This is a genomic window from Propionispora sp. 2/2-37, from assembly GCF_001298735.1.
In the GTDB taxonomy this organism is placed as follows: Bacteria; Bacillota; Negativicutes; order Propionisporales; family Propionisporaceae; genus Propionispora.
Genome location: NZ_CYSP01000022.1, coordinates 1 through 57671, shown reverse-complemented (window position 1 = coordinate 57671; position 57671 = coordinate 1). Strand labels below are relative to the sequence as shown.

General features: G+C 48.1%; 54 protein-coding genes. 40 read left to right on the top strand and 14 right to left on the bottom strand.

What is annotated here, in order from left to right; genetic code table 11:
* The first annotated feature begins 12 nt into the window (after positions 1 to 12).
* The 5 genes from P22_RS18410 (at position 13) to P22_RS18390 (ending at position 6052) form a co-directional block, all read left to right on the top strand.
* The gene (locus tag P22_RS18410; protein WP_054261704.1) at positions 13 to 444 is read left to right on the top strand and encodes a peptidylprolyl isomerase; all 432 of its coding nucleotides are present in this window, start codon (positions 13 to 15) and stop codon (positions 442 to 444) included.
* Between the two features lie 76 nt (positions 445 to 520).
* Entirely contained in the window at positions 521 to 1264 is a 744-nt protein-coding gene (locus P22_RS18405; RefSeq protein ID WP_373432684.1) for a sulfite exporter TauE/SafE family protein, read from the top strand.
* Between the two features lie 327 nt (positions 1265 to 1591).
* Positions 1592 to 3523 (top strand): PrkA family serine protein kinase, encoded by a 1932-nt coding sequence (locus P22_RS18400; RefSeq protein WP_054261702.1) that lies wholly within the window; start codon positions 1592 to 1594, stop codon positions 3521 to 3523.
* A gap of 40 nt (positions 3524 to 3563) precedes the next feature.
* Positions 3564 to 4751 carry a sporulation protein YhbH gene (gene yhbH / locus P22_RS18395; RefSeq protein ID WP_054261701.1) on the top strand — a complete coding sequence of 396 codons (1188 nt, stop codon included), beginning with the start codon at positions 3564 to 3566 and terminating at the stop codon, positions 4749 to 4751.
* Positions 4748 to 6052, top strand: a complete 1305-nt coding sequence (locus P22_RS18390) for a SpoVR family protein (protein ID WP_054261700.1) — start codon at positions 4748 to 4750, stop codon at positions 6050 to 6052. Before yhbH ends, P22_RS18390 begins: the two co-directional genes overlap by 4 nt.
* A 71-nt stretch (positions 6053 to 6123) precedes the next feature.
* On the opposite strand, the gene ytaF is transcribed toward P22_RS18390, so the two are convergent.
* Complete coding sequence (gene ytaF, locus P22_RS18385; RefSeq protein WP_054261699.1) at positions 6124 to 6762, bottom strand: sporulation membrane protein YtaF; 639 nt, start codon at positions 6760 to 6762, stop codon at positions 6124 to 6126.
* A 192-nt stretch (positions 6763 to 6954) separates the two neighbouring features.
* Here ytaF and gyrA point away from each other — a divergent pair, with 192 nt between their 5' ends.
* The 6 genes from gyrA (at position 6955) to P22_RS18355 (ending at position 15016) form a co-directional block, all read left to right on the top strand.
* On the top strand, positions 6955 to 9390 hold the full coding sequence (gene gyrA, locus P22_RS18380; protein WP_054261698.1) for a DNA gyrase subunit A: 2436 nt from the start codon (positions 6955 to 6957) through the stop codon (positions 9388 to 9390).
* An 89-nt stretch (positions 9391 to 9479) separates the two neighbouring features.
* Positions 9480 to 9890, top strand: a complete 411-nt coding sequence (locus P22_RS18375) for a VOC family protein (protein WP_054261697.1) — start codon at positions 9480 to 9482, stop codon at positions 9888 to 9890.
* A 19-nt stretch (positions 9891 to 9909) separates the two neighbouring features.
* Positions 9910 to 11079 (top strand): MalY/PatB family protein, encoded by a 1170-nt coding sequence (locus P22_RS18370; RefSeq protein WP_054261696.1) that lies wholly within the window; start codon positions 9910 to 9912, stop codon positions 11077 to 11079.
* Between the two features lie 70 nt (positions 11080 to 11149).
* On the top strand, positions 11150 to 13051 hold the full coding sequence (locus P22_RS18365; protein WP_054261695.1) for a sigma-54-dependent Fis family transcriptional regulator: 1902 nt from the start codon (positions 11150 to 11152) through the stop codon (positions 13049 to 13051).
* A 29-nt stretch (positions 13052 to 13080) separates the two neighbouring features.
* Positions 13081 to 13731, top strand: coding sequence for a tRNA (guanosine(46)-N7)-methyltransferase TrmB (trmB, locus tag P22_RS18360; RefSeq protein WP_054261694.1), 651 nt, complete (start codon positions 13081 to 13083; stop codon positions 13729 to 13731).
* A 67-nt stretch (positions 13732 to 13798) separates the two neighbouring features.
* A complete protein-coding gene (locus tag P22_RS18355) occupies positions 13799 to 15016 on the top strand; it encodes a DUF2935 domain-containing protein (RefSeq protein WP_054261693.1) in 1218 nt (405 codons plus the stop codon).
* A gap of 24 nt (positions 15017 to 15040) precedes the next feature.
* Here the strand turns inward: P22_RS18355 and P22_RS18350 are convergent, their stop codons facing one another.
* Positions 15041 to 16015 carry a hypothetical protein gene (locus P22_RS18350; protein ID WP_054261692.1) on the bottom strand — a complete coding sequence of 325 codons (975 nt, stop codon included), beginning with the start codon at positions 16013 to 16015 and terminating at the stop codon, positions 15041 to 15043.
* Positions 16016 to 16164: 149 nt separating this feature from the next.
* Here P22_RS18350 and P22_RS18345 point away from each other — a divergent pair, with 149 nt between their 5' ends.
* From P22_RS18345 to P22_RS18320, 6 genes are all read left to right on the top strand, one after another.
* Positions 16165 to 17346, top strand: a complete 1182-nt coding sequence (locus P22_RS18345; protein ID WP_054261691.1) for an FtsW/RodA/SpoVE family cell cycle protein — start codon at positions 16165 to 16167, stop codon at positions 17344 to 17346.
* A 123-nt stretch (positions 17347 to 17469) separates the two neighbouring features.
* Positions 17470 to 17745, top strand: coding sequence for a PspC domain-containing protein (locus P22_RS18340; RefSeq protein WP_054261690.1), 276 nt, complete (start codon positions 17470 to 17472; stop codon positions 17743 to 17745).
* A gap of 17 nt (positions 17746 to 17762) precedes the next feature.
* Positions 17763 to 17945 (top strand): hypothetical protein, encoded by a 183-nt coding sequence (locus tag P22_RS18335; protein ID WP_054261689.1) that lies wholly within the window; start codon positions 17763 to 17765, stop codon positions 17943 to 17945.
* Positions 17946 to 18180: 235 nt separating this feature from the next.
* On the top strand, positions 18181 to 18399 hold the full coding sequence (locus tag P22_RS18330) for a spore coat associated protein CotJA (RefSeq protein ID WP_054261688.1): 219 nt from the start codon (positions 18181 to 18183) through the stop codon (positions 18397 to 18399).
* A gap of 27 nt (positions 18400 to 18426) precedes the next feature.
* Positions 18427 to 18684 (top strand): spore coat protein CotJB, encoded by a 258-nt coding sequence (locus P22_RS18325; RefSeq protein ID WP_054261687.1) that lies wholly within the window; start codon positions 18427 to 18429, stop codon positions 18682 to 18684.
* A gap of 21 nt (positions 18685 to 18705) precedes the next feature.
* A complete protein-coding gene (locus P22_RS18320; RefSeq protein WP_054261686.1) occupies positions 18706 to 19314 on the top strand; it encodes a manganese catalase family protein in 609 nt (202 codons plus the stop codon).
* Positions 19315 to 19446: 132 nt separating this feature from the next.
* Here the strand turns inward: P22_RS18320 and P22_RS18315 are convergent, their stop codons facing one another.
* Positions 19447 to 19932 (bottom strand): NanQ anomerase/TabA/YiaL family protein, encoded by a 486-nt coding sequence (locus P22_RS18315; protein WP_054261685.1) that lies wholly within the window; start codon positions 19930 to 19932, stop codon positions 19447 to 19449.
* 389 nt (positions 19933 to 20321) lie between these two features.
* Here P22_RS18315 and mutY point away from each other — a divergent pair, with 389 nt between their 5' ends.
* Entirely contained in the window at positions 20322 to 21383 is a 1062-nt protein-coding gene (gene mutY / locus P22_RS18310; protein WP_054261684.1) for an A/G-specific adenine glycosylase, read from the top strand.
* Positions 21384 to 21483: 100 nt separating this feature from the next.
* Here the strand turns inward: mutY and P22_RS18305 are convergent, their stop codons facing one another.
* On the bottom strand, positions 21484 to 21927 hold the full coding sequence (locus tag P22_RS18305) for a hypothetical protein (protein WP_054261683.1): 444 nt from the start codon (positions 21925 to 21927) through the stop codon (positions 21484 to 21486).
* Positions 21928 to 22125: 198 nt separating this feature from the next.
* On the opposite strand from P22_RS18305, the gene P22_RS20800 reads away from it, so the two are divergent.
* The 4 genes from P22_RS20800 (at position 22126) to P22_RS18290 (ending at position 27860) form a co-directional block, all read left to right on the top strand.
* Complete coding sequence (locus P22_RS20800; protein WP_156319053.1) at positions 22126 to 22281, top strand: hypothetical protein; 156 nt, start codon at positions 22126 to 22128, stop codon at positions 22279 to 22281.
* A gap of 197 nt (positions 22282 to 22478) precedes the next feature.
* Entirely contained in the window at positions 22479 to 23939 is a 1461-nt protein-coding gene (locus P22_RS18300; protein ID WP_235814719.1) for a two-component system sensor histidine kinase NtrB, read from the top strand.
* 254 nt (positions 23940 to 24193) lie between these two features.
* Positions 24194 to 25789, top strand: coding sequence for a putative polysaccharide biosynthesis protein (locus P22_RS18295; protein ID WP_054261681.1), 1596 nt, complete (start codon positions 24194 to 24196; stop codon positions 25787 to 25789).
* A gap of 91 nt (positions 25790 to 25880) precedes the next feature.
* Positions 25881 to 27860, top strand: a complete 1980-nt coding sequence (locus P22_RS18290; RefSeq protein ID WP_054261680.1) for a penicillin-binding protein — start codon at positions 25881 to 25883, stop codon at positions 27858 to 27860.
* 81 nt (positions 27861 to 27941) lie between these two features.
* On the opposite strand, the gene P22_RS18285 is transcribed toward P22_RS18290, so the two are convergent.
* Positions 27942 to 28199 carry an alpha/beta-type small acid-soluble spore protein gene (locus P22_RS18285; protein WP_054261679.1) on the bottom strand — a complete coding sequence of 86 codons (258 nt, stop codon included), beginning with the start codon at positions 28197 to 28199 and terminating at the stop codon, positions 27942 to 27944.
* Between the two features lie 354 nt (positions 28200 to 28553).
* On the opposite strand from P22_RS18285, the gene P22_RS18280 reads away from it, so the two are divergent.
* The 5 genes from P22_RS18280 to P22_RS18260 all read left to right on the top strand — a co-directional run bounded on the left by P22_RS18280 (position 28554) and on the right by P22_RS18260 (position 34206).
* Positions 28554 to 28739 carry an aspartyl-phosphate phosphatase Spo0E family protein gene (locus tag P22_RS18280; RefSeq protein ID WP_054261678.1) on the top strand — a complete coding sequence of 62 codons (186 nt, stop codon included), beginning with the start codon at positions 28554 to 28556 and terminating at the stop codon, positions 28737 to 28739.
* Positions 28740 to 28763: 24 nt separating this feature from the next.
* On the top strand, positions 28764 to 29873 hold the full coding sequence (gene alr, locus P22_RS18275) for an alanine racemase (RefSeq protein ID WP_054261677.1): 1110 nt from the start codon (positions 28764 to 28766) through the stop codon (positions 29871 to 29873).
* A 156-nt stretch (positions 29874 to 30029) separates the two neighbouring features.
* The gene (locus tag P22_RS18270) at positions 30030 to 31088 is read left to right on the top strand and encodes an HD-GYP domain-containing protein (RefSeq protein ID WP_172675876.1); all 1059 of its coding nucleotides are present in this window, start codon (positions 30030 to 30032) and stop codon (positions 31086 to 31088) included.
* Positions 31089 to 31196: 108 nt separating this feature from the next.
* The gene (locus tag P22_RS18265) at positions 31197 to 33227 is read left to right on the top strand and encodes a methyl-accepting chemotaxis protein (protein WP_054261675.1); all 2031 of its coding nucleotides are present in this window, start codon (positions 31197 to 31199) and stop codon (positions 33225 to 33227) included.
* 202 nt (positions 33228 to 33429) lie between these two features.
* Positions 33430 to 34206: a CheR family methyltransferase gene (locus tag P22_RS18260; protein ID WP_054261674.1), complete on the top strand. Its 777-nt coding sequence runs from the start codon at positions 33430 to 33432 to the stop codon at positions 34204 to 34206.
* Between the two features lie 14 nt (positions 34207 to 34220).
* On the opposite strand, the gene P22_RS18255 is transcribed toward P22_RS18260, so the two are convergent.
* Together P22_RS18255 and P22_RS18250 are read right to left on the bottom strand one after the other, a co-directional pair.
* Positions 34221 to 35375: a D-alanyl-D-alanine carboxypeptidase family protein gene (locus P22_RS18255; protein WP_054261673.1), complete on the bottom strand. Its 1155-nt coding sequence runs from the start codon at positions 35373 to 35375 to the stop codon at positions 34221 to 34223.
* 134 nt (positions 35376 to 35509) lie between these two features.
* Complete coding sequence (locus P22_RS18250) at positions 35510 to 35905, bottom strand: hypothetical protein (RefSeq protein WP_054261672.1); 396 nt, start codon at positions 35903 to 35905, stop codon at positions 35510 to 35512.
* Positions 35906 to 36125: 220 nt separating this feature from the next.
* On the opposite strand from P22_RS18250, the gene P22_RS18245 reads away from it, so the two are divergent.
* Positions 36126 to 36800 carry a Crp/Fnr family transcriptional regulator gene (locus P22_RS18245; RefSeq protein WP_082378557.1) on the top strand — a complete coding sequence of 225 codons (675 nt, stop codon included), beginning with the start codon at positions 36126 to 36128 and terminating at the stop codon, positions 36798 to 36800.
* Positions 36801 to 36957: 157 nt separating this feature from the next.
* Here the strand turns inward: P22_RS18245 and P22_RS18240 are convergent, their stop codons facing one another.
* Complete coding sequence (locus tag P22_RS18240) at positions 36958 to 39093, bottom strand: cell division protein FtsA (protein ID WP_054261670.1); 2136 nt, start codon at positions 39091 to 39093, stop codon at positions 36958 to 36960.
* A 162-nt stretch (positions 39094 to 39255) separates the two neighbouring features.
* Between P22_RS18240 and P22_RS18235 the strand changes: the two genes are divergently transcribed.
* The 3 genes from P22_RS18235 to P22_RS18225 are packed head-to-tail and all read left to right on the top strand — an operon-like array spanning position 39256 to position 42405.
* Positions 39256 to 40089 carry a DegV family protein gene (locus P22_RS18235; RefSeq protein WP_054261669.1) on the top strand — a complete coding sequence of 278 codons (834 nt, stop codon included), beginning with the start codon at positions 39256 to 39258 and terminating at the stop codon, positions 40087 to 40089.
* A gap of 42 nt (positions 40090 to 40131) precedes the next feature.
* The gene (locus P22_RS18230) at positions 40132 to 41745 is read left to right on the top strand and encodes a DAK2 domain-containing protein (protein WP_235814718.1); all 1614 of its coding nucleotides are present in this window, start codon (positions 40132 to 40134) and stop codon (positions 41743 to 41745) included.
* Between the two features lie 30 nt (positions 41746 to 41775).
* On the top strand, positions 41776 to 42405 hold the full coding sequence (locus P22_RS18225; protein ID WP_054261668.1) for a cyclodeaminase/cyclohydrolase family protein: 630 nt from the start codon (positions 41776 to 41778) through the stop codon (positions 42403 to 42405).
* Positions 42406 to 42731: 326 nt separating this feature from the next.
* Here the strand turns inward: P22_RS18225 and P22_RS18215 are convergent, their stop codons facing one another.
* The 4 genes from P22_RS18215 to P22_RS18200 all read right to left on the bottom strand — a co-directional run bounded on the left by P22_RS18215 (position 42732) and on the right by P22_RS18200 (position 47503).
* Entirely contained in the window at positions 42732 to 44921 is a 2190-nt protein-coding gene (locus tag P22_RS18215) for a Tex family protein (protein ID WP_054261666.1), read from the bottom strand.
* A gap of 280 nt (positions 44922 to 45201) precedes the next feature.
* Complete coding sequence (gene queF / locus P22_RS18210) at positions 45202 to 45699, bottom strand: preQ(1) synthase (protein WP_054261665.1); 498 nt, start codon at positions 45697 to 45699, stop codon at positions 45202 to 45204.
* Positions 45696 to 46202: a QueT transporter family protein gene (locus P22_RS18205; protein ID WP_054261664.1), complete on the bottom strand. Its 507-nt coding sequence runs from the start codon at positions 46200 to 46202 to the stop codon at positions 45696 to 45698. The genes queF and P22_RS18205 overlap by 4 nt, the downstream gene beginning before the upstream one ends.
* A 290-nt stretch (positions 46203 to 46492) precedes the next feature.
* Entirely contained in the window at positions 46493 to 47503 is a 1011-nt protein-coding gene (locus P22_RS18200) for an HD-GYP domain-containing protein (RefSeq protein ID WP_054261663.1), read from the bottom strand.
* A 217-nt stretch (positions 47504 to 47720) separates the two neighbouring features.
* Here P22_RS18200 and P22_RS18195 point away from each other — a divergent pair, with 217 nt between their 5' ends.
* From P22_RS18195 to P22_RS18185, 3 genes are all read left to right on the top strand, one after another.
* On the top strand, positions 47721 to 50108 hold the full coding sequence (locus P22_RS18195; RefSeq protein WP_054261662.1) for a diguanylate cyclase: 2388 nt from the start codon (positions 47721 to 47723) through the stop codon (positions 50106 to 50108).
* A 109-nt stretch (positions 50109 to 50217) separates the two neighbouring features.
* Positions 50218 to 50415, top strand: coding sequence for a ferritin family protein (locus P22_RS18190; RefSeq protein ID WP_054261661.1), 198 nt, complete (start codon positions 50218 to 50220; stop codon positions 50413 to 50415).
* An 18-nt stretch (positions 50416 to 50433) separates the two neighbouring features.
* Complete coding sequence (locus tag P22_RS18185; protein ID WP_054261660.1) at positions 50434 to 50736, top strand: spore coat protein; 303 nt, start codon at positions 50434 to 50436, stop codon at positions 50734 to 50736.
* 85 nt (positions 50737 to 50821) lie between these two features.
* On the opposite strand, the gene P22_RS18180 is transcribed toward P22_RS18185, so the two are convergent.
* Positions 50822 to 51706, bottom strand: coding sequence for a diacylglycerol/lipid kinase family protein (locus tag P22_RS18180; protein ID WP_054261659.1), 885 nt, complete (start codon positions 51704 to 51706; stop codon positions 50822 to 50824).
* A 205-nt stretch (positions 51707 to 51911) separates the two neighbouring features.
* On the opposite strand from P22_RS18180, the gene P22_RS18175 reads away from it, so the two are divergent.
* Positions 51912 to 52340: a transcriptional regulator PerR gene (locus P22_RS18175; protein ID WP_054261658.1), complete on the top strand. Its 429-nt coding sequence runs from the start codon at positions 51912 to 51914 to the stop codon at positions 52338 to 52340.
* Between the two features lie 136 nt (positions 52341 to 52476).
* Positions 52477 to 53364: a peptidase MA family metallohydrolase gene (locus tag P22_RS18170; protein ID WP_054261657.1), complete on the top strand. Its 888-nt coding sequence runs from the start codon at positions 52477 to 52479 to the stop codon at positions 53362 to 53364.
* A 27-nt stretch (positions 53365 to 53391) separates the two neighbouring features.
* Here the strand turns inward: P22_RS18170 and P22_RS18165 are convergent, their stop codons facing one another.
* A complete protein-coding gene (locus tag P22_RS18165) occupies positions 53392 to 53610 on the bottom strand; it encodes a hypothetical protein (RefSeq protein ID WP_054261656.1) in 219 nt (72 codons plus the stop codon).
* A gap of 180 nt (positions 53611 to 53790) precedes the next feature.
* Here P22_RS18165 and P22_RS18160 point away from each other — a divergent pair, with 180 nt between their 5' ends.
* The 4 genes from P22_RS18160 to rlmH all read left to right on the top strand — a co-directional run bounded on the left by P22_RS18160 (position 53791) and on the right by rlmH (position 57617).
* Positions 53791 to 55137 (top strand): phosphomannomutase/phosphoglucomutase, encoded by a 1347-nt coding sequence (locus P22_RS18160; protein ID WP_054261655.1) that lies wholly within the window; start codon positions 53791 to 53793, stop codon positions 55135 to 55137.
* 86 nt (positions 55138 to 55223) lie between these two features.
* Positions 55224 to 56036 carry an MBL fold metallo-hydrolase gene (locus tag P22_RS18155; RefSeq protein ID WP_054261654.1) on the top strand — a complete coding sequence of 271 codons (813 nt, stop codon included), beginning with the start codon at positions 55224 to 55226 and terminating at the stop codon, positions 56034 to 56036.
* Positions 56015 to 57136, top strand: coding sequence for a S1C family serine protease (locus tag P22_RS18150; protein ID WP_054261653.1), 1122 nt, complete (start codon positions 56015 to 56017; stop codon positions 57134 to 57136). The genes P22_RS18155 and P22_RS18150 overlap by 22 nt, the downstream gene beginning before the upstream one ends.
* A 1-nt stretch (position 57137) precedes the next feature.
* On the top strand, positions 57138 to 57617 hold the full coding sequence (gene rlmH, locus P22_RS18145) for a 23S rRNA (pseudouridine(1915)-N(3))-methyltransferase RlmH (RefSeq protein ID WP_054261652.1): 480 nt from the start codon (positions 57138 to 57140) through the stop codon (positions 57615 to 57617).
* The last annotated feature ends 54 nt before the right edge of the window (positions 57618 to 57671 follow it).

Here is a 57671-nt window from a genome sequence, read left to right as displayed (position 1 = left end):
AGAGGGATATTTTTGAAAAAAGCAGTAATTGAGATGAATGCAGGAGAAATTGTTATTGAGTTGTTTGATAAGGAAGCGCCAAAGACGGTGGCAAACTTTGAAAAGCTGATTAATGAAAAGTTCTATGACGGATTATCTTTTCACCGGGTAATTAAAGGCTTTGTGGCCCAGGGAGGCTGCCCGAACGGCAATGGAACCGGTGGTCCGGGTTATACGATTCCCTGTGAAACCAAAGGAAATCCGCATAAGCATGAACGGGGATCCCTTTCTATGGCCCACAGGGGACCGAATACAGGCGGCAGTCAGTTCTTCATCGTCTATGAACCGCAGCCTCATCTTGACGGGGTCCATACGGTATTTGGCAAAGTGATTTCGGGTATGGACATTGTCGATCAGATAGAACCCGGTGATAAAATGAATCAAGTCACCATGGTTGAGGAGTAACAACGGATAAGATGGCGCCGGTTTTGGCGCCTTTTGTTTTAGTGGGGGGAAGTATGTGGAGACGCTAAGTTTTGAGATGCTGATCTTTTTGTTGGCAGCCGGTTTTTTTGCTGCTTTTGTTGATTCTGTGGTTGGCGGGGGAGGTTTGATTTCTTTGCCGGCTTTACTGCTGACCGGACTCCCGCCGGGAATTGCTTTGGGTACTAATAAAATGGCCAGCGTTATGGGGAGTTTGACCAGTACTTTATCGTTTATGTCTTCCGGAAAAGTCGAATATAAGCTGATAAAATATCTCTTTTTTATTGATTTTTTTGGCTCCATCCTGGGTGTTTATGCCGTTCAGAAGATACCGCCTCATTTTTTAAAACCCTTGGTGGTGATTCTGCTGATTCTTGTCACGCTTTATACTTTAAGACGTAAAGACTGGGGAGACGTATCCACTTACAAGGGATTGAACAAACGAACAGCATGGCTGGGCGGAGTCATTGCCTTGTCCCTGGGATTTTATGACGGATTTTTTGGCCCGGGTACGGGTTCTTTCTTAATTTTTGCTTTTTTGTTATTAGGTTTTGATTTTGTGGTTGCCGCCGGTAATGCCAAAGCCTTAAATTTTGCCAGCAATATTGCGGCAGTTTTTGCCTTCGCCGCATTTGGTTCTATTCAGTATTCTTACGGCATACCGATGGGCATAGCTATGATTGCCGGAGCTTTTACCGGTTCCAGGGTGGCCATTAAAAATGGTGCCGTATTTGTTAAACCGTTGTTCATACTCATATCGGTACTATTGATTGGCAAGCAGCTTTGGGATGTTTCGCATTAAATGCGTAAACGAAATACTTGATGGATAACGTTTCTTTCATCCCCTTGAGGCAGGTCTTTATTTCAAGCCTCGCTCCGTACAAACAGTCGTCCGTTAAAGTAGGAATCTGTCGCTTCAGGGGTATTATCTTTTATAATTTAACCTGTAATAAATAAAAAAATAGGCTAAAGCCTGATGATTAAGACTTTTCAATAGTGAGAGGTCTTTTTTTTGTTTAAAAACGAGATGTTTATCCTAAATTTAATAAAACGGTAATACATTGTAATAGCGATAAGTAAGCACTTACTATGGCAAGTACACACCATTATCAATGAGGAGGGCGCTTCAGTGGCTGATTTTGATTTTGAAACGCTAATAAAAAAGGACCGTGAAGAAAGGCAGTATAAGCCTTTTTCCGGAACGTTCCTGGAATATTTGCAGTTGGTTATGAATAATCCCCCAGAGCATGCCATGCTGGCACATCAGCGTATGTTTGAACTATTGTCGGCACCCGGAGTAGAAACCATTAAAACTGAAGAACATCCGCATTTAAAACGTATTTATGGAAATGAAACGATTAAAAAATTTGAATTTTTCCGGCATGATTTTTTTGGTATTGATGGCAGTCTGATGAAAATCATGCGTTACTTTCATGCAGCGGCAATGAAGGGGGAGGAAGCTAGGCAGGTGCTCTACTTGGTGGGACCGGTGGGCGCTGGAAAGTCTTCGATTATGGAGGCGTTAAAACGTGCTTTGGAGATGAGCCCGCCGATTTATGTATTAAAGGACTGCCCTATGCGGGAGATGCCGCTGCATTTGATTCCCAAGCATCTTCGGCCGGCATTCGAAGAGCGTTTGGGGGTAAAACTGGAGGGGGATTTATGTCCTGTTTGCCGGTACCGATTAAAGCATGATTATAACAGTGAATATGAGCGCTTTCCGGTAACCACCTCGACCTTTTCGGTGCGTTCCCGCAAGGGGATTGGTGTGGTCCCGCCGGTTGACCCTAATAATCAGGATACCTCGGTGTTAATTGGTTCAGTGGATATTTCCAAACTGGATTTGTATCCGGAGGATGATCCGCGAGTGCTGTCTTTAAATGGGGCATTTAACGCCGGGAATCGCGGGATTGTTGAATTTATCGAAGTTTTTAAAAATGAAGTGGAATATCTGCATGCCATGATAACCGCTACGCAGGAGAAATCCATTCCTTCGCCGGGAAAAGGAGCCATGATTTACTTTGACGGAATTATTTTAGCCCATTCCAATGAGGCGGAGTGGAATAAATTTAAGTCGGATCATACCAATGAGGCTATATTGGACCGTATTGTAAAAGTGGAAGTCCCGTATTGTCTTCAATTGGATGAAGAGGTAAAAATATATCGCAAGATTTTAAAAAACAGTAATTTTGATGCCCATATTGCACCACATACTATTGAGATGGCATCCATGTTCGCTATTTTAACCCGCCTGGCGCCTTCGGCCAAAGTCGATGCATTAACCAAGCTGAAAATTTATAACGGGGAAGAAATCGTGGAAAAAGGATCAACCAAAAAAGTCGATATTTTTGAATTGCGGGAAGAAGCTCAACGCGAAGGAATGAGTGGAATATCTACCCGTTTTATCATGAAGGCACTGGATACCGCTTTATCCGAGTCGGAAAATAACTGCATCAATCCACTGGCCATTTTAGAAACCATGGTAAAAGCTGCGAAGGAGATGGCGGTAAGTGAAGAAGAAAAAAAGCGTTATCTTGGTTTTTTACAGGACACCGTAAAAAAGGAATATAACAAAATCATTGAAAAGGAAGTGACGCGGGCCTTTATTCATGGTTATCAGGAGCAGGCGGAAAGTTTATTTAATAATTACCTGGATCATGCGGAAGCTTTCGTCAATACCACGAAGATTAAGGATCCAAATACCGGTGAGGAATTGGAACCCGATACAAAATTCCTGCAGTCCATTGAAGAACAGATCGGGATCAGTGGTACGGCATCTCAGGGATTTCGACAGGATGTAACATCTTATATGTTTTCCATTCTCCGCAGTGGGGGGAAAATTGATTATAAAAGTTATGAGCCCTTGAAAGAGGCCATCGAAAAGAAACTGACAGTATCCGTTAAGGAACTGTCACGGATAGTTACGAAAGCCAGGGTACGGGATAAAGATCAGGATATCAAATATAACGCCATGGTAGAAGAAATGAAAAGCAACGGATACTGTGATCATTGCTGCAATGTGATTTTAAAATATGCTGCCAACAATTTATGGAAAGATTAATCTGGAATATATCCGGCGGTGATAAGGAGGTGAAGCTGCCGTGGCTATATTTAAGGACAGCGGCGATAATCATTCCGATAGATCGCTTTGGGATCGCAAACGTCATCGGAAATTGATGGAGGATGCCATTAAACGGAATTTGGGCGATATTATCGCCGAGGAAAGCATTATCGGACAAAGCAAAAATAAAAAGATTAAAATTCCCGTGAAAAGTATTAAAGAGTATCAATTTATCTATGGAAAAGGGAATGACGGCAGTGCTTCCGGCACCGGGCAGGAGAAGAAAGGGCAGGTCATCGGCAAGGTTGTGGGACAGGGGCCGCCCGGCAACGGGGGCGGTCCGGCAGGAAATGAACCGGGAGAGGAAATATATGAAACCGAAATTACTATGGACGAAATTATCAGCTATATGTTTGATGAATTGCAGCTTCCGGACATTGACCGTAAAAAATATGGGCTGATTGAGGATGAGTCCCGTTTAAAACGCCGGGGATATCAACCAAAAGGCATTCCGCCGCGATTGGCAAAAAAACGAACGGTAATCGAAAAGATAAAGCGGAAGCAGAGTACGATACGCAGCCGGCAGGAAGCGGATGAAGAGGTGGAAAGGGACAGGATTCCGTTCCGTCTGGAAGACCTGCGGTACCATCGGGTGAAAGAGGAATTTAAACGGCGGTCTAATGCGGTGGTTATTTGCATTATGGATACTTCCGGTTCCATGGATCAGACCAAAAAATACCTTGCCCGCAGTTTTTACTTTTTGTTATACCAGTTTGTCCGTTTGAAATATGAGCAGGTTGAGGTTGTCTTTATTGCGCATACGACCGAAGCCAAGGAAGTGAATGAATGGGAGTTTTTTCACCGGGGCGAAGCCGGAGGAACGGTGATCAGCAGCGGTTATGCCAAGGCATTGGAAATTATTGAAGCCCGTTATAACCCGGCGGTATGGAATATTTACGCTTTTCATTGTTCGGACGGAGATAACTGGGGGGATGACAACAATCGGGCGATTGGGTTAGCCCGGCAGCTTTGTGCGGTGTGCAACCTGTTTGGCTATGGCGAAATTACCTTCAGTCAAAGTTGGAATATAACCATACGCCGTGATTTTGAGCGGGAGATGAATGAAAAAAATTTTGCAATGGCTACCATGTCTAAAAAAGAGGACATTTGGCCGGCTTTTAAAAAAATCCTGGATAAGCACATGGCTTTGGAAGGAGAAAGCTTATGAGCGATTATACACTGCAGGATCTGGCTGATTGGAGCGAGAGAATCGAAAAGCTGGCTGAAAAAGCAGGGCTTAGTCACTATGAGCAGTTTTTTGAGATATGTGATTATGAGGAAATGCTCTGTTATGAGGCTTATGTCGGCATGCCTTCGCACTACCCGCATTGGAGCTTTGGCAAAATGTATGAGCGGCAGCGCACGTTTTATCAATATAACCTGGTGGGTCTGCCTTACGAAATGGTAATTAACTCAAACCCCTGCATAGCCTACCTGATGCGGGATAATACCCTGGCATTGCAAATCCTGACAATGGCCCATGTATATGCTCACAATGATTTCTTTAAAAATAACCGCCTTTTTGCTACTCAGACACGGGCAGAGTTAACCGTGGAAATGTTCAAAAATCACGCCAACCGCGTACGCGGCTATATATCGGACCCGTCAATCGGACCGGAAAAAGTAGAGCGAATTTTGGATGCTGCACATGCTTTACGGTATCAAATTGAACGGTATGGGATCAAACCGCCGGAGAATGATAAAGAAAAACCGAACAATGGGGAAGAAGCCATACCGAAACGGCTGTCAAATGATTTATTGGGTTTTCTGGCTGAAAAGGGGAAGCTGACAGATTGGGAGCGGGATTTGATTTGCATGGTACGTGATGAGTCCCTCTATTTTTTACCACAGCTGGAGACCAAAATTATGAATGAAGGCTGGGCCAGTTTTTGGCATTACAGGCTTCTGCAGCAGTTGGAACTGCCGCAGCCGCTTCATTGGGAATTTTTACAGAGGCATAATCTAGTCGTCCGTCCCTATGAAAATAGAATTAATCCTTATTTTCTCGGATTCAAAATCTTTGAAAATTTAGAACGGTTATATGGTGACAATTATATTTTTCAGGTCCGAAAACACGACCGGGACCAGTCATTTTTGCGCCGCCACCTGACGCAGGAGTTATGCCAGGAATTGAATTTGTTTTCTTATACCGTGCGGGGCAATGATATTATTGTGAAAGAAGTTGCCGATGAGGCCGGCTGGAAAGCGGTACGGGATGATCTGGCGAAAGGTGTCGGGCTCGGTGCTATTCCCAGCGTTAATCCGGAAGCGGTGGAAAAGGGGCAGCTATTTTTGGAGCACAGTTTTGAAGGCTGGGAACTGGATATTGCATATGCGCGTGAGACCATTAAGTACGTAGTGGATTTGTGGGGGGGCAAAGTCAGCCTGCGTACGCGCTTGAACGGCAAAGCCAAGATGCTGGTCTGCACGGAGGATAAGGTTGTTTCTTTGATGGATGATATGCGTTGAAAATATATGCCGTGGAATCGGAGGAGTGAGGCCACCCAGGTTCCACGGCCTTGCTATTGCTGTTATATCGTTTATCTGAAACGCAATAAGCCGAGGATAATCAGAATGACTCCGGGGAGGTAGGGAACCCGGCGTTTGAGTCCTGCCGGAATCAGTTTGTGGGCAGAAGACAGGCCGGAGTAAAGGGCAAGTATTTGAATGACACCCATCAGAATCGGTGTATATAACGGCAAAGTATTCATCAGGCCAGCGGCAAAGGTAGCCACCAGATTGTCAATGCCCAGCGCCAAGCCCAGAAAAACGGCTTCAGTTGAGCTGATGCGGTTGGAATGGTCCATGTCTGCCGTTTCCGGTTTGGCCATAATACTGATTACGATACGGCCGATGGAAAATGTTAGCTTGGCGGCCGTTGTTGAGTTATCGGCCTGATAAGAAGGGACGGATTTCGTCAGGTATTCCTGAAACAGACTGAAAATACCGATGGCAATCAGAAGTAGGGCTCCGGATATTACGGCAGCATGCGGATTGATGAATTCAGCGACGGAGGAAGAGCAGAATACGGCAGCCGCTGTGGTCAGCATGGTTATTGTCCCTACAATTGCCAGTGAAATATAGGGTATGGTAATTTTTTTTAAGCCATAAGCAATCCCAGCAACAAAACCGTCCAGGCTGAGGGCTATAGCCAGAAGCATAACATAAAGCAGATTCATGCGAAAGGCCTCCTGCAGAGTGATAAGGTTTGGAAAAAAACGACTTTATATCCGTCCTATAGTATGCCGAAGCCGGTCAGGTGGTTACCGGAGTGAAAGCGGTTCCAGCATTTTTGCGGTATTTTTTGTGCTGATGGGGAAATATATGGTATAATAAAGTGTTAGTAAGCTAAGCATGGTAGAGGTGAGAATGTGGATTTTGGATTAGGTAAGGTTTTGCCTGTGCGTATTGAAGAGGAAATGAAAAATTCCTACATTGATTACGCCATGAGTGTTATTGTCATGCGGGCGCTTCCAGACGTCCGGGACGGTTTAAAACCTGTGCACCGCCGTATCTTATATGCGATGCATGAGGCCGGCATGGCTCCCAATAAACCCTATAAAAAATCGGCACGTATTGTAGGGGAAGTTCTTGGTAAGTACCATCCGCATGGTGACAGTTCGGTATATGATGCGACTGTACGTATGGCGCAGGATTTTTCCACCCGGTATCTGCTGGTCGACGGACATGGCAATTTCGGATCAATAGACGGAGATTCTGCAGCTGCAATGCGCTATACTGAAGTTCGCATGTCGCGGGTGGCGGAATCCATGCTGGAAGACATCGAAAGAGATACTGTTGATTTTGCACCCAACTATGATGAGTCATTAAAGGAACCAACCGTTTTGCCGGCTAAAATTCCTAATCTGCTGGTTAACGGATCGTCCGGTATCGCCGTAGGTATGGCGACGAACATTCCCCCCCATAATTTAGGGGAAGTCGTGGATGCTTTAGTCATGATGATTGACAATCCCGAAGCGACGATTAATGAGCTGATGATGATCATCAAGGGACCGGATTTCCCCACCGGCGGACTTATTTTAGGGCGGGAAGGCATCAGACAGGCTTACACTACCGGCCGTGGCGTAGTTAAGATGCGGGCACAGGCACGTATTGAAAAAATGTCTAATGGCAAGAGCCGGATTCTGGTTACCGAAATTCCCTATCAGGTCAACAAGGCCAGACTGATCGAAAAAATTGCTGAACTGGTTCGGGATAAGATGATTGATGGAATAACCGATTTAAGAGATGAGAGCGACCGGACCGGGATGCGCATCGTTATTGAATTAAGGCGCGATGTAAACGGCGATGTTATTCTCAACCAATTATATAAACATACGCAGATGCAGGAGGCTTTCGGCATCAATATGCTGGCGCTGGTGGATAAGCGGCCGCGGGTTCTTAATTTGCATCAGGTGTTGCATTATTATCTGGAACACCAGAAAAATGTTATTATCCGGCGTACGCAATTCGAACTGGCTAAAGCCAGAGCCAGGGCGCACATCCTGGAAGGGTTAAAAATTGCATTGGATCACTTGGATGCCGTGATAAACACCATCCGTCAGTCCAAAACCGTAGACATTGCCAAAGAGGCGTTAATGACCGGATTTGAGTTAAGCGAAAAGCAGGCTCAGGCCATTTTGGATTTGCGTTTGCAACGGTTAACCGGATTGGAGCGGGAAAAAATTGAGCAAGAATATAAAGATATTCTGGAAACGATCGAATGGCTGGAATCTGTATTAGCGGATGAACATAAAATTTTCGGCCTTATTAAAGAAGAATTGCTGGATGTGAAGAAACGTTTTGCCGACGGGCGGCGTACGGTGATTACAACCGATGTTTCCGAACTCAATGTCGAAGATTTAATTGCCGAAGAAGATATCGTGCTGACTTTGACGCACGGCGGGTATATTAAACGCCTGCCGGTGGATACCTACCGCAGTCAGAAACGGGGCGGCAAGGGCGTTACCGGTATGGGAACCAAGGAAGAAGATTTTGTTGAACATCTGTTTGTCACAACGACACACAATAATATCCTATTCTTTACCAGCCGTGGCCGGGTCTATAAACTGAAAGGCTATGAGATCCCGGAAGCCAGCCGGACCGCCAGGGGCACCGCCATTGTCAATATGCTGGCACTGGAGCAGAACGAAAAGATAACTGCGGTCATACCGGTCAAGGAATTCTCGGAACGCCGCTTCTTGCTTATGGTAACACAAAAAGGGATTGTTAAGAAGACCGAATTGATGGAGTTTGACACCACCCGTAAGGGCGGACTGATTGCCATCAATCTGGATGATGACGACGATCTGATTGGGGTAAGACTGACCAGCGGAGATCATTATGTCATTATTGGGACGAAAGGTGGTTTGGCAATCTACTTCCCTGAAACCAACGTGCGTCCTATGGGACGCAGTGCTCATGGAGTAAAAGGCATTACTCTTCAACCAGGTGACAGCGTTGTCGGGATGGATACCGTGAAAAAGGACGGAGAACTATTAACGGTGACTTCAGAAGGGTACGGCAAGCGGACCCCTCTTGTTGAATATCGTAATCAATCCCGTGGCGGTAAGGGTGTAATTAATATCAAAGTGACGGAAAAAACGGGACATGTTGTTGGAATCAAAGTGGTTAAGCCGGGACAGGAACTTATGTTGATAACGGGGGACGGTATTGTTATTCGTACCGATATTGACGCAATTTCGGTATTTAGCCGCAATGCGCAAGGGGTAAAGATCATGCGTACAGGTGAAACCGACACTGTTGTGGCATTGGCTGTTGTGGAAAAGAAAGCTGATGCTGAGTAAGTGAAGAGGCAAAGCCTGACCTTTCAAGGTTAGGCTTTGCCTCTTACCAGGGACAGATGCTGAAGACAAAATTTTTGGAGGCAGTTCTCATGCAGATAAAAAGGGTTGATTCCACGATTAGCACATATAAAATACAAGAATCGAAAGATTTTTATATGCGGCACTTTGGTTTTCAACTGATATACGAGAGCGACTGGTATGTTGAGCTTATTGCACCCGACTTGCCGACGGCAGGAGTAAGTTTTGTCCAGGCGGAACGCGAGGAAGGCGAGATCTTTAACGGAAAAGGATTGATCTTATCGTTTGAAGTGGAGGATGTTGATGCCGAATATCGCCGCCTTCAGGCTGAAGGAGTGGAGATCTACCAACCGATGCAGGAAAAGCCCTGGGGTGAACGCAGTTTTGTGGTAGATGATCCTAACGGGGTGCATATCTATATCTATAAACTGATTCCGGCCGAGCCGGAGTATCAGCGGATTTATGACGCTCATAAAAAATAACCGGGCAGGAAGGAATATCATGCAGCATTTATTTGACGAAGTGATTGATCGAAGACGGACCGGCTGTCGCAAATGGGACGCTGCCGGTCAGCTGTTTGGTACGGATGATGTGTTGCCGATGTGGATTGCCGATATGGACTTCAAGTCCCCGCCGGCAGTCGTTAAAGCTATTCAGGACAGGGCCGGGCACGGCGTGTATGGTTATCCGCACAAAGGAGAAGCTTTTTATACGGCTATTCAAAGCTGGATGCGCCGCCGTCATGACTGGCAAGTAGAAAAAGAATGGATTTTAGGAACCCCGGGCGTTGTACCGGCCTTGAGCACGGCCATTTTAGCCTATACGCGCCCTGGTGACAAAATTATCATCCAGCCGCCGGTATATCCGCCGTTTTTTAGTTGCGTAATCAATAATCAGCGCGAATTGGTGCAAAATCCGCTGGTATTCTCCGAAGGCCGTTATTGCATGGATTTTGACGACCTGGAAAATAAACTGGATGGAAAAGTGAAAATGCTGATTCTTTGCAGCCCTCACAATCCGGTTGGCCGGGTCTGGAGCAGGGAAGAACTGGAACGGCTGGGGAAAATCTGCGAAGAACATGACCTGATTATTGTATCGGATGAAATTCACGCTGATCTGGTATTTTCCGGTCACCAGCATATACCTATGGCCTCTCTTTCGCCGGAGGTTGCCAAACGAACGATAACCTGTATGGCAGCCAGTAAAACATTCAACGTGGCCGGGCTGTATACAGCCATTGTCATAATTTCTGACCCACAGTTACGGGACAAGTTTATGCAGGTTTTTGAGGCACTGGATTTGAACACCGGTAATCTGTTTGGCATTACCGCTTTAGTGGCGGCTTATGAGCAGGGGGAATCTTGGCTGGAGGAACTTTTGCTTTATCTCAATGCCAACATAGATTATATGCTGGATTTTGTTATGCAACAGGTACCGGAAATCCAGATAGCGCGGCCGGAAGCTACCTATTTGGCCTGGCTGGACTGCCGAGGGCTAGGTTTGGAAGAGGATAAACTGAAGTCTTTTTTTATTCAGCAGGCAAAAGTTGGCCTGAATGACGGCAGGACTTTTGGCGGCAAGGGGTATATGCGTTTAAATTTTGGCTGTCCGCGCAACGTACTGGAAGAAGGTCTGCTGCGTATTGCCCGGGCGGTAAAATACTGCCGGTGACGGTTGTCATAGCATGACAATCCGGCAGTTTCCCTGTAGTTGAAATCTGATACCGCAATGGGGGTTTGCTATGATACGCGAGCGGCGGAGCAAAGGAAAGCTTGAGCATTATTATTATAAATTTGTGTATGAAGGAAAACTGGACCCTAATGTTCATCCATGGGTTGCGGAATCCTGGCAGCGGAGTGCTGCTTACCAGGTGGTACACGAAATTATGCCGTCCCTGACACGCCTGAGCAAACAGGAATTGGCCGAACGGCAGGCCAGACATCATATGGCTATCGAATATTTACAGGGATTGTATCAGGATATCCAGGAGCATTTTACCAAATATAACTTGAGTCTGTTGTTATTGGATCAGGAATGCTATGTGCTAAAAAGTTATGCCATGCCGTTTTTTCAGAAAACACCGGGAGAGATGGCCGGGGCCAGGCTGACGGAACAGGATATCGGCACATCCAGTATCAGTATTGCCTATAAGCATCAGGTCCCGTTTTTATTGTTTGGTCCGGAAATGTGGATTGAGGAGTGTCAGACGGGTGATGCTTTTTCGGCACCTATTGTGATTGACGGGCAGACAAGGTATATACTGACACTGGTTTCGGTGGAGAGGGAAGCCCTGCCGTATAGTGCGGTAGTAGCCTTAATGTTTAGCATGAAATATGCGATGGAGCATCATCTGGCATTGCAGGGGAAACTGGCAGCCTGTCAGGCTATTTTGGATGCGGTTCCCTTTGCCGTGTACCATATCATTCCTGGCGGGGAAGTTACCTATGCCAATAAGCTGGGAGAGGAACGGCTGGAAGCTGCCGGTGCGCCGGATAAAAGACCCAGGCTAAACGATGTGGTCCTCAATTATCGCCATACGCCGCTGTACCGGGGATTTATGGGTATTCCCAGCTATAATAAAGAAGTGACCTGGATAACACCTAATAAAACCTATGAAGATATTACAACCGTTGTGCCGCTGTATGACTTGGATAAACAAGTGGACAGCGTGTTGGCGGTATCACTGCCCATCGAGGATTTACGTGATATGGTTGCCCATGCGGTAGGTTATACGGCCCGCTACAGTCTGGCCAGCATGGTTGGGGAGGATCCGGTTTTTATTGCCATGAAGGACAGGGCCTCACGTATTGCCCGGACGGGGAACCCGGTTTTGCTGCAGGGAGAACCGGGTGCGGGCAAACAGCGGCTGGCGCATGCGATTCATCAAGCCAGCCCGCGCGCCGGGGGACCTTTGATTACATTAAAATGCGGGGATATACCGCAGGAACAACTGGAGAACGAATTGTTCGGTGTTACTGTCTCGGCAGAGGAAAGCCGTACCGGTAAACTGGAACTGGCCAATGGCGGCACGCTGTTTCTGGATGAGGTCGAAAAACTGCCACTGCCGATTGCCGGCCGGCTGGCGGAAAGTTTAGTAAAAAAGCAACTGCAGCGGGTCGGTGAGGCGGTTTTTCGCCCCATTGATGTCCGTATTATCGCTGCCTGTGACTCGGATTTGAAGCGACTGACGGAGAAGGGGGCTTTTTCCCCGGAGTTGCATAAAATCATTACCAAATCAATGATCAAGGTTATACCGTTGAGAGCCAGGAGAGATGATATTCCTTTACTGGCAAGGCATATCATCGGAGAAATTGCCCAGCAGCATCGCATCGGTAACAAACATCTTTCGGAGGAGGCCGCCCGCATGCTGATGTCCTACGATTGGCCGGGGAATGTAAAACAACTGCAGGCCATTGTGGAGCAGGCGTTTTTTCATGCTGCGGGTGAAGTGATCGGGCCGGACAGCATTATGTTGCCGGGTAAGCGGAATATGGCTTCGGCAGCCTGGAAAGAAGACCGGGAAATTTTTGTGGAAGCCTGGAGAGCCGCCAGCGGCAACATCAGCCGGCTGGCTAATATGTTAAGCGTAAGCCGGGTAACCTTATATCGTTATCTTAAAAAATATGGCTTGGAAAAAGAATAATACTTGAACTGGATGAGGTGTAACGGCAGATGCGATTGCGAAGAAAGCCCTGGATTGATAAGGCGATACAAGAATATGACGATATTGTCTTGGTGCATCCCAACGACAGTTTGCAGGGGCGGTGGCAGGAGATTTTCGGACGGACGGCGCCGCTATTTGTGGAATTGGGTACCGGCAAGGGACAGTTTTTAGCGGAATTGGCCGAGTGTCATCCGGAAGTTAATTTTATTGGTATTGAAGCACAGCAGGGGGTGCTTTTTTATGCCGCGCAAAAAATACGGGCTAAAGCATTGGCTAATGTTCGTCTATTGGTTTTTGATATCAATCATATTCTGGACATCTTTGCGCCGGGGGAAGTAGCCCGGTTTTATATCAATTTTTGTGATCCCTGGCCGAAAGCCCGTCATGCCAAACGGCGGCTTACGCATCTGAATTTTCTTGAGAAATACCGGGTGTTATTACAGCCAAAGGGGGAGTTGTTTTTTAAAACGGATAACCGTGCACTGTTTGACTTTTCTTTGGAACAGTTCTCTATGGCCGGACTTCAGCTGCAACATATTACTTACGATCTGCATGCGCCGGAAGCGCCTGGGCATGAGGGGAATATCATGACTGAGTATGAACGCAAGTTCAGTGCCAGGGGAATGAGGATTAACCGGGTGGAAGCTAAATTTTTATAACAATAAACCGGGGGATGGCATATACTGTATTAGCCCATATTCTTTTCGGATAGGAGAGTGTTGATACATGTCGCGTCAACCGGTGCCCTTTACTGTTCCCCAGCCGCTTGCATCTCTCAACATGGAAGAAATCCGGTTTTGGTTAACTATCATGCGAGAGCATGCTGTTTTTATCAAAAACGGACTTCCTTGTAATTGTACGGAATTACGGGATGAAGCGCAGTCTTTTTGTGAAGAGTTTGCCGTGCTTTTAGATCGCTCCGAGCATGTGCAAAGTGATAAAAAATTTAATGCTTTTATTGATGATGCCTGCGGTACGATTAAAGACTTTTATAAATTTAAACGGCGACTGTTGGATTTGATTCTTACCTGTAAAATACAAGGGCATAATTTCCCTTTATTTATTGATCATATGTCGAGGGAAGCGGAATATGTGTTATTGTTGCTGAATCAGGTAAAAAAAGGAAAAAATCCGCTTACGGCAGCTTCTAAAGCGCAGGAAACACTATTCTGGCTTAGAATTATGGCCGATCACACTAAATTTATCCTACACCTGATTGATCCTTCGGAACGGACGCTGCTTGACACGGCCGATGACTTTGTACGTGAGTTCGATGACCTGTATTTAGAAGGCCGTGATTTTAGCAGTATGCTCCATCTGAAAAAAGAAGTAGCTTCTTTCCAGCGGTTTCTCAAGGATGTACGGGCTGCAGTTGTCAGACTGCGCAATTTCAAAAGGGCTGCACATGATATGATCGTCGAGTGTGAGATGCTCAGTTTAATCCCGGCCGAACTGGCTGACCATGTACATCGTGAGGCAGAGCATTTTTTAATGATTTTGTCCATGATGGAGAAAGGGCTCATGAAACACGTGACGGAAGCCTGTGATGAGGATGAACTGGAAGATTGGCTGGATGAACGGGATATCAGCGAACCGGTAACGGAGAAAATGGAAGATGAGCCGCAGACACTATGGCCGGACGATAAGGAAGTAAAAAAAGAACCACCGGTTTTTGTTTCTTCACAGACCAAAGAGGAAAAATGTTCTGAAGAACAATCGACAGATGAACCAGCCGCCGCGATTGAATTGCCGGTGCAGGAGAAAAGTAATAAAAGTGATAATCAGGAAGCTGTTTCCGAGAAAAAAGAGGCTGTAGAAGCCAAAAAAAATAAACATGTACCGGAAGCAGGCGCGAAGAAAAGCACTTCCTCACCGTCTGCTAAAGCCAAATTTAAGTGGGGTGGCAAATGGCCGCGGCAGTTGGGTAAAAAACCGAAGGAATAATAAAAACCCCGGCAGGGGTTTTTATTATTCCTTCGGTGGCAGCGAAGATTCTGGTAACAGGGCAATATAACCGAGAATCTCTTTTTGCGTGTCCGTGATGGACAGCAGGCGTCCGTTTACCAGATCAATGAGACTTAAATCAGCAAACATATGGCTGGAGGCAATCGCGAATTTGCCGTCGGACAGAATGTGCAGGCAGGAAATGGAGCGACCGATAGGGATGCAGGTACGGATGGTTGCCTGCTGGATATCAAGCAGGGTGATGGAAGAACTCTCTTCATTGACAATATAGGCCGTTCGTCCATCCGGTGATAAGGCCGCCTGCGCCGGATAGGAGGGAGTGCAGCAGTTATTGCCGTAGGGAATGTTTACACAAGCCGACAGGCTGCCGTCGTCTTGGTTTTGACTCATCAAAATAACCCCTTCTTCAGAGCCAGCCGTAGAAGTATAAGGTATAATGAAGTGCCCGTGGCCGTCCAGTGTCAGGCTGGTAGGTATGCCGGGAAGCGCTTTTTCATAAAGCAACCGGCCCTGTTGATCAAAAGCGGCGAAAGTGCCGCTGCCGGCATGTTCCCAGATACTGTACAGCCGTTTTTCGTCAGCCTGCAGTCCGGCACAAAGAGTATTTTTATCGCCGGATTGACCGCAGGCAGTAATAGTAAGGCTTACTAAATCAATGAAGTATAAAGTGGCATCTGCTGCAGCCAAATAGGCGGCTTGACCGCCGGGCTGGAGGGAAAACTGTCTGGGGACAGGAAGTTCCAGGGGAAGCCGGTACAGCGCCGGCTGGCTTATATTGATGACAAACAGGGTGCCCTTGCCACTGGATTCAGCGGGCAGATAGGCTTTGCCGTTGTCTGCGGACAGGGTAAGGGCAATCGGCATGGCCTCCGGTGGATAAGAAAGCTCGGCAGTGATGTTGCCGGAAGGACCGTCGGCAAAGAATACCGTATGAGTCAGCGCATCAATGCCAAGCAACCGATAAGATACTTCTTCCATAAAAATCACCTCATGAAAAAATACCGGCGTGGATGGAGCAGCCCGTTTCTTGATGAGATATTCTATGCAGCTCTAGGTAATTTGGTTATTTGGGTACATGGAAAATTTCTGTTATAATGGAGAAAAGTATTACATTCGGAGGCTTTCACATGGTAAAACTGCCTAAAATTTGGACGGGCCCGGCAGAAGCGGTATTATTTATTACTCTCATTTTATTTATGATCGGTACAGTTAATGTATTTAGCGCCAGTTTTGTTTTGGCAGGGCAATTATTGGATGATAGTTATTTTTTTCTCAAACGTCATCTGATTAGCTTTGCTATCGGTTTTGTGGTCCTGCTGGCCGCATTGGGGCCGGATTACCGCAAACTTAACCGTCTGGCCGGTTTGATGGTGGTAATGACTCTTGGCCTCCTGGCTGCGGTCCATTTCGCCGGAGTGGATGCAAATGGCGCACGGCGGTGGCTTGATTTAGGAATTAAGTTTCAGCCTTCGGAAATAGCCAAACTAACTTCCATTATCGCAGCAGCCAGTTACTTGGGGCCGCATATCGACAAACAAAGGAAAATATCGCTGGTATCGTTTCCGGTCATCTTGGCCGTTATCATGGGGATTCTGATTTTGAAACAGCCGGATATGGGGACTGCCGTTATTGTTGTAGGCTTGTGCCTGATATTGTATTTGCTGGCCGGACTGCCAAGGCAGCAGCGGTATACGCTGTATGCCTGTGGCGCTGTTTTTTTGGTTTACTTTTCTTATGCCGCTTCCTACCGGGCCGACCGGATTATCGCCTGGCTGGACCCGTGGGAGTATCAGCAGGGTATCGGTTATCAGACGGTGCAAGCACTTCTGGCCATCGGTTCGGGGGGGATGGCGGGTACCGGTTTGGGTATGGGAGCCAGTAAATTTTATTATTTGCCGGAGTCCCATACGGACTTTGCCTTTGCCGTCCTCTGTCAGGAAATGGGTTTTATCGGCGCATTTATGGTATTAACGTTGATTGGCTTGCTGGCTTGCTATGGTGGTCAAATTGCCCGGCAGGCGAAAGACGGGTTTGGCAAGATGCTGGCGATTGGTATTACCTTATTAGTTGCCGGGCAGGCTGTGGTGAATATTGCCATGGTTTCCGGGCTGCTGCCGGTAGTCGGTGTTCCTTTGCCTTTTATTAGTTTTGGTGGAACCTCCCTCATTGTAAATATGGCTGCAATCGGCATTTTAATCAATATCGGGCGAAAGACCGCAGCTTTAACCAGCCATCCGGAGGCTGAACCGGACCCTTTGCCGGAGACTAAGAAACGCTTGAAGCTTATTCAGAGAATTAAAGACAACTGATGTTTATTACTAAAATTGCCCGGCCTCTTTCTTGGGGGCCGGGCAATTTTTTGACTAAAAGACCGGCAATGAGGCAATAATGGAATTAGTAGTGACCGGAATTATTGTTCGGGAGGGAATTCTATGTTATGGGTAGTGCGTGTTGGCGCTTATCTTCTCAGCGGACTGACCGTATGGCAGTTTATGCAGAACGGTCCGGGCGGCATGGCGCCATTACACCGGCAGCTGGCCCTTGATCAAAGCCATGCCATGCTTTTGGGTGTGTGTGCAGGGGTCAGTAATTATACGGGAATTGACGTTTCTCTGGTTCGTCTGGTATGGGTGCTGGCAACGTTTTACCGTGGTGCAGGTATTGTCTTATATATTTTGGCATTTCTAATTATGCCGCTGTCTGGTTAAAAGCCGATGTAGAAGGCGTGAAGGCGATAGACGGCGATCTGTTTTTTATCATGAGCAGATCGCCGTTTTTGTGCAGTTATAACGGAGAAGATGCTGCGGTGTGTTTTAAATTAAGAAAAGCTGTTGACGCGGCAGGAGCGGATCGAATTGGCATAAGTGCCACGGAAAAGATTATGGCGGAGTTTGAAAAGTTAAAATAGCTTAAAAAAGAATACCGGCTGTTTAATCAGCCGGTTCCTGCCGGTAAATATTTTGCCGGCGTTTTTTTGCTCTGTATTTTGTTCAATTCAGCTTCGATGTTTGTGTTCGTGACCTTCTTTCAGGCAGCTTACAGGGATAAGCCGTCATCCGGTACGATTGTTCTTCATGCAGGCGTGTCATTTTGGCAAATGTATACATAACATATAGTAGGCTATTAGAAAGGAGGAAAGATATGTGAAGCCAAAATATAAACCTACTTATATGCCTGAATTTGAGGATGAAATGTGTACGAGTGATGATGAGTGCATGGAGGACAAGAAATGCCCACCAATGACATTAGCTCATTCCTATGTGCCCTGGCAGTTCTATGAACGGGCCTTCAGCCCCCGGGAGGCATTGCAAAAGGGAACCTTATTTCCTGAATTGTACGGTGTTTATAGAATTCCGAAATAAAGAAAAAGGCATAGGAGGTGTAGGGTAATGGATTGCGAAGAACAAAGAGAAAAACTTAAAAAAATCCAGGAAATGGAATTTGTGGCCACTGAACTTAACTTATACTTAAATACGCATCCCTGCGATACAGATGCAATCAACGATTATAACTGCGCCGTACAGGCGCTGCGTAAGCTGATTAGAGAATATGAAGAAGAATTCGGACCATTAATGAACTTTGGCATGGGCGGTTTTTCCAGAGAGCCGTGGCAATGGGCACAGGGACCTTGGCCATGGGAAATGTAGGAAAAAGAGAGGAGGAGCGGTATGTGGATTTATGAAAAGAAAATGCAGAACACGATCAAAGTAAGCCGCCCGGATGTATGTTTTGCCAAATTGGTGATTACGCAATATGGCGGTCCGGACGGAGAACTGTCGGCTTCGCTTCGGTATCTAAATCAGCGGTACAGCATGCCAACCGATACAGCAAAAGCGACTCTGACTGATATCGGCACGGAAGAACTGGCCCATATGGAAATGATCGCCGGATTAGTATATAAACTGACTGAGGGTGCCTGCTGTGAAGATTATGAAAAGGCGGGCTGGGGCGGGCAGTTTGTCCAGCATGATAATGGTTTGTTCTGGAGTGATGCCAACGGTGTTCCCTGGTCGGCAAAATATATCGCCTGCCTGGGTGATCCCATCACAGATTTAACGGAAGATATGGCTGCCGAGCAAAAAGCGCGCAGCACATACGAACATTTAATCGCGTGTACTGATGATCCCTGTGTAAAGGAAACGCTACGTTTTTTGTGGCAACGGGAAGTAGTACATTTTCAGCGGTTTGGCGAGACACTTAATACAGTTCAGGAATGGATGTGTAAAAAGACCCATGTCTGGAACGGTCACAAGTTTGAATGTGAATGCGATGATTAGCTTGTGAGTCGGGGAGCCTGACAAGGAGTTGTGCTGTAGCGGGGCGCTGGCAACACAACTCCTTTTTACTGTAGCGGTATTTGGTATTAAAAAGCTGTATGATTGATTACGGTAGCTTCACCGCCTGGCTTCCTAGGCAGGAGCAGACAACAGCCGCATGGCAATCTTTACAACGATTTTACGGACGGTTTCCGGTTGATCACCAGGTGAGCAGTTTGGCCGGTGTACATCCCAGGGGAAATATACGGCGAACATGCCGGCATGGAGTACCAGTTTCAGTTCCGTTTCGGTATGTTTAAAAAAGATGACATCACGTTCCTGGAGGCAATTTTCTATTACCGGTCCGGCTGCGGAAAGTGGTGAAGATACGATCATTTCCGTACCGCGGCATACATACTGGATGTCAAGATACTCTGCGTGAGCCTCCGGACGACGGGCTTCGTAAGATTCGGTACGGTATTCAGAAATGATGGCGAAAATATCGTCGCCTTCAATCTGGGTTTTCCCTAAAGGCAGGCTTTCTAAGTCGTTTGTCAGCAGAAAGGTGAACCCCTTTTGCAAGGCTGCCGGATATAAAGTGACCTCCTGCGTTAAGTTGGATAAGGTTCCTGTAAGCATGTCGTGTTTCCTCCCAGGTGAATATAGCGCATTTTTGTCTATTATTTACATTATACCATATCCGGAGCATAGCCGTTATAAGATTGCAGCCTGCCCGGAAAAATCCGTAAAAAGTATAATAAGCTAAATGAATAGTGCAGTGTACGCCGGAGACCGGAGAAGTATACGCACAAAAAAATTAAGCCGGAGAATGTCCGGCTTGTAAAGTGGGAGAGGAGAAAGTTTAGAAAGTCTCATGCAATACTATTATGGGTATTTTAAAACAAAAATATACCTGTAAACAGAAAAATTTTTAGCTGGCGATTGGTGATGGCTTAGAGCATACAAGAAATATACTAACTATGGTACAATGGATAAGAACACTTTAGCGATAGAAAGAGGAGAATTTAATGACAATTGCTTCTGCCCTGCTTGACTGGTATGATCAAAATGCCCGTGAGCTACCCTGGCGGCGGGATAAAGATCCTTATAAAATATGGGTTTCTGAAATTATGCTGCAGCAAACAAGGGTTGAAGCGGTTAAGGAATATTATGAACGCTGGATTAAGCGCTTTCCCCAGCCGGAGGACCTTGCCCGGGCTGCCGAACAAGAGGTTCTGGGTTACTGGCAGGGCTTGGGTTATTACAGCCGGGCCAGAAATTTACTGTCTGGAGTGAGGGAAGTTTGTGCCGTTTATGGCGGCAAGGTTCCGGACGAAGAAAAGAAGGTACAGGCCCTGCCAGGTATTGGCGAGTACACAGCCGGAGCGATTTTGAGTATAGCGTATAACCAGCGGACGCCGGCAGTTGACGGAAATGTGCTCAGGATTTTCAGCCGGCTTTTTTGTTTGCAAGAGGATATTTTAAAAGCTTCGACGAAACGTCAGGTGTATCTTTTAGTCAAAGAACATATGGATCCGGCACGGCCGGGTGATTTTAATCAGGCCTTGATGGACCTGGGGGCAATGGTATGTGTGCCCAAACGGCCTCGTTGCGGGGAATGTCCGCTGACTTCTTTGTGTGAAGCCTACGCCCGGGATGTACAGGACATATTGCCGCTGAGAACACCCAAAAAAGCGCCTGTGGAAGTAGTACTGGCCGCGGCGCTGCTGGAAAGAAAAGAAGTTTATCTTGTCCGGCAGCGTCCCGATAACGGGCTGCTTGCCGGTATGTGGGAGTTTCCGGCGGTTGAGGTTTTGGCAAACACAACGGCTGAGGATTGCCTTAAAACTTTGCTGCTGAACGAGTTAGGGCTGGAAGTGTCGGTGGGAGAAAGGGAGTATTATTACGTGCATACCTTTAGTCATCGTAAGTGGCATATTTCTTTCTATCGCTGCCGCCAGTTATCCGGGAGGCTCAAGCCGGAACAGGGCAGGTGGTTTCGCTTAGAATCCGGGGAGGAACTTCCCTGGGCCGGGCCGCACCGAAAAGCAGCGGATGCTTTACGATGTGCAATGAAAAACGGATTCTAAAAAACAGCCTGCGTCAAATCCCCGGTACCAAGAGGATCTCGCGCAGGCTGTCTTTATAGATTGAATGATTTTGATGGATTTATGAGCGGTGTCAATTCATTTATATGGATGAAATGCTGGCAACAATACCGGAAAGAAACTGCCAGATTCCATCCGCGCAGTGCAGGAGATAGATAAGAGCGAAGTATACCTGGATAAAAAATATCCCGTTGGCAATCATATCATTAGAATCATTAAGCACTTCTTCTGCCTTGGCCTGCACAACAAGCAAAGCTTCTGCCGCAAATAATAGCGGTGCCATGGCAAATACTACGGATGAAAAAGCGGTGTGGACGGTATAGCAGACATAACCCATCCAGCCTAAATTCATCACGGCTGACAGGGACAGAGCAATTAAATCGGCTTCTTTGGTAACCGCCAGTATTTCATAAGAATCTTCCTCTGCAACCGTACTGTTTTCCATCGTCGGCTGGATAAATTCCAGCACGGTATTCCACAGAATAAAAAAAGAAAATGCAAAGGAAAAGATGCCTAATAGGAACATACAGACAATCCTTTCATTCTTACGTTAAAAATAATGAAATATGTATACCTAAATAATGTTATCATAAATTGCGAAATACATAAATAGATTTAAACATTTTTTACATAAAAAATAATATTTTCTTAACATAAGTATTGATTTTTACGATATATATAGTAACAGGGGAGTTAGATTTCATGCCAGGGAGGGCGTAAAATTATGATTACAAGAATAACGGCAATACAGCGTATTCAAGCGATTGATTTAAAATATCGCGATCAGGCACGGAAAAATAGCCTGAAGAGAAAATCATCCGGTGCATTTAAGGAAGTGCTGGCGGAGACGGATAGTAAAAAAAAGATTGTTAAGCGCTAAGAGAGCCCGGGCGGCTCTTTATTTTGTGTTAAAACAAGGGATATCCAATCTGTAATTGATAAAATTATCATAAAATAGCAGGACGTGTAAATTTATTGGCGAATGAAGATTGTATCTGTATAAAAGAGCGTCGTACGCTACCATGTAAGGAGAGTAAGGTTGCTTGTCGGAAAAAAGGGGGAATCTGATTGCTGCCTGTGGCTATCCATAAGCGTGTTTATATCATAACAGTATGCATTATTACCTTATTAATGATTCTTTTTGCAGTGACAACGATTCGCAGCGTAGAGCAACTTTACAGGGATAAAGAGGCACAGGAATTGATGACGATGGCTGCGGTTCTGGGTCAGCGCTTGCCGCCGTCGGTGGGGAAGGTGCTGAGTACACCGGAATTTTCCATTATGCCTGAGCATGAGCGAAGAGCTGCCCTTGAACGGGATTGTCAGCCGGTGCTTGATGAAATGACAGCAACTCATCCCGGATACAGCATGGGATATTATTTTGATTCTCTAAAAGTGATTGCGGTCGCTCCAGTCCGGTCCAATGTGTCGGGAAGCAATATTTCCTACCCGTCTTTAACGGATTATGTCCCCCGAGTTTTGACAGTACCCTATATTGAGAATGATGAGAGCTGGGACAGGCAGCCGAGGTTTACGCTGACATATCCGCTGCTGGCAGACGGCAACCGGGTGGGTCACGTCTGGGTTTCCGTGAAAATGGAGAACATTGAAAAGCAGGTACGAAGAAATGCCGGCTGGCAGATTGCAGGCGTCTGGATTCTTTGGAGTATTTTGCTGCTTCTCATGCGGAGCATATTTAACAAAATGGATAAAACGCTTGCGTTATTGGCGCAGGAAATTCAGGAAGGCAGCGAACATCCGGACGGTATCAATCAATTTCCGCAGTTGATTCCGGTCCTGAACACGGTGACGGCTTTACGTGCTAATTTACAATCCGAATTGCAGAAAAAGGAAAGAATGGATCAGGAAATCGCCCGCTTGGACCGGATGCAGCTTATTTCACAAATGGCCGCCGGTGTTGCCCATGAAATCCGCAATCCAATGACGGTGGTTATGGGATTTGTGCAAATGATGGCGCAGAAAGCGGAGGAGAAGGCCAAAACGAATTTTGCGATCATCATGGATGAATTGAAACGGGTTAATGAGATTATTTCCGACTTTTTATCACTGGCCCGCAACAAAGATTTTGAGAGGAGAAAACAGCAATTAAATGAGATTATCAGCAGCCTTCATCCTTTGATTTATACCGATACAGTCAAACAAGGCCTTGATTTTGTTTTGCAACTGGAGGAACCCTTGCCGGAGGTTTATGTGGACGGTAAGGAAATTAAGCAGCTGATTTTAAACCTGACGCGCAATGCCATTGAAGCTATGGGTGAAGAAAAGGGAATGCTTATGCTGAAGACGAGCCACAATAAAGGGCAGGTTGAGCTTTGCATATCCGATACCGGCTGCGGTATTTCCCAGGATATGCTGGATAAGGTATTTGATCCCTTTTTTACGACAAAGGCGGAAGGAACCGGTCTTGGTCTGGCCGTATGCAAAAATATTGTTGAACACCATCATGGAACCATGCAAGTCCAATCCATGCAAGGGCAGGGGACTACCTTTCTTATCCGTTTTCCGGCTGCAAAGTAATAAAATAATGGCTTTTTCCGGCAGCTTGCCGAGATAAGTGTTTAAAAAAACGACAAAACAAGGTAAAATATAGTAAGGATGTCCGCTTTGTACTTTGCAGTTCTGTTGTATTTCCAGTGAGGGAAAATGTTATGGCTATGGGTGATTTTGTTGCAGATTGAGATACTATACCTTATTAGGATAAAAGAACGCAGACGTGACCGTAATGATTCAGGGGACTATGTCAGAAAAAGCGAAACGGAGACAGATTATACATGAGCAATGCGTTTTTAAAGGGCACACTGGTACTGACACTGGGTGGTGCGATCGTCAAGATAACGGGTGCGTTAAACTGGATGATTTTGTCGCGGGTGTTGAGTGCCGAGGGTATAGGCATTTATCAGCTGGCTTTCCCTATTTATGTCTTGGCCTTTACCATATCGTCTGCCGGTTTTCCGGTGGCCATATCCATTGTAACTGCGGAAAAACTGGCGAATTATGACTTTAAGGGAGCCAAACGTGTTTTTAAAGTCTCGCTGTCCGTGATGGGGATAACCGGGTTAGTGATGAGTTTGCTGATGTATTTTGGTGCAGACTGGCTGATTAAAACCCAGTTTGTCCGGGATGCCCGGGCGTATCATTCGTTGATTGCCCTGGCGCCGGCCGTTTTTTTTGTTACCCTGCTCTCCAGTTTCCGTGGTTATTTTCAAGGCTGGCAAACTATGACTCCCACTGCAGTGTCACAGATTGTGGAGCAATTGGTACGGGTCGTTACGATGATTGCTTTTGCCAGCATGCTGTTGCCGATGGGGCTGGAGTATGCCGCTGCCGGCGCCACGTTTGGTGCGGCTCCGGGGGCGGTTTTTGCCTTGGGTGTTTTACTGTATTATTATTATAAACTGGAAAAACGTTATCAGGAAAAATTAAAAGAACAGGCTGTTCAGGCCGTGCAGGAAACTAAACGTGCGATTATCCGCCGGATTGTTAAACTGTCGATTCCGGTATCACTGGCACAAATGCTGCTGCCGGTTGTCGCCATTCTTGACTTGTTGGTAGTGCCGCTGCGGTTGGAGGTTGCCGGATTTTCCGTCGAACGCTCCACGGAACTATACGGTTACCTTACCGGCATGGCCCTGCCGTTGGTCAATATGGCTACCATTCTTACCGCTTCCCTGGCGCTGAGCCTGGTACCGGCGGTGTCGGAGGCCGTTGCGTTAGGCGACCGGAATATGGTATACCAGAGGGCAGCTACGGCCATGCGGATTTCGAATTTGATCACCATTCCGTCGTTTATCGGACTCAGCCTGCTGGCTACACCGGTTTCACAGATTTTTTACGGTGCCCCGGAAGCAGGTGAGGCGGTTGCCGTTATGGTGATCGGCATTTTCTTTTTGGGGATGCAGCAGGTGACCACGGGTATATTGCAGGGCCTCAGCCATACCACCATACCACTGGTCAATATGGTGATTTCTCTTTTGGTGAAAGTTGCAATAAACTGGACGCTGGTTGCCATACCGAGCTGGGGGGTTGTCGGCGCGGCCTGGGGTACGGTGGCGGACTATGCGGTAGCAGCCCTGCTGAATCTTTATTTCGTTAAACGCTATACCGGGTTTGCCATCGATATTGTTGAAACGGCTAAAATGTTGCTGGCCGGTATTGCCATGGGGGGCGTGATTCACATACTTTTTGGTCTGCTGACCGGGTTTAATGTGTTTTTTGCCACGATTGCCGCCATTGCTGCCGGCGGTGTGACTTATGCTGTTATTTTGGTATTAACCGGAGGCGTGGTGGAACAGGACTTACGGGACATACCTTATGTTGGGGCCTGGCTGGCCAAATTTTTCGCGGTTAGGAACTGGCTTAACAAATAAAAGTTTGCTTACTGCTTAGCACAAGTACACTGCATACAGGCAGTGTACTTGTTTACTGATTGATCGTGCCAAGAAAGGAGCCGGGTTAAGTATGAGAATTCGGCAAAGGTCGCAAACAGCGGCGCCGATGGTACAGCGTCGGATTGCCATATTGTTAACAGTGGTGCTTTTTGTTGTGATCGCTCTGGCTGGACGTATTGCCTGGGTACAGTTTGTCGATGGTAAGGATATGGTCATGCGGGTACGCAACCAGTTGATGGATAATAAAGTGCTGCAGTCACCGCGCGGGACGATTTATGACCGTAACGGGCGGGAGTTAGCTCTGAGTTCCCTGACGAAATCGTTATATGCCGATCCGGCACAAATTAAACCGGATAAGGAAACGGTTGCCGGTCTATTGGCCCCCGTCCTCGGTATGAATGCCGATACTTTAAGTGAGCGTATGGGGCTGGAGGGGCATTTCGTCTGGCTGAAACGCATGCTGGACCCTGAGGTTTCTCAGAAGGTAATAGAGATCATTAAGGCGCATGATCTGAAAGGACTTAATTTTATCGAGGAAAGTAAGCGCTTTTATCCCAATGACGGTTTGGCGGCACATATTTTGGGTTTTGTCGGTACCGATGATGTGGGACTGGAAGGCTTGGAACTGGTATTGGACAAAGACATTAAGGGTACGTTATCGGAGCAGGCAATTGAGACGGATAGCCGGGGTATTCCCATATTTCAATCTATTTTTAATTTTTTGCCGCGCAAAGAGGGGAAAAACGTTCAGCTTACCATTGACAGCACTATTCAGTTCATTGTTGAACAAAGCCTGGACAAAGTTATGGCTAACAGCCATGCATCGGCAGCTACGGCTATTGTCATGAATCCGCGTACCGGCGAAATTTTAGCCATGGCCAACAAGCCCGGGTATAATCCGAATCATTTTGAGATGTTTAGTGAAAAGCAGTGGAAAAACCGTGCGGTTTCCATTGTTTATGAACCGGGGTCGACCTTTAAAAGCATCGTTGCCGCCGCAGCGCTGCAGGAAGGGCTGGTAACGCCGGAAGAACGGTTTAGCGATACGGGATTTGTAGAAGTGTCCGGACGCCGGATACAAAACTGGAGTGGAGAAAGCTACGGAAATATCTCCTTTACCGATATCATCAAGAATTCCATCAATACCGGCTTTGTCCAGATCGGTATGCGTGTGGGCGCTGTTAAGCTGAATGATTATGTGCGTAATTTTGGGTTCGGTAAGCCGACAGGCATTGAACTTCCCGGGGAGGAGCAGGGGATATTGTTTGATCCGCATAACATGCGTGATTCGGATCTGGCTACCATGTCCATCGGGCAGAGTATCGCTGTTACGCCGCTGCAATTGATTACCGCCGTGTCGGCGATAGCCAATGACGGAGTGCTGTTGAAGCCTAAAATTATAAAAGAGGTGCTGAATGCCGACGGCTCGGTGTTCAGCGCGTCGCCAACCGAGGTAGTGCGTCAGGTAATCCGTTCCGATACAGCCCATACACTGGTCGGTTTGATGGAAAAAGTGGTATCGGAAGGAGGCGGGAAAAAAGCGGCGGTTGCCGGTTACCGGTTTGCCGGCAAAACGGGGACGGCTGAAAAATTGAATGAACATGGCGGTGGATATGAAACCGGGCATTATATTGCCTCGTTTATTGGCTTCGGACCGGTAGAAGATCCGCAAATTACGGTCTTAATTGTAATTGATGATCCGGATGGCATGTATTATGGCGGTGAAATTGCCGCGCCGGTCTTTAGTGAAATTGCTTCACAGATTATGCGTTACTTGAATATTCCGCCGTCGGTTAATACTATACCTGCTGCGCCGCAGGCAACAGCCAATCCGCCTGTGCAGTCTATGCCGTCAGTTACGCCTTCAGCGGGGCAAATCCTGGTCCCCAACCTGGTTGGGCGTACCGTCCGGGAAGCAGCTGATATTTTGCATCAGGCCGGTTTAGCCATGTTTCCGGTAGGTACGGGTGTTGCGGTAAGTCAAAGCATTCCTCCCCATACCGCAGTAGCTGCCGACAGTCAAGTTACGGTGTATTTTGAGTCGAGGTAAAGCATACCAGGTGATTTGCCCGGAGAGGCCGGGAAAATCATAACAGGGCGGTTAAAAACCGCCCTGCAGCTGTTGTGCATATTATCCGTTGATGTTTGATTGAGAGGTTAATGTGCCGCTGGTAGCACCGGCAGTGCTGCCGCTCAGACCGGATTCATACTGTTCAATCATTCTGCGAACCATGTGACCGCCTACCCGTCCGCAGTCAGCGGAAGTCATGGTAGACCATCCCTGCGAACGGACTCTATCAGCTATACCAAGCTCGGAAGCTATTTCCAACTTCATGCGGTCCAAAGCATTTTCTGCGCCTGGATTAACCGGTTTATTGCTGCGTGCCATAATTATCACCTCCTTGATTGGTTAGTGATGTTATTATCAACAAAATTGCCGCAGGTTATCCCGGAATAGCGGCGTTAAATAGTGGCAGTACTAGCATATCGCGCCAATGAAAACAAAACTATTTTTGTATTTTCGGTTTGGCTGTCAGGAAACAGGCCGCGCAGACTGATGCCGGTTGCTGAACGACAAAGTGGAAATATCCGATAAAATTTGCTATTGAACAGTATCTGATCACAAGTTATAATGAGGTATATTATGGAAGTTATCCTGCTGAGCATACTTCAGCAGTTCCGAAATCTGACAGCTCATCCATGCACAGGAGGGCTGTTTTGCCGTAATGAGAAGGAGGCGTAAATGTCTGATTTAAAACCGCAGCAGCAGGCTATTGAAAGTGCCCGCTTACGCTTGCATAAACTTGTCGCCGAAAAAGGCGGGAGACTATCTGATCCGGAAGTAGCCGAACTCAGTGCTTATCTGGATAAACTGATTGTAGAATATGAACGCAGTAAACGGGAGAGGGCAGTAAACAGTAATAAATGAAAGATCGGTTAAGGGGGGAAGACGATGATTACTCGTCCGGTATGGGCTGAAATTAATCTTTCAGCCATTAGACATAATATCAGGGAAATTAAGAGCCTCTTACGCACAACAACAAAGTTTTGTGCGGTGGTGAAGGCCGATGGCTATGGGCATGGGGCGATTCCGGTGGCGCGGGCCGCATTGCAGGAGGGAGCGGATTATCTGGCGGTGGCGCTGATGAACGAAGCGCTGGAACTAAGACAGGCCGGGATTACGGTTCCTATTCTGATTTTGGGATATACGCCGCCGGAGCAGGCCCGTTTGACAGTTGCCTATGATATTACACAAACAGTATACACACCGGCGATGGTCCGTGCGTTGTCGCAGGCGGCAACCGCCGAGGGGAAGAAAGCCAAGGTTCATATTAAGGTTGATACCGGCATGGGGCGTATTGGGGTCAAACCGGAGGAAGCAGTGGATTTGGCCGTGTTTATCAATTCCTGTCCGGGAATAGAACTGGAGGGAATTTTCTCTCATTTTGCAGCTGCCGACAGCCGGGACAAAACGTATACCAGACGGCAATTTGCTCAGTTCGAGCAGGTTTTGGCGGATATGGACAAAAAAGGAATGGTGATTCCCATCCGTCACATTGCCAACAGTGCCGCTATTTTAGATTTGCCGGATATGCAGTTGGATATGGTCCGGGCGGGTATTATTTTATACGGGTTGCTGCCGTCGGAGGAAGTACAGCCGGTCATTACCCTTGAACCAGCCATGCAGTTTAAGGCCAGAATCAGCCACATAAAAAAGGTAGCTTCCGGTGTGGCGATAAGTTATGGCTGTACCTATGTCACAGAACGGCCCGGTGTAATTGCGACATTGCCGGTTGGTTATGCGGATGGCTGGACAAGGTTAATGGCCGGCAAGGCCAGCGTGTTTCTGCACAGAAAGCGGGCACCGCTGGTAGGCCGGGTATGCATGGATCAATGTATGATTGATGTAACTGACATCCCGGAGACGGCTCCGGGTGATGAAGTGCTATTATTTGGCGGACCGGACCTGCCGGTTGAAGAAGTGGCCGCCCATATGGGAACCATTAATTATGAAGTGGTCTGCATGGTGAGTAAGCGGGTGCCGCGACAATATAAGAAATAAGCAAAAAACTCTTTCTTCCAAGCCGGAGAGGGAGTTTTTGCATTTTGCTGAAAAAATATCAAGGAGATTGCCCGGACGTGCAGGATTAAAGATAATGCAAGCTTAATAATACCGTTGAAGATGGACAGTACCGGATTTACGGCGGGGGTGAAAGGCATGCCTTTGAATCAATGTCTGCTCAGAGTGGAGGAACTTAGGTACGGAATGATTGTTGCTCAGCCGGTTGTTGCTGCATCAGGTAAAGTGTTATTGAAACAGGGTGCTTTTCTTACGGAACGGTTGATTAGAAAAATTGCCCATTGGCAGGTGGAATATGTAAGTATTGTGCTGCCATATCATGTCTGTTCGGCGCAGTTTACAAGAATGTATAAAGATACACTGCACTCCATAGCAGCCACTTTTGAGAAGGTTAGAACCTTTAAGGAAGTGCCGCTGGCGGATTGCAGGGAATTAATTGACAATTATGTTGAACTGCTGGTCAATATTGTGGGGGTCGTTGACCGGCTGTATAAGGTGAAAGCTCATAGCGAATATACATTCCGGCATTCGCTCAATGTGGCTATTCTTTCCGGTGTTCTTGGCAAGTGGCTGGGTTTTAAAGGCAGCGATATGAAAGATATTATTTTGGCCGGGCTGCTGCATGACATCGGCAAGGCATTTATCCCGCGGGGGATTTTGAATAAGCCGGACCGTTTGACTCCGGAAGAAATGGCTCTTGTCCGGAAACATCCGGTTTACGGATATCACATGCTGGCTGAAAATGGTGAAATTCCGGAGCCGGTTAAACTGGCCGTGCTGCAGCATCATGAACGGGAGGACGGTAGCGGCTATCCGTCAGCACTGAGGGATGAAAAAATACACGGTTATGCAAAAATTGTAGCTTTGGCCGATGTGTATGATGCCATGAGCAGTGAACGGGTTTACCGGGCTAAAATGCCGCCTTTTGTTGTTGTTGATACCATTCTTGACGAGATGCAGGAAAAATTGAATACACAGATCTGCATTACTTTTCTTGCCAATATCAGCAGGTTTTTTGTAGGCAGTTCCGTTCTTTTAAGCAACGGCAGTAAGGCAACCATTGTAAAATTAAATGATGTACTGCGGATGAGACCGGTCGTACAGCTGGAAAACGGCGAGGTGCTGAATCTGGCCGACGAGAGAAAAATTGAAGTTGTGTCCGTCTTGGACGAAATATTCACTGCGGCGATGAGTTAGCAAGAAGACAGGAGCATATTGGCAGAACGGGCGGCATGCATTCATGCCGAACTTTTATTCTGCAGCCGGAGCTATCTGATAGATAAAAATAGGAGAGGGGGACTATTGATGAAAATAAAAAATATTCAAACCAGATTGTTGATCATTTTGTTGCCGCTGGTGTTAATTGCCTTGAGTGTCCTGGCCGGAGTCAGCTACTATCTTGCCAGAAGTGCCCTGAATAAAAGTGTCGATCAAATGGCTATGGCTGTGGGAACCGATTATGCCGGCAGGATACAGGCGGATATTCGCCTGCGGCTGGCGCAATTGGACGATCTGGCCAGTATGCAGCAGATTCACAGTGCTGACTCAGCGCAAATTACGGCAGCCCTGACGGAAACGCAAAAGCGTCTGGGAAATTTTGATTTGATTTTCTTTGTTGCGCCTGATGGTGCCGGTCTCACCAGCGCAGGGACGGCAGCCGGTTATGGTGAACGCGACTATTTTAAAAAAGTCATGACGACAAGGCAAGCCGTTGTATCCGACCCGTTGGTATCCAAGGCGACCGGTAAACTGGCGGTTGTTTTGGCGGTGCCGGTAATTGCTAATGGTCAGGTGACCGGCATGATTGGCGGGACATTCTCCATGGAACGTTTGAGCGATATGATGAAGGATCTGAAATTTTTGGACACCGGCTATGGACAACTGGCCGATGATCAGGGGATGATTATCGCTCATCCGAAACGTCCTGAAATGGCGGGTAAATTAAATCTTTTAGAAAAAAAGATCAATCCGGAATTAAAATTGCAGCAAACCGATCTGGATGAAAGGCTGACTAAGCTTTTTAAAACGGCAGTTGATTCAGGGGTTCAGACACAGGGGACCTATACCTTTATTGACAATGTGCCACGAACTGCGCTTGCCACCCCGTTTGATCTCCCGGGCGGACAGCGTTGGGTGATGACGGTATCGGCACCGGAGTCGGAAGCGGCGCAGGCGGTTAGTTCTCTGGCGCGGGCTATGCTGATTATATCCTTGGTATGTTTAGTACTGGCGGCGTTGGCTATTATCTATATTGCCAAATACTTTGCTCAACCGATTGCAGCCATTCGTGACGAATGCTTGCTGCTGGCCGGCGGCGATTTGCGGGAACGGGAGTCGAAGGTCGTTTCGGAGGATGAAATCGGTCAGTTGGCCCGGGGGTTCCGGGATATGCGTCAGGGGTTACGTGCGCTGGTGGCCCGGGTGCACGACCAGGCCGAACATTTGGCGGCATCCAGTGAGGAACTGACGGCCAGTGCCGGGCAGTCAGCGCAAGCGGTTAATCAGGTTGCCGCATCGATTACCGATGTGGCGGCCGGTGCGGGCGAACAGGCTACAGCGGCCAACGAAACCACGGCAGTAGTTGAGCGGATGTCGAGTAATATCCAGCATGTTGCATCCACGGCGACCATGGTCGCCGAACAATCCAAGCAGGCTGCTGCCAAAGCGGATGCAGGCAGCCGGTCGGTAAATAAAGCGGTAGACCAGATGGTACAGGTTGAGCAGACCGTAAACACTTCGGCGCAGGTAGTTACTGAACTGGGGGAACGGTCAAAAGAAATCGGCCAGATTGTGGCTACCATTTCCGGTATTGCCGGGCAGACCAATCTGCTGGCGCTTAATGCGGCGATCGAAGCGGCGCGTGCCGGAGAACAAGGGCGTGGTTTTGCCGTTGTTGCTGAAGAGGTGCGAAAACTGGCGGAGCAGTCGCAACAGGCTACCGAACAGATTTCAGCACTGATTGGGGGCATTCAGGTTGAAACGGAAAAAGCCGTACTGGCGATGGATGACGGCACCAAAGAAGTAAGACTGGGAGCGGAAATTGTTAATGCGGCTGGGCAGGCCTTCCAGGAAATTGTGGATTTGGTCAATCGGGTTTCGGACCAGGTGCAGGAGATGTCGTCGGCGGTAGAACAACTGGCTGCGGGCAGTGAGCTGATCGTGGAGTCGGTCAATCAAATTGACGATTTGAGCAAAAAAGCGGCAGCCGAAGCACAAACGGTATCGGCCGCCAGTGAAGAACAGTCGGCTTCAATGGAAGAAATTGCATCTTCCAGTCAAAGCCTGGCAAAGCTGGCTATGGAACTCAGAGAAGCGGTAAGCAAATTCCATATTTAAAAAATTATAATAAAAATACCTGCGCCGATTGGCGCGGGTATTTTTGTTGGTAGGATAATGCCGGATTATGTAGAATATAAATATAGCGTAACAGCATAGTTTGAAAATTGTTGCAATTCGTCCGCATGACGCGGCGATAAGGAATTAAAAATAGCAATGCTATAGCCGGTATGCAGCACAAAATGTAAACAGGGGGTCAAGTATGAGCGAGCAAGACTGGGAGACATTTAAACAGAAGTTAAACACAAAATCAGGTATCAATTTGAATGACTATAAACCGGCGCAAATGCAGCGGCGGATAACCAATCTGATGCTGCGGCATGGTGTCTCCACCTATATGGATTTTTTTCATTTGATCGATCGGAATCAAACGTTATATAAAGATTTTATTGATTATCTAACCATCAATGTTACGGAATTTTTCCGTACGCCGGAAAAATTCCGGGAACTGGAAGAGAAGGTGCTGCCGGATTTATTGACAAAAAGTCCGAAGCTGAATATTTGGAGTGCCGGCTGTTCCATCGGGGCCGAACCGTATTCACTGGCGATGATTCTGAGCGAACAGACTCCCGGTACCCGGCATCGTATTTTAGCCACCGATCTGGATGTGGAAATACTGGCAAAAGCGCAGAAGGGAGTATATACCAGCAACGAGTTTAAAAATATCACCGATGCAAGGGCCGGAAAATACTTTAAGCAGTCCGGCGGCCAGTATATTATCAGTGATGAAATCAAGAGCCGGGTGGAATTTAAACGGCATAACCTGCTGTTAGACAAGTTCGAGGCGGGTTTTGATCTGATTTTATGCCGTAATGTGGTTATTTATTTTACAGAAGAGGCCAAAGATGCCTTGTATCGCCGGTTTTTAGCGGCTTTAAAACCCGGCGGTGTATTATTTGTCGGCGGGACGGAAGCCATTTTAAATTTCCGTGATATCGGTTTTCAGCAGTATCTGCCCTTTTTTTATCGCAAACCGTAGAAAGACCGTTTTTTTTATAAAGCCCCCCAGTTGGAAAGCAGACGGAACATAGTTGTGAGATGATTCAGTACGACACGGGGGATAGTGCGTTCTTCCACCTCCTGTCCGGCGGTAATATCCACGGTTTTGACCGCCTGATTGTTGACGAGAAAAACAATTTCGCCAATTTTCTGTCCTTGATAGACAGGGGCCTTTAGTTTGTCCGGCAAATTCACTTTAACGCTTACCTGCGGCAGCTCTTCGGCAGGAACCGTCAGAGCGGCATAGGAATCCGTTACTGCATCAATTTCCGGGCTAAAGCCCCGCTCTACTGGAAGAACGTTGATAATATCACCGGCCTGGGCATATTCATACAGCGCAAAGGATTCAAAGCCATACTTCAACAACTGCATGGAGTCATACCAGCGGGAATGATCGTGAAGTACAACGGCAATGAGCCGTTGATTGTCACGTGTTGCACTGGAAACCAGACAGGGGCCGGCTTCACCGGTTGTACCTGTTTTTACCCCATCGGCATCTTCCATCATCCAGAGTAATTTATTGGTATTGCGCAAGCTTACATCATGTCCCTGCCCTTTACGGTCCAGCCATTCGATTTCTGTTTCTTTTGTACTGACAATTTCTGCAAATAAAGGATTTTGCAGGGCATAACGGGCCAGACAGGCCAGGTCGAAAGCCGTGGCATAATGACCGGCAGCACTTAAACCGTTGGGATTGCGAAAATGGCTGTTAGTGATACCTAGAGTCAGTGCTTTTTTATTCATCAGGTTTACAAATTCTTCGCTGGAACCGGATAAGTGCTCGGCGATAGCCACGGCGGCATCGTTACCGGAGCGCAGCAAAAGCCCGGTAACCAGTTCCCGCAGGGAAATGAGCTGTCCGGGATAAAGATGGAGGGAGGAACCGGGAGTGGAGGCTGCCTGGGGACTTACCTTCACTATTTCGTCCAGGCGTCCGCTTTCCAGAGCGATAATGGCGGTAAGGATTTTGGTGGTGCTGGCCGGTGCATTGCGGCTGTTCATTTTTTTATCAAACAGAACCTGGCCGGTTTTAGCATCCATCAGTACTGCAGCCCGGGCTTTTATGTTAGGCGGTGCGGCGCTGACCTGGGCGGTAGCCCAAAAAGCGAACCACAGGACGAACGGTACTATTTTATAAAATGATTTCACGCATGATATCCCTCCCGCGTTGAACTGCTGCTGGCGGCCAGCTTATCAGCTCTTTTCAAGAAAAATATGTTTTATATATATTGCAGAGGTTTTGGTCGCATGAATAGATTTAGCGGAAAATGAAAATAAGCCGGTTAGTGGTAAGGATAGGGCTTCAATTGCCGCCAATGGCTCTGTATTAATTGCTCGTAGCGCATCATGGCAGCAGTTCGTTCATTGCGTAAGGCTTGCACGGAACTTAAGATTTGCTGGTCAAAATAGTATACTTTCTGTTTGGACAGGCTGACGGGTTTTTGGTATTCTTGCAGCTTGGTGGCCACTTTGGCATTGGTGCGGCCGCATTTTAACAGTACGGCAGGTTCCAATAAATCCGATCCGTCATAACGATTGATCAGACAGTTGGGTTCCAAATGGTCAATAATGTTCTTCTCTTCTCCTTCCCAGATAAGAGAATTCTGGCATTGCGGACACTGAGCGGTAAAATCAGGCGGTAACCAAGTATTACAATTCCGGCAAACAACTCCCGTCATAAGAAACACCTCCGGTTGTCAGATTTATTTAGCTTTAATTTACCCGGGAATAAGAAAAATATTTGATAAAAATGCATAGAGAGTTTTGACTACTACGGCTGGACGAAATTTCCGGTAAATAAAATTAATTCGCTGGAGGATTTGGCGGGGTCATTACCTAACTATACTACATGCAATCTGCAAACAAGAAAGGCAGTAGAGACATATCGAGGTGTGGCCGGTGGACGAACTGAAAAAAGTGCCGCTGTTCGCTGATTTGAGTGATGAACAGCTTAGCCAGGTGAAAAAGTGCAGTACTGAGCGGTTCTATCGCAAGGGAATGATTATTTTTATGGAAGGACAGCCGGGCGAGGGCTTTCACTATCTGCAAAGCGGCAAGGTAAAGATCGCCAAAATATCCGATGACGGACGTGAACATATTATTCATGTGCTGGGGCCTGGCGATATTTTTGCCGGTGTCGTGCTGTTTAACCAGGCGCCTTATCCGGCTACTGCGGTGGCGTTGGAAGATTGCCGGGTCGGTATGATTAAAAATACCGATCTGGAACGTTTGGCGCTGCAGAATAATGCGCTGGCACTGCATCTGATTAAAGCCATTAATCAGCGGCTGCTTTATGCTCAGCAGAAAATTGCCGACTTGGCACTGAGCGACGTGGCAACCCGCACGATTGAGGTGCTGCTGCGGCTGGGCAGGGAAAAAGGCCGGCGCAGCAAAGACGGGTCACTGGAGGTTGAACTGGCACTCTCCAGACAGGATCTGGCCAGTCTGGTAGGTACTACCCGGGAGACGGTCACCCGGACGTTAAGCTCGCTGAAAAAGAGTAAACTGATTGATTTTGACGGGCATAAAATTGTCATTTTATCTGAGGATAAGCTGGCGGAGCTGTTATCCTAATTTCCTGACAAGAAGGGTTGATCTGATAATTTTGGCGCAGAGTTTCCCGGCCTGTTCCAGGACTTTCAGGGGGAAGCGGGTCCGGGGGTTGAAAAAAGGGAATGTCTCAAATGGTGTTTTAACCTGTTTGAGACATTCCCTTTCTATTCTTTCTGGATCACTCGATTATGATATCCAGTTTGTCGCCATTTTTTAACGGATTGGTGTATTCTGCCGGCTTTTTATTAAGTAAAAGCGTGACTTTGGCGTTGGGCGGCAGAGACCGGGGATCGAATTTAGCCGCCAGCAGGGCATCGCTTACCATGGGGTTGTGCTGTTCCTGGGAGGAAAAATCAATAACACTGCCGGATGGAGCTGTATTGTCCGGCGAAGCTGGCTTGCCGTTTAGCGATACCGAGTGACGTACAGTCGGGATGGCACAGGCCTTGCCGTTGAAGAGTACCGTTATATTTTGCGCCGGTACATCCAGTCCCAGGAGTTCGGCTATAGTAGGCTCAGACGGCAATGTGAACTGGATATGATCATCCGGTTTGACCGGAGTGGCCGCATGGGCAGGTATTTCCCTGCCGGAACGCCGGATGGTCTGCTGCGGAGAGACGCTGTAGTGGCGTTCGGTTCCGTTAATGGTATAGATATATTTCGCGGAGGAAACAACATTTCCGGTTAAAGACAAAACTTCTTTCAAGGTGGACGGAAGGAGGCAGGATACATCGTCACGGTCAGTCAGAAGAGTATCCTCCGACGCCGGCTGGCCGTTAACGGTAATCAGGGGTTTTATTTCATAAGGGTTGTGATTAATGATGACAGTATAGGGGGCGGGAATGGCGAGCATGTCTTTAACAGCGGGAGCGGGGGTTTGTCCGTCGATGCCGGGGGTTACCGTAAGCACGTCATTTTCGGCGATGGGATCAGTAAAGGCGGCCGGGTTACCGTTTAGCTGAATGGAACCGGGTTTGCCATGGGTACCGGGAATAAATTTAGTCTGGCCGTTAACATTAACCGTCAAACCCAGCCCGGGACGGCCATGCAGGCTGCGAATGTCGATGCCGGTGGCTAATAGGGCGTCCGCCACTGTCAGATTCCCCAGATTAAACAGGTGCAAAGGGGTGTCATTCAGCGTTACGTTGACAAAATTCAGTGTCCTGCTGCCTGATAATCTCAAAATTCCGAGCGGTGTAACGGCATCAGGCGTTCGTAAAGAGTCGGGAATATTTATCAGTCCCTCGATAGTCTCCGGACGGCGGATGCCTACCCGGCTGGCCGGGACGTCCAGTGCCTGCGCCAGCGCTTCCGGCAGCATGGGTGTCAGCGCTCCGCCGCCGACCAAAAGAACGGCCTGAGGGGCGCTGCTGTTTAATTCGAGAATCTGGGCGGCAATGGCTTGAGCCAGTTGTCCGACATCAGTGGCAATCGCTTCGGCAATTTCCTGTGACGGTATTTTGTGTGAACAGCCCAGCACATCGGTAAAGCTGATTTTTTTATTTTTGCCGTTCAACTGCCGCTTTACTTTTTCCGCCACATTAAAGTCCAATAAATATTTTTGGGAAATAGCTTCCGTGATTTCGTCGCCGGCGCAGGGGACCATGCCGAAGCCGATCACCGAGCCCTCCCGGGTAATGGCTACGTCCGAGGTGCCGGCACCGACATCCACCAGGGTAAGATTAAGATGGCGCATGGTCGGGGGAATGAGGACACTGATAGCTGCGATCGGTTCGAGGGTCAGTGTTGCCATTTCCAATCCGACAGTCTGGATGGCTGATTGCAGGGAATCAATAACCTGACGGGGCAAAAATGTGGCGATTAGTTCGATACCGGCCTTCTTGCCTCGCTGACCAACCAGACTTTTTAAAGTCGTATTATCCAAACGGAAGGAAACCACGCTATAGCCTACGCAGTAGTAGAGGGTCGGATCGGCAACCGCATGGGAAGTGGCCAGTTGATGCTGGGCCGCCTGAATGGCCGCCAGTTCCAGAGCATGTTCATCCTCCAATGATAGAATACGGCCGGGAACTTCGATTTCCGCTGCCGAACGGATGGTGCATAGTGCACGGCCGGCAGCGGCTACCGAGACCTTCTTTAATGGTCCGCAGGTTGACTCCAGTTTTTTTTTCACACTGTCAAGTATGCTGGCAACCTCCATGACGTCATGGATTTGCCCGTCCAGCATGGCGCGGGTATGGTGTTCCTGGCGGTCGGACATGATAATTTTAACGGCATTGCCGGTTTGTTCGCCAACCAGGCCGATCACGCTCCGGGTGCCGATATCCAGGGCGAAAAACAATTGTTTTTCCATGAAAACACCTCAAAAAATATCATTAAATACTTTATTATTTCGATTTTAATAAACAATTTCCTCTTTTATCAGGCGATAAGCAAAAGTTGTCCCCAGTATCGGGGTGCCCGCCGATATGGTAGAATAGAGAGGAAAGAATTAGGAAATAAGGAAGGTGAAACCGTGTCCGACATTCATTTTGTTGTTGACAGTACCTGTAATGTTTTGCCGGAGTTTTTGGCAGCACATCCCAATATACATGTAGTACCGCTCAAAGTACTGTTTGGCGAGCAGGAGTACCGGGAAGATTGTCTGATGGCCGCTGATGTATTCCAACTGGCTGCAAAACTGCAAAAACATCCAATGACATCGCAGCCGTCCCATGGTGATTTTATCAAGGTATTGGAACCTTTGGCCAGGGAGGGGAAGCCCGTTGTCGTGATTACACTGGCCGCCGGGCTTAGTGGGACGTGGCAGGGTGCTTCAGCGGTGGTTAGGGAGCAAGGCTGGGAAAATATATATGTGGTGAATTCCTGTTCGGTGGGCAGCGGAATACTCAGTATGCTGCATAAAGCTTTGGAAATGAGCCATGATGGAGCGGAAGCCGTTGCCATCGCCGGGGAACTTAACCGTATGGCCAGAAAGAACCGTGTCGTTTTTATGGTTGATTCCCTTGGCTTCTTACATAAGGGCGGCCGTATTGGCGGCGCGGCGGCACTGTTTGGTTCTATTTTGCAAATTAAGCCGCTGCTCTATCTGGGTGCGGACAGTCAGGTCGGTGTGCTGGACAAAGTACGGACGCAGAGTAAAGCCATCGCCAGGATGATGGAAGAGATTGAGCAGCCGCCGGCTTATATTAGCGTGGCGAATATCGGTATGGAGGAAGCGGCGGAGGAAGTGCGGCTGGCTCTTGCCCGGCGCTTTCCGGACGTACCGGTCCTGGCTGAACAGCTGGGGGCTGTACTGGCTGTCCATGTAGGGCCAGGGGTATTGGGGATCATTTATCGTGAGAAGTAAAGAAGTTTGTAAAACCCGGCAGTAAAGTGAGGGGGAATTGTTTTGACGCAGGCAGTGAAATTAATATCAGGAACCGAATTTAAACATATGATTGCCGCTTCCTATCAGAAATTCATGCAGGAACATGAGGTCATTAATAATCTTAATGTATTTCCGGTGCCGGATGGAGATACGGGCACCAATATGCTGCTTACGCTGGGGTCTGTTGCCAGGGCGCTGGGGGAGGTTACGGAAAGCAGCATCGGTGCCGTCAGCAAACGGGCGGCCGATAGTGCTATTATGGGAGCCAGAGGAAACTCCGGGGTTATTTTGTCGCAGCTCTTTCGCGGTCTGGCAAGAGGGTTGGCCGGTAAAGAACAGGCAGCTTCAGCGGAACTGGGCAAGGCCTTTCAATATGGAGTGCTATACGCCTACCGGGCTGTTGCCCGTCCGGTTGAGGGAACCATTCTGACGGTTGCCAAGGGAATTGCCAAGGGCGCTCACCGGGCCGTCCGGGACGGACGGCCTTTTGCCGACATATTAACGGCCGCCATTGCCGCCGGTGAACATGAATTGCAGCGCACACCGGAATTGCTGCCGGCGCTAAAAGCCGCAGGAGTCGTTGATGCAGGAGGATACGGACTGATCGTATTTTTAAAAGGCTGCCTGGCGGGCTTAACCGGCGATTATGCCGGCCCGGAAGCGGAAGTGGGCCGTCAGTTGGTCATAACCGACAGCAAGGCAGTGATGGCCCATCCATATTGTACGGAATTTCTTGTAAAAAACAGCAATCTAAACAGCAGGCAGGTCCGGAAAATATTGCAGCCTTTAGGTGAATCCCTGGTACTGGCGGAAGGAGCGGACCTTTTAAAAATTCACATTCACACCGCCCATCCGGGGAAAATCCTGGAGAAAGCTCTTACCTGGGGATCGCTGCATGACATTAAAATCGACAATATGGCCGATCAGCACAAGCAGCAGCTGACGCCACACGAGATGGACGCTCCTCCGGCCGATAAAAAGAAAACGGCGGTTTTAAGCGTAGTATCCGGGAAGGGACTGGCGGATATGATGAAAGAACTGGGAGCAGACGGAATTATTCCCGGCGGCCAGACCATGAATCCTGCGGTAGAGGACTTTTTGGCCGCTGTCCATGCCTGTCCGGCCGAAACCTTTATCCTGCTGCCCAATAATAAAAATATCATTTTGGCCGCGAATCAGGTGCAAAAGCTGCTGCCGGACCGGGTACAGATCATACCGACGATGAATGTGCCGCAGGGGATGGCTGCATTGATGGCTTTTTCAGCGGAGGCATCCCTTGAGCAAAATGTGGAGCGAATGACACAGCGTATGCAGGAAGTCCGGGCGGCGGGAGTTACGGTTGCCGTACGGGACAGTCTGGTTGATGGCCGTCCGGTTCCGGCAGGTTCGTATATCGGGGTGATGGACGGCGTGATTGTCACGCATTCTCATGAACTGTCAACCGCTCTGTCAGGACTGCTTAAGGCAATGAGTCAGCCGGAGCCTGAACTTGTCAGCTTATACTATGGCAGCCTTATTGATGAAAAAGAGGCACGCCGGCTGGCGGCTGAGGCGGCAAAATACCTGCCGCATACGGCGATAGAGGTGTATGACGGCGGACAGCCGCAATATCATTTTCTTATCAGTGTCGAGTAACCTCTGGTGAGAAAGACAGGAGTACGGAGTATGCTGATTTCCTTAGGTATTAAAGAATTGTCCGATCGAACGGCCAGTCAGGTTCCGCCACCGGGTGGCGGCAGCATGGCTGCCCTTTCGGGGCTTTTGGGAATAGGATTGTTACAGATGCTGATAAATCTGTCGCAACAGACGCCGTTGCTATCCGCCGCTGGTTCGCTGAGGGAAAAACAGACGGGTTTAGATAAACTGCGGCTGCAGCTGCTGGCATTGGTGGATCGTGATGCCGAGGTACTGGCGGAAATTCTGGATATTTTCCGGCGGACGGATCATACAGCTATATTGGCTGATGCCGAAGCGCAGCAGAGAATACAAAAAGCTGCCAAAGAACCTTTGCAAATAGCTGAGGCCTGTCTGGAGGCCCTGCTGATTGGCAGCAGTCTGGTCGGAAAAGTACCGCCGCATGCCGCCGGTGACCTGGTGACCGCCGTACTGGCCTGCCGGACCGGGATTACGGGGGCGCTTCTCAGCACGGTGGCCAATCTGTCTTGGCTTGCCGATGCGGAACTGGTAAAAAGACTGGAGGAAAAAGTGAGCCAGATGAAAAAACAGGCGGACCAAGCGGCAAAAGCACTGGAGGATATGGTGTACAGCCGTGACGGCTATCAAGCTATGCGTTGAGGTAAAAAGTGAAACAAGGCCGTTGTTTCAATAAAGATTAACTGACTGCGATTTTTCCATTACCTTCCCTACGGTTCTTTTGTGAAAGATCCGAAGGATGAAAAAACGCCAGTTTACGTTAAGAATTCGTTGTTTGAGCAAAGGAAGTTTACGAATTTTAGTAAGCTGGCCTTTTCCCAAGTATTTCGGAAGAGGCAGTCCTAAGAATTTTGGTACTTTTGTTTCGGCAAAGTACCAATCGGGTATTTTAACATTGTTCTGGTTTAACACAGAAAAGGGATGTCCCCAATGGTGGTTTTCACCTATTTTGAGACATCCTTTTGTGTTTATTTTACTCCGGTATTGCTATCGGCAGCCTGTTTGAGGCTTAAGCCGATACGGCCGCGTGTTTCATCTACGTTGATGACAATAACTTCCAGTATGTCGCCTACCGAGACGATATCCAGGGGATGACGAAAAGGCTTATAACTAAGCTCGGAACGGTGGATCAGGCCGTTGACTTTAATCCCGATATCCACAAAGGCACCGAAATCGGTAACATTGTGAACGGTTCCCCGGACGCGGGTTCCGGGAGTAATATCGGATAATTTTACGATATTTTTACGCGTCAGCGGCAGCGGCAGATCCGCGCGCGGGTCACGTCCCGGTTTGCCCAGTGCAGAGACGATATCACGGAGAGTCGGTTCACCCGCTTGGAGTTTCTCCGCTAAAGCGGCCGTATTGACTGCAGCCAGTTTTTCCTGCAGGTTTTGTAAGGTCGCTTTATCTTTCAATGCGGTGGTTGAACAACCAAGATGTGCTAAAACCGTTTCAGCGATATGGTAGGATTCCGGGTGTACCGGGGTGTTGTCCAGAGGATTATCCGCATTATGCAGTCTCAAAAAGCCGGCACACTGGGTGAAGGCAGCCTGACCCAGACGCGGCACCTGTAAAAGCTGCTTGCGGGAGGTGAAAGAACCGTGCTCATCCCGGAAAGTAACGATGTTTTTTGCGACGCTGGCATTGATACCGGCTACATGTTTTAACAGCTCAATAGAAGCCGTGTTGAGTTCCACCCCGACATGGTTTACGCTGGAGCCTACGACCTGATCCAGTGTGTTTCCCAGTTCTTTTTGATTGACATCATGCTGGTATTGTCCTACACCGATGGACTTGGGGTCGATTTTTACCAGTTCAGCCAGCGGGTCCTGGATGCGCCGGGCGATGGATACGGCGCCGCGGATGGAAACGTCAAGGCCGGGTAGTTCTTCTTTGGCCAGTTTAGAGGCGGAATATACCGAGGCACCGGCTTCATTGGTAATGAGATAATGGACGGGCAGGTTATGTTCCTGAATAAGGCGGGCTACAAATTCTTCCGTCTCATAGGACGCTGTGCCATTGCCGATTGAAATCAGCGTAACACCGTGTCTGTTTATGGTTGCTAGCAGTTCCCGTGCTGCTGTTTCCTGCTGCGCAGCGCTCATCGTAATATAGAGGGTACCAGTCGCCAGTACCGCTCCGGTTGGACTGACAACGGCCATTTTACAGCCGGTGCGGTAGCCGGGGTCCAGGCCCATGACCGTATGTCCGGCAAGCGGCGGCTGCAACAACAGTTGGCGCAAGTTCAAGCCAAACACCCGGATCGCCTGATGTTCGGCGTTTTCGGTTAACTGCGCTCGCACCTCCCGTTCCATTGCCGGGAAAAGCAAGCGTTTATAGCCGTCCGCGATGGCATCCTGCAACACTTCCCGGAAAATGGAGTGTCCGGTGATGACCTTACGGGTGATAAAACTGATCAGATCTTCATGCGGTGCCGACAGCGTAACTTTAAGCAGTTCTTTTTTTTCGCCGCGATTAACGGCCAGCAGCCGGTGAGAAGGAATTCTTTTAATAGGTTCCCGGTATTCTTTATAATTTAAAAAGTCTTTTCCGGCTTCTTCCGGGACAGCCAGTTCCGTGACAAGTTCGGCGTGCTGCCACAGCCGTTGACGGATGGCGGCCCGGATATCGGCCTGTTCACAAATAGTCTCGGCCAGAATGTCTTTGGCGCCTGCCAGGGCGGCATCAGCGGAATCAATTTCCTGCTGCGGGTTGATAAAGTTTCGGGCAGCCTCTTCCGGTGTACCGGAGGTCAACTGCTGAGCCAGTATCAGTTCAGCCAGCGGTTCCAGGCCCTTTTCGCGCGCTACCTGGGCGCGGGTGCGCTTTTTGGGGCGGAAGGGAAGGTACAAATCCTCCAGCTCTTGCAATTTGCTGCAGTTAAGAATGGCAGTCGATAATTCCGGTGTTAATTTGCCTTGTTCGGTAATATTGCGTATAATTTCTTCCTGACGTTTTACCAGGTTACGCAAATAATGCAGGCGTTCTTCAATGGTACGGATTTGCTCTTCGTTAAGTTCGCCGGTGGCTTCTTTGCGATACCGGGCAATAAAAGGAACCGTATTGCCGTCGTCCACTAACTTGATTACCGCCTCGACCTGATAAGGTTTGACTTGTATTTCCCGGGCAATAGCGGCGGGTATCTCTTGTATGATCACTAACAAATCACCTACTTTATTTATGGTTTTGCCGCTATATTATATCATATTTTTACCAGTTATGAAATTTTGCGGAAAAGCGGTATAGGTTTCAATAATTATCTGGTGATACCCAGAACTGTAAACGGAAATCCTATGCTTTAATAGGAAAATGATAAGGGACGGAAGTAAATAAAGCTGGTGTGATGCCATATATTTGTCCTATGTTAGAACAAATATATACCAACAGAGGGACCGGTGAAAATAAAAACCATGCCCTTTGCAGGACACGGTCTGAAAATCAGCGGTTATCAATTTTTTCAGGATACATATCATGCCAAAGCAGACGTTCAGTTGCGGCTTTTTCCCAGTGGGTACCCTGTTTGCCGTAGTTGGCATAGGGGTCGATGGAAATGCCGCCGCGAGGGGTAAATTTTCCCCAGACTTCGATGTATTTGGGAGATAATAATTTAATCAGGTCTTTCATAATGATATTAACGCAGTCCTCGTGGAAATCACCGTGGTTGCGGAAACTGAACAGGTAAAGTTTCAAGGATTTGCTCTCCACCAGCAGTTTGTCAGGAACATAGGCAATATATATGGTGGCAAAATCAGGCTGTCCGGTCATTGGACAGAGGCTGGTAAACTCCGGGCAGTTAAACTTCACAAAATAATCATTTTCAGGATGCTTGTTGGCAAAAGATTCAAGAATATCCGGATTGTAGCTATAGCTATATGATACTTTTTGTTTGCCCAGCAGGGTTACGCCGGCAAGTTCCTGTTTACTTCTTCCGTTCATATTCGTTCCTCCCGTGTGGTAATGTTTATTAACTGTTTGTATAGCAGAACACCGGCAATGCCGGGAATGATCTGGCCGGTGCAAAGACTTACCGCCAGTACTCCGTAAGGAACGGCAATAAGCCAGGACAGCCAAATGGGCACAATGAGGCCGGGGACGAAGATGATGGGTAGGGCCATCATCCATTGGTTTACACGGTAGCGGGCCAACAGACAGACCAGCGAACTGGTAACGATGCCGACGACTGTGCCGCCGATGATATCCGGCAGGCCCAGGCCTCCCATCAGGGTATTACTGATGAGATTGGCCAGACCGAGCGGCAGGATGAGAAAAGGATAGATGGCGCTCAAAATATATAAGGCAGTGGCAATGCGGATTTGAAATTGACCAAAGGCAAAGCCTTGCGTCAAAAACATGATGCTGACATACAATGCAATGACAATGCCGGAAAGGGTAAGTTTGCGGACCATATTGTCCGGTGCCGGCGGCTTTATTGTATTCATGAGTTCCTCCCTGGCTTAGGGCAAATAAAAAAGAGGCGCACGCGCCCCAAAAAAATGCCGCATAAAAGCAGCTTAAGCCCGTAGTTTTGTTTTAAGACAGGATGGTTACGAACTGTCTTATGTATTGTTTTTCAGGACATAATTATAGCGCGATTTTAAGAAAAAGTCCAGCAGTAGTTTCCCGGGTTGTGCCGGGTGAGCAGGCTGGCGGCAATCCATAGAAAAAGCTTAGAGCAGGCTGGTCAAATTACGGACGAGCCGGAGTCCGGTCGTAAGCTGAACAGCCTGCTCTAAGCTTCAATTAATTCGGTGATGGTGATATTGGGGCGGTAAACCAGGTTAAGATCAAAATAGCCGGAAGCATCGATAATGCGCACTGTCGGGCGTAAAGGAAAATGGAGGCGGTTTTTTACGACATAACCGGTCTGCCCGGTGTTGAGACGGATCAGACAACCGATAGGATAAACGGCAACCGTATGAAAAAAAGCTTTTAACAGATTAAGATCGTAGCGGGTATTGCCCAGTGACAGCATGGACTCGGAAACTTCATGCAGCGGGGTGCCTTTGGTTACGGCCCTGGTTACGGACAGGTCATAATCATTGGCAATCATGACCAAGCGTGATAAAGGATGAATAGTATGTCCGGTTAAGCCGGCAGGAAACCCGGAACCGTCATAGTGTTCGTGGTGTTCAGCCGCAATGCGGGCAATGATATCGCTCATGCCGCATTGTTGCAGCAGTTTTTGGCCGCGCAGAGGGTGAAGTTTATCCTGACCAGGAGCGTTGGCGGGAACAGCAATGGACGAACGGCCGATATCGTGCAGCAGAGCACCCATAGCCAGATCATGCAGTACGGGGCGGGGCAATTTTAAGTAAAGGCCGGTAATAACCGAAAGCAGACAGACATTCACGGCATGATGGATGGCGCCCGGCTGCAGGCAGCGTATCTGATAATCCATGATTTGCGGCAGTTCCGGTTCCAGCTGGTTGATAATCGAGTCGGTAGCGTGTGATAATCTGCGGTAATAATGCTGTTCAGCCTGTATATCTTTGGTTGTCATAGTAAGCAGTGCTTCAAAACAGGTGAAAACTTCCTGGCGCAGTTCGGCGGTGAGTATGTCACGAGGGCGGAGTGATTCGGCATACGGATCACGAATGGCCAACTGGTGAATCCCGAGTTTTTGTAAGCGGCGTATGTAAGTCTCGGTCAGAACAATGCCCTCTTCCAGTAATAAATTCCCCCGTTCATCGATAACATCGTTAGCTAACACCATGCCGGGCTTAGCGTTGTTTAAGCGCATTATGTTCACCTCGGTCAGTTTCTACTTATTCCTATTATACAATAACATGAAACAAAAAAAATGTGCCTTTGTCCCTCTAATACTAGGACTGTAGTCTTATTTTACTATATTTCGTCCTTGATGTTAGAATTTCCTTCCAGATGAATACGGAGTCACCGCTTATATTATAGATTCATATTATGTAAAAAAGAGATTTTTGGGGGAGGGAGGGAACGGAATGTCCCCATTGTTGGATAAAGGAAAAGTGAAACTACATTTATTCCTGATCGGGTTAGGATTGCTTGGGCTATTGGAGGTAGTTTCCTGGCGCCCCGATCTATTCTATGTTATTTTACCGGAAAAGGCCTATCTTCTTTTACACACAGTGATTGAATTTGCCAGCATCATTATCGGAATTTCTGTTTTTCTAATTGTATGGTACAGCTGGCCGCAGACCCATAACGGGCGGGATATGGTTATCGGTATTTCCTTTTTGGCAATGGGTATGTTTGATTGGATGCATGTACTGACCTGTAACCGGATTGCTGAGGCTTTCCTGGCGGACAGTAGTAAACAGGCGCTGGCGTTCTGGCTGGCCGGCAGAATATTTGTTGCCAGCGGGCTTTTCCTGGCCGCTTTTATGCCGCGCCGGGGCCGGTACCGGACGTTTGACCGGCTGCATTTTACGGCACTGGGCGTCAGTATGGCTGTTGCCGGTTTACTGCTGATCATGGGTTTTTCCGCCTGGCTGCCCGACCTGACCTGGTCAAGACAGGGGATGGGGCATGACGGAGGTTGGCTGTCGTATCTGACTATCGGTCTGCATGCAGGGGGGATTTATTTTTATGGCAGACGCAATCCTTCGGATCAGCACGTCTGCCTTATTCGTGCCGCCCTGGTCTGCAGTCTGGTCAGTGAACTGGCAACCGTGTTTTTTGCCGGTAACCGGCATGACAGCTACGATTTATTAAGTCACCTATACCGGCTGTCAGCCTATTTTCTGATTCTCAGAGCATTGTTCGGTACATCGGTGTTGCATCCGTATATCCGTATTTCCCGTCTGGCTCATTCACTGCGTAATTTGGCTTTACGCAATGCCAAACTGTATAAGGAAGCGAGAGAAAATCATCAACTGTTGAAGGAAACCCTAATACAGCTTGGTGCAACCGTTGCTTCCAAAAATAATCTGGATGAAATGCTGGAACAGGTCATCCGGTCGGCAGCTGTTGTTTTTAAGTGTGATCATGCTTATCTGGCACTGGCAGAGGGTACTCCTGCCAAATTGAAACTGGTTGCCTATGTCAGTAGCTTTAAACCGCCGGCCGAACTGCTGCCGGAACACAGCCTGCTTGGTAAAGTGTTTGCCAGCAGGCAGGCCATTGTGATTGATAGTTTTGCCGGTGTTTCGGGCCAAATTGTTGCTACGCTGGAACAGGCCGGGTTGCACTCCATGATGGGAGCTCCTATCCGGCATAATGGCAATATTATTGGTGCTATCGGGCTGTTTTCACGCCGGTTTTCTAATTTTACCACCAATGATGCCGCTTTTTTGACGGTATTTGCCCATCAGGCAGGAGAGGCCATTAAAAATGCCCGTTTTTTTGCTCACACAGTACAAAGCTTTAATGATCTTAAGGTGCTCTATGATATCATTGAAAAAATTGCCATGCAAATGTCTCCTGGTGATTTACTGGGGCAAGTGACGGGAAAAGTGCAAAATCTATTACAAGCTGATGGTGCTGTTGCTTTTGTCATGCATCATCGCGATGACGGACTGCATACGGAAAAGGTATTCAGCCAACACTTTTCAGATCAGGAAATCAGTAGTTTGGGTAAAGTGTTTTCTGATAATACGGCCAGTTGGCCGTGGAATGACCTGGGTGACAGCCTGGTAACCATGTCCATTCTTAATCACCGGCGACTGCATATTCTGCCGTTATTGTCGGGAGGAATGCTGCAGGGATTGCTGGTTTTTAGCTGGAGCGATCCCAAAAAAGAAATACCGTCAGGTTTGGATATTATGCTGAGTACTATTTCCCGGCAAACGGCAGTGGGGCTGGAACGGGCATACCTTTATGAAAGTGTGCGTAAAATGGCTTTAACCGACGGCCTGACCAAGCTGCCTAACCGCCGCCAATTCGATAACTGTCTGGCCAAAGAATATAACCGGGCCGGCTTGTACCGACGGCCGGTCAGTCTGGTTATGCTGGATATCGACTTTTTTAAAAAAGTCAATGATACGTGGGGGCATCTGGCTGGTGACGAAATTTTGCGGCAGCTCGGGGGACAGATACGGAAACTGTTTCGCAATACTGATTTTCCGGCCCGTTTCGGCGGAGAAGAGTTTGCTGTTGTTTTGCCGGAAACGGCACTGGAGGAGGCGGTAGAGCTGGCGGAGAATTTCCGGCGGCAGATTGCCGAGAACCCGTTTCAAGTGGAAGAAAATCAGATTGCGGTTACGGTGAGTTTGGGTATTGCCTCCGCCAAGGGCGATATGCTGGAAATGTTAACGCCCGGTCAGCTTTTGGAGGCTGCCGATCAAGCGTTGTACGAGGCCAAGCAAAATGGCCGCAACCGGGTCATGGTATGGAAACCTTCTGATTCATCCATGCCGATAGATCAATAACTGCATATTCCGTCACCCTTGGGTATATGCTATGTTTGGGCCGGAACGGCTCGCCTGAAATGGAAGGCGCAAAAGCGGGTATCCAAGTGACGGAAAGGGGGGACGGAATATGTTATCACAAAAAGAACTGCTGCAGGTGGAAGATTTCCTCAACATGGAGCAAACAACGGTGAAGAGTTTGAATTACTTTGCCGCCAATGTGCAGGACAGCCAGGTCAAACAATTATTTCAACAAATGGCGCAGAAAAATCAGCAGCATTTTCAAGCCATCAGCAAGCATTTAAACGCAGGCCAAACCCTACAATAAAAGAAGAGGTGAGTATGAATGGCGCAAAAGCAACAGAATCAGTCCGGACAGATGACCATCAATGGCCAGGGGATGCAGTTTACCGATCGCGATATCATGCAGGTATGCCTGAATGAGTCGAAACATTTGGCTGAATCGTTGAATACTTATATTCTGGAGTCGACCAACGATCAGCTAAGACGGGATTACATGACTATTCTGGGGGATGTCTATAGCCAGCAGAAACAGTTGTTTGACGTAATGCAGCAAAAGGGTTATTATGATGTGAAAAATGCCAACCCACAGGATATTTCACAAGCCGCCGGTAAGTTCAGCAGCTGACCTGACATTTCCTTCAATAAAAATACCCCTCACCTGACGGTCTATAGTGTCTGACCAGTGAGGGGTATTGCCATTTTCAGGGCTTTTACTGCGGCATGAAAACCTTGAGCCGGTTGGGCAGTGCGGATAATCGCAGCGGCAGGGGCGGGCCAAGTTCACCGTCCAGATCGCTTTCCAGCGGTTCATCACAAGTGATGGTAATGTCTCTGGCCTGCAGATAGGTGATGTTTTTATGGTTGGTATGATTGCCGGTGGCCAGGGCGATTAACAGACGCATAAATTCCGTTACGTTGCAGCGGTTGACGATTAAAAGATCCAATTTGCCGTCATCCAGCCTGGCAGCCGGTGCCAAATTGGTAAACCCACCGGCAACACCGCTGTTCATAACCAAAAATAAGAGGATATCATCTTTAATCACCAACCCGTCGGCATGAATTTCAATAGGGAGCGAACGGAAGTTGGGCAAGGCTTCCAGGCTTTTTAAATAATAAGCCACTTTACCCAGCGTATTTTTCAGGGTAGTATCGGTTTTATGGACAACAGATGCCAGCAGCCCGGCACTGGCGACATTCATGAAATATTTGTCATTGATCATGCCGACGTCAATGGAACGGCAGCGGCCGCCGGTAATTACACCGACGCATTGTTCCATGCTGCGGTCAATTTTCAAAAATGCGGCGAAATCATTGCTGGTACCACAGGGAATCAGGCCTAACGGTATGGTGGTATTGGCTTCCAGCATAGCGTTGACGACCTCGTGAATGGTACCGTCGCCGCCGGCGGCAATAATACCGTCGGCGTGGAGCTCTTCAGCCCATTGAATAAATGAGGGAGTATCCTCTTTCTTTTCCGTACGTGCGGGAATGAGCAGGCAGTGTTGACGCTGAAACAGTTGAATTACGTAGTCGAGTTCGGTTTTAAAAGCGGTATTGCCGGAAAGCGGGTTGTAAATTAATAAAAATCGTCTCACTTTTATCTCTCCAACATGCGGTGTATCGTGCCTACAATTACTATAACATTTATGTGACTATTAATATATCCCCTTTTTTGAAAATGTACAACAGCAGGAAAGAGCGTTCCGGAATTCTTCTCTTGACAAAAAAAAGAGAGTTGTGTAGAATAAATACAACTAAAGGATAATTATTATCATAGAAAAATAATGAGTTGGTGAAGTTATGGATTCTATTACAACGTTGCTCCGTAATAAAGGTTTTAAGGTTACGCCCCAACGTTTGGCGATCTACAACGTCCTGGTGAATACGAAGACGCATCCCAGTGCAGAAATGATTTTTAATGAACTCCAGCCGGTGTATCCCACAATGAGCCTGGCTACCGTTTATAAAACGGTGGAGATTCTGCGGGAACTTGGCATGGTGCAAATGCTCAATGTGGGAGAAGACAGTTTTCGCTATGACGCTATTGTAGAAACGCATCCACATATTTGCTGTACGGCCTGTGGCCGTGTTGACGATTTGGAGGGAATTGATTCCGCCGAATTTGTTAAATCGGTCGAAGCCGCCACTCCCTATGAGCTAACCGGGCAACAATTTTATTTCTACGGTATTTGCCCGGAATGCCAGAAGAAGAAAATGCAGCAGCATTGACGTTGATGGCCCGGTTCGCCGGGTTTCTTTTTTTGCCCTCTTTTATGTTTACATAAATTACAGCTAGATAAGTCATGTTTTATAAGCTATAATGAGTATCTTGGTGTATTTATGTAAAGTAAAAGGAGGTGCTGTCATGCGGATGCTAGGTACACAACAGGATATTGGCGTCTTCAGCGGTATAGTTGGACTGATACTGGCCGTGTTGCTATTTGTCCATTTGCCGTCCAGACCGCAGGCCTGGCTGTATTCGCTGGCCCGGCAGGCGGCACAGATAAAAATAGAGTATGAAACCCGTTATATGGAGAAATGGGAAACGGAGCATTTTGTTATTAAGTATACCCCGGAGGATGAAGCCGTACTGCCGTTGGTCGCGGAAGCAGCCGAACAGGCATACCGGCCGGTTACAACCTTAATGGGGCATACGCCGCCGGCTAAAACGCTGGTTGTTATTTATCCGGATAAAGCCAAACTGCGGCAGGTATTTGGCTGGTCGCAGGATCAGAGCGCCATGGGCGTGTATTGGGGTGGTGTCATCCAGGTTTTATCACCACAGGTCTGGCTGCAAGACGATAAAGATCAATTGGCGCAATTTATCCGTACCGGTCCGATGGTACACGAGTATACCCACCTGGTTTTTGATCATATGACCCATGGCAATTATACGCGCTGGTTTACCGAAGGACTGGCGCAGTATGTGGAGTATAAAGTGAATGGGTATGAATGGATTACCCCGTATAATAATCTAAACTATCAGCTTTATACGATGGCCGAACTGGATAATAGCTTTGATGATCTGGGCAATCAGTCATTGGCCTATCGTGAATCATTGGCAGCCATACGGTATATTGCCGAGGTACATGGCGAAGATAAGCTGCAGGCCGTTATCGCCGGCCTGCAGGACGGAAAAACCACGGAACAGGCCATAACTCAGGCATTGGGTATGAGCTACGAGCAATTTGCCGAAGCATGGCCTGCATGGATGAAGCAAAACATGAAATATGATGCTGAGTCGGCATCATAACCCGGAGCCGGTCTCCGGGTTGTTTTTTTACTCTTCACTCGAGTCGGAATACGATTCTTCCGAGTCGGAACATGATTCTTCTTCCCGGCTGTTTTTCAGGACACAAAGTATCTCGGATAATAATTCAATAATTTGCCGGTTTTGGGCAATGGCCACAGATTGATCCTGAGCAATAGTTTTTAAAATAACCAGATTCTGATTGAGCTCACCAATCGCGTATTTTATAATTTTTTCTGGAGAAGCCATAGAAAAACCTCCTCTACATACTTGCCCTTCGCAGGACAGAACTTTAGTTACGTCTGTATAGGGTATGCGGCAGCAAGAAAAAGCGTGACATGAATCGCCCCGCCCTGCCGGATTGCTTGTTTTTTCCGGTAGGCTCGTGCTACAATAAGCCTATTGAAAGGGTTCTTGAAAGGAGATTGTATGAGTATTTACCATGCTTGTGATATACGGGGCATTGCCGGTCAGGAGCTTACCGAAGAAATAGCCCGGAAGATTGCCCGGGCTGTCGGAGTCAAACTGTCCGGTAGGAAAGTGGTTGTCGGCGGTGATATCCGACTGTCCACGCCGCTTTTTCGCCGGATTATGGTGGAAGAACTGGCTGCTTCCGGCTGTGAGGTCGTAGATATCGGCACGGTGGCCACACCGGTTTTTTACTTTGCGTTGAAAAATACCGGGGCTTATGGCGGAGTGATGGTTACAGCCTCCCATAATCCGGCCCCTTACAACGGTTTTAAACTGGTTCTGGGGCCGGAACCGGTCACGGAGGCGGATATTGCTGAAATCGAACGGCTGGCCGCCGAAGGAGCCGGCACAACGGGAGCGGGATCAGTGAGCCTGGTGGATATGGCCGATTCATATATAGCCTACACTGCCGGCATGGCGCAAAAAAACAATATGAAAGTGGTTTTGGATGCCGGCAACGGTGCGACAGCAGCCTTTGTACCACGCCTGTTTCGTGAACTGGGCTATCAGGTGGTGGAACTGTTTTGTCAACCGGACGGACGTTTTCCCAACCGGTCGCCTAACCCGGCCCTAGCCGAAAATCTGGCGGCGTTGGGCGAAAAAGTGCGGCAGGCTGGAGCCGCCATGGGGGTGGCCTTTGACGGTGACGGTGACCGGGTGGCTTTTGTGGATGAAAATGGCCGGGCAGTTGCCAATGATGGTATTATGGTGATCATTGCCCGTTACTACCTGGAGAAGCAGCCGGGGACGATTATTTATGATGCCAAATGCTCCATGGTAGTGCCGGAAGAGGTGGTTAAAGCCGGCGGCCGGGCAGTCATGGCCCGTGCCGGACATACCTTCAGCAAGGCGGCTTTTATCCGGGAGAAAGCCCTGTTTGCCGGTGAAATCAGCGGGCATTTTTTCTTTAACGAACTGGGCTATGATGACGGGATGTTTGCCGGTCTCAAAGTCTGCGAGTTTGTTGCCGCACATGGTTCGCTGGCACAGCTCATTGCTGCCTTGCCTGCTTACGAACTGACTCCTGATATTCGCGTGCCTTATACCGGAACGGACAAAGAGGCGATTCTGGAGACGGTTGCTGCCCGCCTGGCCGATTATCAGCCCAACCTCATCGATGGAGTCCGAATTGAATTTGCCGATGGCTGGGGCATGATCCGCGCTTCAGTTACCGAGCCTCTTTTTACTCTGCGGTTTGAAGCCAAAACCCATGAGCGGTTGCTAGCCATCATGCGCATTTTGGTGGAAGCTTTACCGGAAGTTATTCAGGGCGCAGTGAGAGAAAAATTACCTGCTTTATCATAAAGTAAACTGGTGCTAACAGAAAGAGGATTTACTGGTTAAAAAGCGAAAGATACACATGTATTTTCCTAATATAAAAGGAGTTTGTTATGCAGGTTCATGTTTTGGCAAGCGGCAGCAAAGGCAATGCAACTTTTTTACAGTTCAACGATACGAATATTCTGGTGGATGCCGGTATCAGTGCACGGCGCATAAAACAAGGGCTGGACCAAATTGGCGCGGCAGTGGAGGAGCTTGACGGGATTGTTATCACCCACGAGCATCGTGATCATATTGCCGGTTTGACCACCCTTGCCCAAAAATACCGCTTACCAATGTATACCCGTCCGGACACCTGGCAGTCTATGGCTATAAAAGATACACTGCCCCTGGAATGCTGCCGGGACCTAAGCGACAGTCTGGACATCGGCAGTGTTAAAATCGAGCCGTTTAGCATTTCCCATGATGCTGCTGATCCGGTTGGGTTTAACTTTTTTGCCGGTCATTGTAAATGCAGTGTGGCAACCGACCTGGGTTTTGTCACTGATTCGGTGAAAAAAGCCCTGTCATTATCCGATATTCTGGTTTTGGAGGCCAATCATGACTTAGACATGCTCAAGGAGGGTTCCTATCCCTGGCCGTTAAAACAGCGTATTTTGAGCAATCGCGGCCATTTGTCCAATGTGGATGCCGGCTGGACGCTCGCCCGTCTGGATAAGAAGAACCGTACGGATATTTTTTTAGCACACCTTAGTCAGGAAAACAATCGTCCGGATATTGCCAGGGATACGGTGAGCGGTATTTTGGAAGAACAAGGCTGGAAGGTGGGCGAAGACATCAATCTTTATCTTACTTATCCCAATGATATTGTCAGCATGCCGGAAGGTAAGGAGGTTTCTTTATGGCACAGTATAAAAAAATAACACCGTATATTATCATTGCCGTCATTGCCGCTTTGTTTGGCGGGGGACTGGTATGGGGATACGGCAGTAAATTTTTAGCTAAATCAGCTACACCGCAAAGGGCGGAAATTCCACAGAATCTCGTTCAGACACCTGCCGGGCAAGGGCAAGTATCCGATGCCCGTAATACCCCGGTGGTCAGGGCGGCCCAAACGGTTGGACCGGCTGTTGTGGGTATTACCAACAAGGCTTATGCCCGGGATTTTTCCAACCGTAAGGTTTTGGTGGAACAGGGAACAGGTTCGGGCGTTATTTTTGATGCCAAGGGTTATATCGCCACGAACTTTCATGTTGTACAGAATGCGCAGGAAATATCAGTATCGTTAGCTGACGGCCGGGTTATTGACGGCAAGGTGCTGGGCACTGATGAAGCGACTGATCTGGCCGTAGTGAAAATTGAGGCCGATAATTTACCGGTTGCCACTTTCGGGGATTCGGACAGTTTGATGGTAGGTGAGCCGGCTGTGGCTATTGGTAATCCTCTGGGGCTGGAATTTCAGGGCAGTGTTACTGCCGGAGTGATCAGTGCGCTCAACCGCTCGCTTGAAATTGGTGAACGGAAGTTTAAACTCATCCAGACTGACGCAGCCATCAATCCCGGTAATTCCGGCGGAGCGCTGGCCAATGCCGACGGGGTGGTTATCGGCATCAACAGTGCTAAAATCTCCGTCGCCGGAGTGGAGGGAATCGGGTTTGCCATACCGGTTAATACGGCACGTCCTATTTTGCAGTCCATCATCGAAAAAGGCCGTGTAATCCGCGCCTACCTTGGCATTGGGGTGCTGGATAAAAATTCGGCGGCGCAATACGGCTATGAACTGAATATTGATAAGGGCGTCTATGTCGCTAAAGTCTATCAAGACGGACCGGCAGCCAAAGCGGGGATTAAGCAGGGCGATATCATTCTTACGGTAGCCGGAACGGAAACCAACAGTGTGGCTGATTTGCGCTCCGCCACAGACGCTCAGGCAGTTGGTTCTCAGGTGGAAGTTGTCGTTAAACGGGAAGGGAAAAATGCAACTCTTTCGGTGACGCTGGAAGAAATGCCGGCTCAACAGTAATATGAAAATTACTATTGTTGCTGTCGGTAAGATCAAAGAGAAATATCTCACGGCCGGTATTGCCGAGTTTACAAAGCGGCTGGGCCCGTATTGTAAACTCGGTATTATCGAAGCAGATGAGGAAAAAATGCCGGATAACCCTTCGGAAGCCGAGAAAAGCAAAGCTCTGTCCCGGGAGGGAGAGCGCATGCTCAAATACATCAAACAAGACAGCTATGTAGTGGTTCTTGATGTAACCGGCAAACAATTATCCTCGGAGGAGCTTTCCGCCAAATTGGATGCGCTGGCCCTATCCGGCAAAAGTGAGATCACTTTTGTTATCGGCGGCGCCTTCGGCCTCGCCGATAACATCCGGTCAGCCGCCCACGAGCGCCTCTCCTTTTCCAAAATGACCTTTACCCACCAGATGATCCGCCTCCTGCTGGTAGAACAAATTTATCGGGCGTTTAAGATTAGTAGAGGAGAACCGTATCATTGGTAACGGCGAAAATAGGCTTACTCAATTGAAGAGTAAGCCTATTTGTGAGAGTAAGAT

Coding starts and splice junctions, on each gene's coding strand:
- P22_RS18200 (WP_054261663.1), bottom strand. CDS start 47,503: ATGCGCTTAAACAACGCTAAGCCCGGCATGGTGTTAGCTAACGATGTT.
- P22_RS18270 (WP_172675876.1), top strand. CDS start 30,030: ATGCCTTTGAATCAATGTCTGCTCAGAGTGGAGGAACTTAGGTACGGA.
- P22_RS18185 (WP_054261660.1), top strand. CDS start 50,434: ATGGCGCAAAAGCAACAGAATCAGTCCGGACAGATGACCATCAATGGC.
- trmB (WP_054261694.1), top strand. CDS start 13,081: ATGCGATTGCGAAGAAAGCCCTGGATTGATAAGGCGATACAAGAATAT.
- P22_RS18280 (WP_054261678.1), top strand. CDS start 28,554: ATGTCTGATTTAAAACCGCAGCAGCAGGCTATTGAAAGTGCCCGCTTA.
- P22_RS20800 (WP_156319053.1), top strand. CDS start 22,126: ATGATTACAAGAATAACGGCAATACAGCGTATTCAAGCGATTGATTTA.
- mutY (WP_054261684.1), top strand. CDS start 20,322: ATGACAATTGCTTCTGCCCTGCTTGACTGGTATGATCAAAATGCCCGT.
- P22_RS18370 (WP_054261696.1), top strand. CDS start 9,910: ATGCAGCATTTATTTGACGAAGTGATTGATCGAAGACGGACCGGCTGT.
- P22_RS18165 (WP_054261656.1), bottom strand. CDS start 53,610: ATGGCTTCTCCAGAAAAAATTATAAAATACGCGATTGGTGAGCTCAAT.
- P22_RS18170 (WP_054261657.1), top strand. CDS start 52,477: ATGCGGATGCTAGGTACACAACAGGATATTGGCGTCTTCAGCGGTATA.
- P22_RS18320 (WP_054261686.1), top strand. CDS start 18,706: ATGTGGATTTATGAAAAGAAAATGCAGAACACGATCAAAGTAAGCCGC.
- P22_RS18290 (WP_054261680.1), top strand. CDS start 25,881: ATGAGAATTCGGCAAAGGTCGCAAACAGCGGCGCCGATGGTACAGCGT.
- P22_RS18405 (WP_373432684.1), top strand. CDS start 521: ATGCTGATCTTTTTGTTGGCAGCCGGTTTTTTTGCTGCTTTTGTTGAT.
- P22_RS18190 (WP_054261661.1), top strand. CDS start 50,218: ATGTTATCACAAAAAGAACTGCTGCAGGTGGAAGATTTCCTCAACATG.
- P22_RS18295 (WP_054261681.1), top strand. CDS start 24,194: ATGAGCAATGCGTTTTTAAAGGGCACACTGGTACTGACACTGGGTGGT.
- P22_RS18285 (WP_054261679.1), bottom strand. CDS start 28,199: ATGGCACGCAGCAATAAACCGGTTAATCCAGGCGCAGAAAATGCTTTG.
- P22_RS18175 (WP_054261658.1), top strand. CDS start 51,912: ATGGATTCTATTACAACGTTGCTCCGTAATAAAGGTTTTAAGGTTACG.
- P22_RS18150 (WP_054261653.1), top strand. CDS start 56,015: ATGGCACAGTATAAAAAAATAACACCGTATATTATCATTGCCGTCATT.
- queF (WP_054261665.1), bottom strand. CDS start 45,699: ATGAACGGAAGAAGTAAACAGGAACTTGCCGGCGTAACCCTGCTGGGC.
- P22_RS18260 (WP_054261674.1), top strand. CDS start 33,430: ATGAGCGAGCAAGACTGGGAGACATTTAAACAGAAGTTAAACACAAAA.
- P22_RS18350 (WP_054261692.1), bottom strand. CDS start 16,015: ATGGAAGAAGTATCTTATCGGTTGCTTGGCATTGATGCGCTGACTCAT.
- P22_RS18355 (WP_054261693.1), top strand. CDS start 13,799: ATGTCGCGTCAACCGGTGCCCTTTACTGTTCCCCAGCCGCTTGCATCT.
- ytaF (WP_054261699.1), bottom strand. CDS start 6,762: ATGAATCTGCTTTATGTTATGCTTCTGGCTATAGCCCTCAGCCTGGAC.
- P22_RS18195 (WP_054261662.1), top strand. CDS start 47,721: ATGTCCCCATTGTTGGATAAAGGAAAAGTGAAACTACATTTATTCCTG.
- P22_RS18205 (WP_054261664.1), bottom strand. CDS start 46,202: ATGAATACAATAAAGCCGCCGGCACCGGACAATATGGTCCGCAAACTT.
- P22_RS18160 (WP_054261655.1), top strand. CDS start 53,791: ATGAGTATTTACCATGCTTGTGATATACGGGGCATTGCCGGTCAGGAG.
- P22_RS18365 (WP_054261695.1), top strand. CDS start 11,150: ATGATACGCGAGCGGCGGAGCAAAGGAAAGCTTGAGCATTATTATTAT.
- rlmH (WP_054261652.1), top strand. CDS start 57,138: ATGAAAATTACTATTGTTGCTGTCGGTAAGATCAAAGAGAAATATCTC.
- P22_RS18305 (WP_054261683.1), bottom strand. CDS start 21,927: ATGTTCCTATTAGGCATCTTTTCCTTTGCATTTTCTTTTTTTATTCTG.
- P22_RS18390 (WP_054261700.1), top strand. CDS start 4,748: ATGAGCGATTATACACTGCAGGATCTGGCTGATTGGAGCGAGAGAATC.
- P22_RS18240 (WP_054261670.1), bottom strand. CDS start 39,093: ATGGAAAAACAATTGTTTTTCGCCCTGGATATCGGCACCCGGAGCGTG.
- P22_RS18375 (WP_054261697.1), top strand. CDS start 9,480: ATGCAGATAAAAAGGGTTGATTCCACGATTAGCACATATAAAATACAA.
- P22_RS18325 (WP_054261687.1), top strand. CDS start 18,427: ATGGATTGCGAAGAACAAAGAGAAAAACTTAAAAAAATCCAGGAAATG.
- P22_RS18345 (WP_054261691.1), top strand. CDS start 16,165: ATGGTAAAACTGCCTAAAATTTGGACGGGCCCGGCAGAAGCGGTATTA.
- P22_RS18250 (WP_054261672.1), bottom strand. CDS start 35,905: ATGACGGGAGTTGTTTGCCGGAATTGTAATACTTGGTTACCGCCTGAT.
- alr (WP_054261677.1), top strand. CDS start 28,764: ATGATTACTCGTCCGGTATGGGCTGAAATTAATCTTTCAGCCATTAGA.
- P22_RS18225 (WP_054261668.1), top strand. CDS start 41,776: ATGCTGATTTCCTTAGGTATTAAAGAATTGTCCGATCGAACGGCCAGT.
- P22_RS18315 (WP_054261685.1), bottom strand. CDS start 19,932: ATGCTTACAGGAACCTTATCCAACTTAACGCAGGAGGTCACTTTATAT.
- P22_RS18155 (WP_054261654.1), top strand. CDS start 55,224: ATGCAGGTTCATGTTTTGGCAAGCGGCAGCAAAGGCAATGCAACTTTT.
- P22_RS18340 (WP_054261690.1), top strand. CDS start 17,470: ATGTTATGGGTAGTGCGTGTTGGCGCTTATCTTCTCAGCGGACTGACC.
- P22_RS18265 (WP_054261675.1), top strand. CDS start 31,197: ATGAAAATAAAAAATATTCAAACCAGATTGTTGATCATTTTGTTGCCG.